Below are 55,880 nucleotides of genomic sequence, written 5' to 3'. Positions count from 1 at the left end.
CCGCGCGCCAGTAATCATTGACCACGAGTTTGGCGGCCGTGCCCTTGATGACCTCCAGCGCGTCCTTGACCGTCTGCAGCGCGTCGGCGTCGCCGAGATTCTTGGCGCGCAGCTGGATCGTGCCGGCGCCGAGCAGCGCCAGCCGCGCCACCCAGGCGACGCTGTCGACCACAGGATAGAATCGATCAGGATACGGCATGCCAGAACGGGGTCCCAACGACAGGGGTTGAAGGGGAGGCAAAATCGCGGGCTTCCATCAGCCCGGCCTGATAGGCGGCGCGGCCGGCCTCGACGCCGCCGCGAAACGCGGTCGCCATCGCGATCGGATCGGCCGCTTTGGCGATCGCGGTGTTGAGCAGCACGGCGTCATAGCCGAGTTCGAGCGCCTGCGCGGCATGGCTCGGCGCGCCCAATCCAGCATCGACCACCAGCGTGATATCCGGCAGGCGGTCACGCAACAATTTCAGCGCATCGGGGTTGATGATGCCCTTGGCGCTGCCGATCGGCGCCGCCCACGGCATCACCACCTTGCAGCCGGCGTCGACCAGCCGCAGCGCGACGGAAAGGTCTTCGGTGCAATAGGGAAACACGTCGAAGCCGTCCTTGATCAGAATATCCGCGGCCTCGACCAGGCCGACCACATCGGGCTGCAGCGTGTCGTTGTCGGCGATCACCTCCAGCTTGATCCAGGAGGTCGCGAACAGTTCGCGCGCGAGTTTCGCGGTGGTCACCGCCTCGCGCACGCTGCGGCAGCCGGCGGTGTTGGGCAGCACCGTGACGCCGAGTTCGCGGATCAAGGACCAGAACGCGTCGCCGGTCTTGCCGCCGGCGGATTCGCGCCGCAGCGACACCGTGACGATCTCGGCGCCGGAGGCGCGGATCGCGCCCTGCATGATCGCCGGCGACGGATACAGCGCGCTGCCGACCAAAAGGCGCGAGGTGAATTCGCGGTCGTAGAGTTTCAGCATGGTTTCAGCGTCCTTGCTTGCCGCACGCCGCGGCCGTCATCCTGAGGTGCGCGCCCTTGCGCGCCTCGAAGGATGACAGGGATGTGGGACGTGGCCATCCTTCGAGGCTCGCCGAAAACGGCTCGCGCCTCAGGATGACGGCGGAATTTCTTGCAGCATACATCATCCCATCACCCTCCCTGCCGCGGCGTGATGATCTCGATCTCGTCGCCGGTCTTCAGCGCGGTCTCGGCCCAACGGCTCTTCGGCAGCACGTCGTAATTCACCGCGATCGCAAAATGCGTGCCGTCATATTCGAGCTCGCCGAGCAGCGCGTCGACGCTGGTCGAGGCGACTTCCCTCGGCTCGCCGTTGACGATCACACGCATTGCATCACCTCGTTGTCGATCCGCCCCTGGTCGACATAGGCGAGCGTCAGCTCCGCCAGCGTCGGCGCGATCAGGAAACCGTGGCGATAGAGGCCGTTGACCGAAATGCGGTTGTTGGCGATACAGATGCGCGGCAGATTGTCGGGAAACGCCGGCCGCAAGCCCGAGCCGAATTCGACGATGCGGGCTTCGGCGAATGCCGGATGCACCGCATAGGCCGCGCCCAGCAGCTCCAGCGCCGAGCGCACGCTGACGCCGGTATCCTCGGCCTCGATCGAGGTGGCGCCCAGCATGAACAGATTGTCCTCGCGCGGAATTACATAGAGCGGCCAGCGCGGATGGATCAGCCGCACCGGCCGCGCCAGTTTCACCTCATCGGTCTCGATCAGGATCAGCTCGCCCTTGACGCCGCGCAATTCGCTTTGCGTGTCGCGCGCGGAAAGCCCGCGGCAGTCGATCACGATGCCCTCGATATCATCCGGCCCCGGCTCGCTGTTGAATTTGATGGTGCCGCCGGCGGCGACGATCCGCTCGTGCAGTTTCGGCAGCACCCGGCGCGGCTCGACATGGCCTTCGTCGGCAAAGAACAGCGCGTCGCGGAAACGTCCCTCCAGCGAGGGCTCGAGCTCGGCGAGCCCGCGCGCGTCGAGCCGGCGGTGGCCCGAGGTCCGTTTCGCAAAACGTTCGAAGTCGCCGCGGTCGCGCGCATGCGCCACCACCAGCGAGCCGTTGAACGGCGTGTCCGGCAATTCGCGGCGCCACAGATCGAGCGCGCGCAGGCCGAGCCGGCTGATGATCGGCTCGGCGACCTCGCTTTCGCAATAGGGCGCCAGCATGCCGCCGGCCCAGTGACTGGTGGAGAGCATCATCGCCTGGTCGCTGCGTTCGTGCAGCGTCACGGGATGGCCGGCCTGCGCGAACAACAGCGCCTGCCATGCGCCGGCAATGCCGGCGCCGATGACCGAAACGGGAGATTCCCCTCGGGGCGCGACGGGCAAATGCCCGCGCTGTGGTATCGAACTCTGGTACATCCCTGTCCCTTCGCCGGCATGACCCGGATCAGGTTCAAAGGGTCACCGCGGTCTCGCATCCCTTGCGAACAAGGACTTGAGCGTGCGGTCTCTCAGCTCCTCATCGGAGCTCCCCTCGGAACAGGACTAATGTAGGCCGATGGCGGGGAGTGTCAACGCGGGCGGCCCCGGTTTGCACCGGTCTAGCGGGTGGGAACCTGTTCCGCCTTGGCCTCGATGGGTGATCTGAGGCGCTGGTGCTTGGCGGCCTTGTAATAGCCGCTGGCGTAATAATGCACGGCCCGGGCGTGATCGCCATTTGCGGCGCGGTAGGCGCCGGCGAGATATTTCACCGCATAGGTGAGATTGGTGTCGGGATCGCGCAGGCCTTCGGCCGAACCGGTGTAGCCAAGGCTGCGCGCGGTGGCGAGCTTGATCTGCATCAGGCCGATGGTGCCGCCGCGCCCGACGAGGTGAGGCTGATAGCGGCTTTCGCGCACGATCACCCGATGCACCAGGGCCTCCGGCAGCCCGTTGGCCTGGGCGTGCCTGGCGACCAGCTCGTTATAGTCGGCGCGCTGGGCGCGGGCGGTTTGCGGAGCGGCCAGCGCCGCCATGGCGGCGAGACAGGCGAGGGTTAACAGACGCTTCATGGCAGAGGGCCTCGGGGGGGCGCGCATGGGCTGGCGCACGGTTGAACGCCTGAAGGCGCCGATTGTTGCGCTCGTGTGGTGCGCCGATGTGGCGAAAATCCGGCTTTCTCGGGCTTTTGCCCCATCCGGCGGTGGCCGATTTACCGGGAATTATGCACTGGCGTGCTTCGATCGGCCCGAAAATCCCGGAAATCCCAGGCCGCGCCGATGACCCTGTTCGTTACCCGCACCGCCGAGGAGGCAAGCCCGCTGCGCGGGCTGATGCCGCTATGGGTTGGCGTCTTTGTCTATGCGCTGTTCCTGCTGGGCGGAAACCGGCTGCTGATCGACCCCGATACGCTGTGGCAGGTCACGCTGGGCCAGTGGATTTTGGACCATCGCGCGGTGCCGGAAACCGACGTGTTTTCCTTCACCATGCGCGGCCAGCCCTGGATTTCGACGCAGTGGCTGGCGCAGGTGCTGTACGCCAAGGCCTTTGCCGTTGCGGGCTGGAGCGGGCCGGTGGTGCTGGCCGCCGCGGCGCTGGCGGCGACCTTCGCGTTGCTGACGAAATTCCTTGGCCGGCAGTTGAGCGAAAGCCATGCGCTGGTATTCGTCGCCGCGGCGCTGGCACTGATCGTACCGCATGCATTGGCGCGGCCGCATGTGCTGGCCTTGCCGCTGATGGTGCTGTGGGTCGGCTCACTGGTCGCCGCCGCGGATCGGCACGGGGTGCCTTCGTTCTGGTCGGTGGTATGGATGGCGCTGTGGGCCAATCTGCACGGCGGTTTTGTCTTCGGTTTGGTGCTGATCGTGCCGATCGCGCTCGATGCGGTCGTGAACGCGGATGCGGCGTCGCGCAAGTCGCTGGCGCTGCGATGGGCGGCATTCGCGGCCCTGGCGTTGATCGCAGGTTGCTGCACGCCCTATGGCTGGAACTCGCTGCTGGCCGCGCAGAAAATCCTGGCGCTCGGCAGCGCGCTGCCGCTGATCCGGGAATGGCAGCCGGCGGATTTCGGAACCATCCGTCCGTTCGAGATCTGCCTGCTCGCTGCAATCGGACTTGCGCTGTTTCGCGGCGTCAAATTGCCGCCGCTGCGCATTGCGATGCTGCTCGGTCTGCTGCACATGGCGCTCGCCCAGGGACGCGCGGCCGAGATCCTGGCGCTGCTGGCGCCGATGATTCTCGCCGCCCCGCTGGCGCGGCAGATCGGCGGCGCCGACGTTGCCAATGCAGGCGCGGCGATGCCGGCGCGCGGCGTGTTGTTCGCCGCCGTCGCGGTCGCGCTGGTGACGGGAACACTGGCCTTTGCGTCGGTGCATCGCTTTGTGCCGTACACCGGCAATTCGCCGGTCGCGGCGGTGGCCGCGCTGAAGAAACTGAATCTGTCGCGGGTGCTCAACGATTATGATTTCGGCGGCTATCTGATCGCCAGCGGGGTTGCGCCGTTCATCGACGGGCGCACCGAACTCTATGGCGAGAAGTTCTTTGTCGACCACGACGCGGCCAGCGGCCTGAGCAAGCCCGAAAATCTGTTCCGGCTGCTGGAGGAATACAAGATCGAGGCGACACTGATGCGGACGCAGAGTGCCGCGAACAAGCTGCTGGATCACATCGACGGCTGGCAGAAGCTGTACGCCGACGACATCGCCACCATTCATGTCCGCAAACCGGACGCGATGCATACCATCGAGCCGGCGGTGGATCCGAAGGCGAAGTAGCTCAGCCGCCATTGTGGAACGCGCTAGTTGCGGCGCCGCTCGCAGCGATTGCTTCGCCACTCAAACGACTCATTGCTCTTTCAAAATGCTCGCGCGTCGGGGCGTGGGTATCCGGCAGCCATCCTGTCCAATTCATCAGACATAAAAAATTCGTCAGACATAAAAAGGGGAGATGCGCCATGGCCACAACAGACTTCGGCTCCCTGCCGCGGGAAAATCCCTGTGCCCAATGCGGCAAGCCGATCGCCGTCCCGGAATGGGTTGAGGCCGGACCTCGCCGCACCTCCTATCTCTGGCGCTGCCGGGCCTGCGACTACCGCTTCGAGGCGGTGGCCTTTTTCGATCAGTCGGAACCGAACCGGGAAGCGCTGGCGGCGTAGCCATAGCGTTTTCAAGCGAAGTGGGCACCGGTTAGCGTGAAGAAATCGCGTCAAACATAAAGTCTTGCTAACTCACGCGGCCGACTGCCGGTTTGGCTGGCGAACCGGCAATTGAATGCAAACGATCAATCCATGCGGCGCACGGTCGTTGAGGGAAAGCTTGCCGCCATGCGCCAGCACAATGGCGCGCGCGATTGAAAGGCCGAGACCGAAGCCCGCGGTTTCATCCATGTTCCGGGCATCGTCGCCGCGCACGAATGGCTCCAGCATCACCTCCTTGCGGGCATCGGAAATGCCGGGACCATCGTCTTCGACCTCGATCGTCACGGTGTCGGGCGACGCTCTGAGACGAATCGTGGCCATCGCGCCGAACCTGACCGAGTTCTCCACCAGGTTGGTGACGCTGCGGCTGAGATCGTCCGGCCGCACGATCGCCATGGCGTGTTCCGGACCATCGTAGGCGACCCTGTGCCCCATATCCGCGAACTGGTCGGTGACCAGCTGCAGCGTGGTGGCGATGTCGGTCAGCGTCATCGCTTCGAGCTTGCGGTCGTTGCGCAAGAATGACAGCACCGCTTCCAGCATCGATCGCATCTGGTCGAGGTCGCCCATCATGCGGCCACGATGCACCTCGTCCTCGATGAATTCGGAGCGCAGCCGCATTCGGGTGATCGGGGTCCTCAGATCGTGGCTGATCGCGGCCAGCATCCTGGTGCGGTCGTCGATCAGGGTTGTGATGCGCTCGCGCATCCGGTTGAGCGCTTTGGCCACCGAGCGGATTTCCTCGGGGCCGCGCTCGGGCAGCGGTGCCGCGGCGCCGTTCAGGCTGAAGCTTTCGGCGGCCTTCGCGAACGAAGACAGCGGCGCCGTCAGGGCCCGCGCCGCCCATAGCCCCAGCAGACTGACGCTGACAATGGCAAACAGCAATGTCACCACCCACGGCCCGGCCCAGAACGAAGGCCGGCGCAGGTCGGGGAGCACCTTTGCGGAAATCATGGCGCCGTCCGGCAACGCGATGCCGACCTTGTGGCGGTCTTGGTCGAGCGCGAGCGGGAAGATCCGGTAGCGGGAGTCGAGCCGTCGGTGCAGACTCCGCAGGTCGAGGCCCTCCGGATCGCCCGCCGGCGGAACCGGACCCGGCGGAAGGCTTTCGATCTCGAGCTTCGGAAATGCGCGGCCGATGTCGGCGAAGAGCCGCGGCCGTTCGGCGGCGGGCGCCGCGCCGAGCAGCAGGACCGCCGCGGCAAACTGCGCGTGACCGCGATCAATCGTCGGATCAGGCTGGTCCGGCCGGCTGACGAGAAAGATCGCCGTGAGGATCAGGTGAATGGCGATGATCGAGGCGATCACCAGGGCCGCGATCTGGCCGCTGATATTCTTCAGATGCAGAAAATCGAGCAGCTTCATGACAGGCCGTTGATTGGGACCGTTATCGCCTCGACCGCTGGAGTGAACATATAGCCGCCGGAGCGTACCGTCTTGATCAAGGTGGCGTCCTGCGGATCGGGCTCGATCTTGCGCCGGATGCGGCTGACCAGCACGTCGATGCTGCGTTCGAACGAGCCGGCATTGCGCCCCTGGGTGAGATCGAGCAGGCTGTCGCGCGACAGCACGCGGCCCGGCCGTTCGCAGAACGCGCGCAGCAGGTCGAATTCGGCGCTTGTCATCGCGACCCGCGCGCCCGCCGGATTGCGCAGCTCCCGCAGCCTGAAATCGATCCGCCAGCCCTGGAAGGTGAGGGCGGTCGCGCCGCTGATCGCGCTGAAGGTCTGCGCGGCGGCCTGGCGGCGCAGCACCGCGTTGATGCGGGCGAGCAACTCGCGTGGATTGAACGGTTTGGCGAGGTAGTCGTCCGCGCCCATCTCAAGGCCGAGAATGCGGTCGACGTCCTCGCCGCGCGCGGTGAGCATGATGATCGGCACCTGTGATTCCGCGCGGACCTTGCGGCACAGGCTGAGGCCGTCTTCGCCCGGCAGCATCACGTCGAGGATCAGCAGATCGACGCGGTGATCAGCCATCGCCCGGGTCATTTCGCTGCCGTCATTGGCCGTCGTCACGTTGCAGGCATTGTTGCGCAGGTATTTCGCGATCAGCGACCGCGTCTCACGGTCGTCTTCAACGACGAGAATGTTGGGCGACGCCGTGGTCATGCGGAATCCTGTGCCTGAGATTCGGGACAACAAACGATCATTTTTGTTTCTGAGTATTTCTGAGGGGCCCCGGGCAACACCCGGCAACACCTCCGCCGGGCAATCAAAAGATATCGTTAAGCACATTAACCCAAACGTTGTGGCGTCCGGCAAGAACCTTTGGAGCCATCATGACCTCGATCGCCGCCGCGTCCAGTAACAATTACCTAACCCCGCTGCAGCAGCTGCAGGCCGAACTGCAGTCGGAAGTAAACTCCGGCGCCATCAGTTCGTCGGATCAGACCGCGCTTTCCTCGGCACTGACGGATGTCAATTCCTCGCTGCAGAGTGGCAGCGCGGGCGCCCCGGCCAACGGCACAAATTTGCCTCCCGGCGAATTGAAGTCGAAGATCGACAACCTGATTGCGGGCGAGGTGTCCAGCGGCAAGCTCACCAGCGCCCAGGCCACCGAACTGCAGGGGGTCTTCAAGGCCGCGTTCGCCAACGGCGCCGGCGGCGCGGCCGACGCCGGCGGCGCAAATGCCGCGACGGCTGTCGGTGGCCCGGGTCAGACCCCGGACCTCCAGGGCGCCGGCGCCGCGCACCATGGCCATCACGGCCACCACGGCGGTTCGTCCGCTTCCGACACTTCGTCATCGTCGAGCAGCGGTACCAGCGGCGCATCGAGCACCAGCTCCGCCAACGACATTCTGCAGCAGTTTCTCCAATCGCTGCAGAATTCGCTGTCGTCCTCGTCACCCTCATCCTACAGCGCGAGCGGCACGCCCGATACCGGCAACGCCAGCGCGACGTCAGCCTCGGCTCTTCTGATCGACTACCAGACCTGAGCTTCAGCGACGAACGACAATAGCGGTGAGGAAACCGCAAGGCGCATGTTCGATACCGTCATTCTCCTCGCAGGTGCCGCCGAGCGGGCCGTGTTGCCGTCGGTTCTGCTCTGGCACAATCCGCGTCTCACGGTGATGCCGGTCGAGACCTCCGCCGAGCTCGCCGCGCTGAGCCCGGATCTGCTGCGGCGGGGGCGGCTGGTCGGGTATGTGACGCCCGTGATCGTGCCGCAGCGAATTCTCGCCCAGCTCGGCTACGGCGCGTTCAATTTTCATCCGGGTCCGCCCAGCTATCCCGGATGGGCGCCCGCGCATTTTGCGCTCTACCATCAGGCAACGGAATTCGGCGCAACCGCCCACGTCATGGTCGAACGGGTCGATGCCGGCCCGATCATCGAGGTCGCGATGTTTGCCATTCCAGCCGATATCTCGGTCCTTGGTCTCGAAGGAATGGCTTATGCTCGCCTCGCGCAATTGTTCTGGCGCATGGCGAAATGGCTTGCCTTGAACCCGGAGCCGCCGCCGGCGCTGCCGCTTCAATGGGGCGAAAGGAAATATTTTCGCAGCACCTATCGCGCGATGTGCGAGATTTCCCTCGACCTCCCCAGGGACGAATTCGACCGGCGCCTCAGGATATTCGGCGCCAACCACTTCGGAATATCCCTGACGATCACCCTGCACGGCGTCGAATTCCACGCCGTGGCCGCCCCGCCCATTCAGCCGACCGATGGCTCTCACTGGCCCCGGTTGGATCCGGCGATGATCGCCGCGCTGGAACCCGAGCGCGGCTGAAGCGTTATCCACCTCATCAACCCGGAGGGAGGGTGATGATGGCCGACGTGAAGGAAAAACCACACCAGTTGATCGCCAGCGACCGGGTCGAGGGCACCGCGGTGCGAAGGCCGAACGGCGAGCGGATCGGTCACATCGAACGGCTGATGATCGACAAGGTCTCGGGCAAGGTGTCCTACGCGATCCTCAGTTTTGGCGGCTTTCTTGGCATGGGAGCCAGTCTGCTGCCGCTGCCCTGGGCGCGTCTGACCTACAACACCAAAATCGAAGCCTACCAGCTCGACATCGATGATGATGAGCTCAGGCGCGCGCCGTCGTTCCGCGCCGACAAGGATTTCGACTGGGGCGATCGCTCAAAGGAGATCGAGCTGCATCAATATTACGGAATCCCGCCATACTGGGGCGGGTTCTGAGTGGTGGCGCTTCGGAGCGAAGTGGGTACCGTTCGCGTCAAGAAAACGCGCCAAGACAATAAGCGTTTTCCAGCGAAGCATGCCCGGACCTGGTCGGTGGGTGGATACGGGCTCGCGATCAAGCTTGATCGCGGACGATGACTCGCGCGTGCGCGAACGCGTCAGGTTTCATAAAACTGGTTTGCATCGCAGCCATCTAAATATTTGCTAAACGGGAACGGCCTTCGCCGTGACGGGTTCTCTCCCCACAATTTAAATGATCAGGGAGAAACCAAATGTTGGCAAAATATATCACGGCCGTCTTGGCCGGGACCGCATTGCTGGCGACGGTAGCGTCAGCGCAAACCCCGACGGCAACCACCGACCGCGCCAACCCAGCGGCGGCGTCGGATTCCACGTTCCACGGCGATTGGCGGGCATCCAAACTCGTTGGCCTCAGCGTCTATAACGACAACAACGAAAGCATCGGCTCGATCAACGATCTGTTGACCGACAAGAGCGGGAATATCAAGGCGGTGGTGATCGGCGTTGGCGGCTTCCTAGGCATGGGCTCGCATCTCGTCGCCATCTCCTTCGACAAGATCAAATTCGTCAATGAGCCGGTGGCCTATAGCGGCGCCGCCAACGGGCCCAACGCGCCGCCCGCCCGTCCGCCTTCGAGCACGACGACGGGTGCGGCCAATACCGCGGCGCCGTCGGCGATGGCGAACACCACGAAGCCGAATCCGTGGTATCCGGATCACGCCGTGTTCAACGCGACCAAGGACAGTCTGACCGCAATGCCCGAATTCACGTATTCAACGGAGTAGCGCACCATATAAGCGCCAAGCAATAAGACTTGCTGGATGGCCGGACGGCATCGCTGCCGCCCGGCCATTCCTGATTCCGCAGCACTTTGCCGAGCGGCTTGGTTCGAAAAGACGCTACGCATCCTATCGGCCTCGACATCCCGATGTTAGTCTTGCCGGCGGCAGGAGCATCTGCCTCCTGCCGCATACCGAACGGGAGGACGACATGACCGAGAGCGTCTACAAAGTCATTGAGCTGATCGGTACCAGCAAGGATTCATGGGAGAAGGCGGCCGCGGCCGCGGTCGAGAGAGCGGGGAAGACCCTCCGTGATCTTCGCGTCGCCGAAATTGTCAAACTCGATTTGCAGCTGGATGCCAAAGGCAAGATCGAAGCCTACCGCGCCAAGCTCAACGTCTCGTTCAAATTCGAGGACTGACGAAGGCGCCGGAGCTGGATGGCCGGACGCGCTTTTGTTTTCTGAGAGCCGCGGTCATCTTGCCTCTCCCCGCTCGCGGGGAGAGGCCGGATTTTACGCGCAGCGAAAAATCCGGGTGAGGGGGACTCCCCGCGAGTCCTGCTGTGCCGAGAGTCCCGCTCACCCCAACCCTCTCCCCGCAAGCGGGGAGAGGGAGATGATGTTGTCAATTCGTCTTGACCAGCGGGCAACCGCCCTTGTCGAGCGGACGGAAGGCTTCGTCGCCGGGGACGGTGGCGAGCAGCTTGTAGAGGTCCCACTCGCCCTTTGACTCTTCCGGCTTCTTGACCTCGAACAGATACATGTCGTGGACCATGCGGCCGTCGATCCGGATCTTGCCGCCCTTGGCGAAGAAGTCGTTGATCGGGGTCGCCCGCATCTGCGCCATCACTTTCGGCGCTTCATCGGTGCCGATCGCCTCGATTGCCTTCAAATAATGCATGGTCGCCGAATACAGGCCGGCCTGGATCATGGTCGGCATATGCCCGACCTTCTCGTAGAAGCGCTTGGAGAAGGCGCGGGTCTCGTCGTTCATGTCCCAGTAGAAGGCGTCGGTGACGATCAGCCCCTGGGTGGCCTTGGCGCCGAGCGCGTGGGTGTCGGTGATTTCCTGCAACAGCGCGATTATCTTCTGGCCGCCCTGCGTGATGCCGAATTCGGACGCCTGCTTCAGCGCGTTGGTGGTATCGCCGCCGGCATTGGCCAGTCCGATCACCTTGGCCTTGGAGGCTTGCGCCTGCAGCAGGAAGGAAGAGAAATCGGACGAGTTCAGGGGATGACGGACGTTGCCCAGCACCTTGCCGCCGCTCTCCTTGACGACATTGGCGGCATCGCGCTCCAGCGCCATGCCGAAGGCGTAGTCGGCGGTGACGAAGAACCAGGTATCCTCGCCGCGCTTGACCATCGCTCGGCCTGCGACATTGGACAGCGCATAGGTGTCGTAGGTCCAGTGCACGGTGTTGGGCGAGCAGGCGACGCCGGTAATGTCGGAGCTGCCGCCGCCGGAATTGATGTTGATCCTGTTCTTCTCGCGGGTCAGCGCGGAGATCGGCAACGCGACCGAGGAGGTCGGCACGTCGAAGATCGCGTCGACCTTCTCATTGTCGTACCAGTTGCGGGCGATGTTGATGCCGACGTCGGGCTTGTTCTGGTGATCGGCGGCGATCACCTCCACCGGCTTGCCCTTCACCTTGCTGCCGTAGTCGGCAACCGCCATCTGCACCGCGGCCAGCGAGCCCTTGCCGGTCGCGTCGGCATAGAGGCTGGACATGTCGGTGAGCACGCCGATCTTGACGACGTCGTCGGAAATCTGCGCGCTCGCCGCTCCGCCGGACACGGCGTAGGCGAGGCCGGCCATCACGATGGCTGCAACCGGTTTCATGGTCTCTTCTCCCTGGTTTTTGTTGAGGCTTGTAGCCCTTCTACCCGGCTTCCGGCGGCCCGCAAAGCCGAAGGGCGGCGGGAAATGCTGATTAAAACGCGGGCGGCGTTATGGTTGCCTCGCTCCGCGCCGCGATCGTTTCCCGGCCGCGGTGCAGCGCTCTTCACGATGCACCGCAGAGCCGGGATCCATGGCACATCGAACACTGGGCCCCCGGATGCAGCGCAGCGCCATAGCGCGTCGCAGACGCGCATAAACGCCATGAAGGCGCTGCGTCGCATCCGGGGAACGCCGGCATCCACTTCCGCCCAAGGCGCTACAACCCCGGCACCGCCGTTATATTGACCGTGATCGTACCTGCGGCCTCGGCGATCACCCGCAGCGTCTTGGAATCGAAGGCGATGTCGGCGAGGTTCAGGCTGGTGATTTCCGCCGCCACCCGGACGCCGTCCTCGTTCTTCTGGAAATCCGCGATCGCGGTGGCGATCCTTTTCTGCGCGTTGGCGAGGAACGGCTTGAGATCGACGGTGGCCTTTTCGGCAAGGACTTTTTGCAGATGCGGCATGGCCGCGCGCGCCGCGGCGCCGAGCAGCCCGAAGGCGGCCTCGGATTCGACGGCCAGTTCCATGTTGGTCAGCCGCAGGGTCTGCTGCGCCTGATCGAGTACCGGCCTGCCCCAGATATGCACGGTGGCCTCGCCGCCGAAGCCGAGGAAGCTGGTTTTCTCCTTGGCGTTCACCAGCAGCGAGATCAACAGCCGGTCGCCTGACGCTGCGACCGACGCCCGCTTCACCGTGACATTGACCGAGCCCGAACCGTCCTCGGGAAAGGTCCGGCCGGCGAACTGGGCTTCCACGATCTTGTTGATGTCGGCAAAGGGGACGTCGATCGGGATGCCGATGCTGACGCCGGCTGGGGTCGGCGGGACGATGGAGATCTTCTCGGGAAACGGGCAGCTGGGCGTGGTCTGCGCCGGGGTGATCCGGGTCTCCGCCTCGATGCCGAGGATCAGCGTGACCGCGGCGGCGTCGATGCGGGGCTGCACCGCGACCGCGCGGGTCGGCCGCAGCTCCAGCCAAAGCGCCGGCGTCGACGCGGCGGCGCCGTTGCCTTGCAGCGGTATGGAGCGGCACGCCTTGGCCCATTGAATCCTGGCATTGCGCTCGAAGGAAGGATCGTTGCGAATCCGCGCGCCGGCGGCGGCGATCTGATCGGCGACGGTCTTGTCGATCACCGGCTTGACCTGCGCCGGAACGTTGACGCGCGCGCCCGCCACCGTGACGCTGGTGTCGCCCAGCGTGACCTGGGCGCCCAAATTCGGCTCGAGATGCCAGGCCGCGGCAAGCTTGGGGCGCGAGGTGATGACGACATTGCCCTTGATCTCGGCGCTGGCATTGAGGGCCTTGATGTTGACGCTGCCGATCTGCTTGGCGACATTGCCGCCGAGCAGGCCGCCAAGCGCGTCGCCGACCGCGCCGGTCGCCTTCGACGACAACGAGCCCGTCACATTCAGTTTTCCGGTCAGCGCCGTGGTCAGCGACAACACGTCCTGGCCCCCGGTCGCCGCGATCGGTCCCCGTGAGGCGGTCCAGCCGATATCGGCGTTTTGCAGGATTTGCGACACCGGATTGTCGGCCTTGCCAGCGAAGTTGCGTGCCGCGCTGCGATCGGCGGCGTCGCGAATGGCGGAGATCGGAATGGTGACCTGGGCCAGGATCACCGAACTGCGGGGCGCGGGCGGCAGCGGCGGCAATTGGGCAAGCGCCGGCCCGGGGACCGTGCCGCGCAGCGACAACCAGTCCAGGGCTTTCAGGCTGACGAAGAACGAGACCGCGACCACCGCGATCGCGAGCAAAATGGCCTTAAGACGCATCGTCCCCCCGGACTGATTCAGCTTGGGAGCCTACAGGGCGGGGTAGGGCTGCGCCAGAGCGGGCGCCCCCGGCGGCACCGCGGTCACGACGCCAAGATATGGCGCAGGCCGCGGGCGCAAATAGGGTCGAATTATTGCCAGTCAGACACAAAAAGCGGCGCGAAAGACCACGCCGTTCCGCGCGGTGTGGCGGCGCCAGGGCAGGGGCGCCATTGCGCTGTCCAAGACATCACCGGTCGCCGTCGCCCGACAGCGGGATGGCGATCTCACCTGTCATAGACATCCTGGAAAGCCAGCATGCGCGACAGATGCCGCTCGTTGTGGCGGGGAAAGCCGCATTGCGGAGCAAAATCGTCGGCGTCGCGATAGGTGCCGAACAGCCGGTCCCAGATCGGAAGGTCGCCATAATTGAACGAATGGACGTCGATCTGGTGATGGATCGAATGCAGTTCGGGGGTCTGGATGACGTATTTCAGCCAGCGCGGCGATTTGAAGTTCGAGTGATAGAAGAATTCGCCGGTCGCGGCGAACGCGTTGAACCACATTGCGCCTTCCAACAAGCAGCCGAGCAACGGATACAACACCGCCGCCGCGAGCGCGCTATCCGCCAGGATTTCCACCGGATGCTTGTAGAATGAAGTGACGGCCTCGATCCGGGCCGGCGAGTGATGCACCTGATGAAATAGCACCCACCAGCCTTTTTGGTGGCGCAGGCGGTGCCACCAGTAAAAGAAAAACGTCCCGGTGAACCAGCCGATGAATCCTTCGACGATCGGCAGATGTAGCGCTCTGAGATCGAACAGCGATATGTGTGCGAACAGGTGGACCCAGAGCCGGTTGGTGACGAGCGTGATGCCGACCTGAAACAGCGTGACGACAAGCGCACGGGCGTACCAGCCCGGCGCGTTCGGCAGTTCGCGGCCGGGCCGCACTCGCTCGAGGATCAGGAACGCCGCAGCGGCAAGCACGATGGTCAGTGACGTGATGGCGAGTGTCGACATCGGATTTACGTTTGCGTCTGAGATGCCGGCTTGCTTATTTTTCGCGGTGCCGGCGTTGGGCGGGATTCGCGGGCGCGCAAACCGTCAGCCCCGCTTGCCGAGCATGTTGTCGGCGCGGCGGTCCATCGGCAGCACGATCACCTTGGCGCCGACGCTGACCCGCGAATAGAGATCGGACACGTCCTGGTTGGTGAGGCGGATGCAGCCGGATGAAACGTGGGTGCCGATGGTGCCCGGCGCGTTGGTGCCGTGGATGCGATACACCGTGCCGCCGAGATACATGGCGCGGGCGCCGAGCGGGTTGCCGGGGCCGCCCGCCATGTGGCGCGGCAGATAAGGCTGGCGCGCGATCATTTCCGGCGGCGGAGTCCAATCCGGCCACTCCGCCTTTTTGGTAATCGACTGCACGCCGGACCAGGTGAAGCCGTCGCGGCCGACGCCGATGCCGTAGCGGATCGCCTGGCCGCCGCCGAGCACATAATAGAGATAAGTGTTGGGCGTATCGATGATGATCGTCCCCGCCGCCTCACGGGTGGGATAGTTGACGATCTGGCGTTTCAGCCGCGCCGGCAGCTCCGCCGTGGCGTTTTCGTCTTCGGATGGCGCGGATTGCACCGCAGGCGGCGCCGCTTGTTCGGGCGTCATGATGAAAGGAAACAGCTGAAGCGGTGCTGCCGAGGCTGCGCCCGAAAAAACCGCGGCGCCGATCGCCAGCGCGCCGAAGGCCGCGGCACGGCGGGAATTCAGTTTGATGGCCCTGAGGCTGGACATCTGGCGTCCCCTGTTCGATCGCTTGCGCGCGAGCTTTTGCTGCGTCGTTAGGGGGATCCTTAACGGAGAAACATTTCCGGACATTTTCGCCAAACCGGCAAAATGGTTTCGTCGCATTCATGAATTGTTTCATTCTGGGGTCCTGGGGCCCGAAAAAACGGCCACAGGGTTGCGAAAAGGAGGGCGTTAAGCTCTATGACGTCACACGCTTGAAATATCCGTAGCAGAACGTCGGGAAACTGAGAATCAGCAACCCCCTTAGGGTCCCGTGATGCGGATTTTGATTGCGACCGACGCCTGGCGCCCGCAGGTAAACGGCGTGGTGCGCACCCTGACCTCGCTGGCGCGCAGCGCGTCGGCGCTGGGGGCCGATATTGAATTCCTGACCCCGGATGGGTTTCCCTCGGTCGGCGTTCCGACCTATCCGGGCCTGCGAATAGCGTTGCCGAACCGGCGCGAGATCGCCAGAAGGATCGAGGCGGCAGCGCCCGACGCGATCCACATCACGACCGAGGGGCCGATCGGCTGGGCGGTGCGGGCCTATTGCCGCCGCCACAAGCTCGCCTTCACGACGTCCTACACGACGCGCTTTCCGGAATATATCGCGGTGCGCTCCATCATCCCGGCCGCGCTGAGCTATGCGGTGCTGCGGCGCTTTCATGCGGCGGCTTCCATGACGATGGTGGCGACCGGTTCTCTTTATAATGAGCTCGGCGCACGCGGCTTCCGCCGGCTCGGCTTCTGGGGGCGTGGCGTCGATACCGAGCTCTTCAACCCGGATCATCCGGCCGAGCTCGATCTGCCGCGGCCGATCTTCATGACGATGGGCCGCGTCGCCGTCGAAAAGAATATCGAGGCCTTTCTTGCGCAGGACTTGCCGGGCTCAAAGGTCGTGGTCGGCGATGGACCGCAAAGGGCGGCGCTGCAGCAAAAATATCCTGGTGTGAAGTTCCTCGGCGAAAAGACCGGGGCGGATCTGACCGCGCATCTGGCGGCGGCGGATGTGTTCGTGTTTCCGAGCCGCACCGACACCTTCGGCGTCGTGCAACTGGAAGCGCTGGCCTGCGGCACGCCGGTTGCCGCCTTCCCGGTGACGGGGCCGCTCGACGTGATCGCGGACCATCCGGTTGGCGCGCTCGACGAGGATCTCCGCAGCGCCTGCCTGCGCGCGCTCGACATGTCCCGAGAGGCCTGCCGGCGGTTTGCGCTGGAGCGCTCCTGGGAAAACAGCGCGCGGCAGTTCATCGGCAATCTGAGTGCGCTGCAGCCGAGCCGTTCGCCGCGGCCCGCCCTCGTCGTGGCTGGAAGACATCCGGTGCGCGGCTGAGATCAACAACCAACTGATCTGACCCGGCGAGCCGGATCAGACCGCAGGGATCAACGAGGCAAAGGTCATCATGGCAGAAATCATCAAACTGGACGGCGCGACGCAGTTGGACTTCAACCGCGAAATGGTCGAGCAGGCCTACGATCGCTGGGCCCCGATCTATGACCTCGTGTTCGGTGGCGTGTTCAGCAAGGGCCGCGACGCCGCCATTCAGGCGACCAACAAGATCGGCGGCCGCGTCCTCGAAGTCGGCGTCGGCACCGGCATTTCGCTGCCACTCTACGCGCCGCATGTCCGCATCTTCGGAACCGATATTTCGGAAGCGATGCTGAACAAGGCGAAGCAGCGCGTCGCCGACCTGCGCCTGAAGAATATCGAAGGCTTGGCGGTAATGGACGCCGAGAAGCTCGAGTTTCCCGACGACTCCTTCGACGTGGTGATGGCGCAATATGTCGTCACCGCGGTGCCGAATCCGGAAGTGGCGTTGGACGAGTTCGCCCGCGTGTTGCGGCCGGGCGGCGAACTGATCATCCTTACGCGCGTCAGCGCCGATGCCGGCATGCGCCGCTTCATCGAGCAGCAACTGCAGCCGGTGGTGCGCCGGCTTGGTTTCCGGACCGCCGAGTTCGCCTGGTCGCGCTACACCCGATGGCTCGCGGGGGCGACGCGGGTCGAGCTGGTGGAGCGCCGCCTGATTCCGCCGCTCGGCCATTTCTCGCTGGTGCGTTTCCGCAAAATCGACGCCGCGGCCGCCGCCTAGTCCAGCGCAAGACATTTGCGTAACCTGCGTAACGCGTCGTCATGAAACGGCGTGTGACAGTTTGATGATGTCACATGCCCTACATCGAATCGCTGTAAAACAGCATCAGAGGCCACCTTCCTGGGGGAGAGAATGATCAAGGATTTCCTGGAGCAGTTGCGAACCCAGCGCTGGGACGACCATCGCTACTATCACCACAGCCGCATCAACCAGAGCCTGCACTTCGTCAGCGCGGCGAGCTTTCTGGTCGGCTACGTCATGATCTTCTTCGATCCGGTCGTGGCAGCCCTGATCGGCTGGCTGGTGTCGATGACCTCACGCCAGGCCGGCCATTTCTTCTTCGAGCCCAAGGGGTATGACCACCTCAACCAGGCCACCCATGAGCACAAGGAGGAGATCAAGGTCGGCTATAATCTGCAGCGCAAGGTCGTGCTGATGACGATCTGGGCGCTGTCGCCGGTGGTGCTGTACTTCGATCCGACCCTGTTCGGAATCTTCACGCCATGGGCGTCGCCGGCCGACTTCATGCGGCAGGTCGCCAAGATATGGCTCGCGATCGGCATCGGCGGGCTGTTGTTCCGCACCATCCATCTGTTCTTCATCCGCGACGTCGAGACCGGCCTGGTCTGGATGACGAAGATCCTGACCGACCCGTTCAGCGATCTCCGGCTCTATTACAAGGCGCCGCTGTTCCTGATGAAGGGCGAACTGATCGATCCGGGCCTGGATATCGTCGAGCACACTCTCGAAGAGCAGCACGCCTGAGGGCGGCCTGCAGCTCCCTCGCCCCGCTTGCGGGGTCGAGACGAGCGAAGCTCGCTCTTAGAGCGTCGGGGGTGAGGGGGACTCTCCACAGAGTCAGACGCGCGGATAGTCCCCCTCACCCGAAATTTTCGCTTCGCGCAAATTTCGACCTCTCCCCGCAAGCGGGGCGAGGTGACTCGACGGCTGGGCCAGGTTTCAAGGCCAGAATGCTTCTAGCGGGAAACAACGCGCCCAAGCATCTCTTTCAGGATCTGGCGGCGGATGCTCTTGTTGGTGAGGGACGCCTCGTGCCACCACCAGCCGTCGCGCTTCATTTTGTCGGCCGCGGCCACGAAGCGCTTTGCCACTTCGGCAAAATCGGCATCGGTGTAGTTCAAGCTGAAGATCAGGCGACCGGTCCCGACCCAGCTCAGCGCCAACCCTTCGGCCCGCAGGTAATATTGAAACATCCAGTTGTAGCGGGACGGCTCGGTATAATGCACCATCCAGATCGAGGACAGGTTGGAAACGCGCGCCGGAAGGTTCGCGGCGGCGAGGCTGTCGTTCAACGCCTTGGCACGGCCGTTCCAGGTCTCGTCGAGACCGTTATAGACCGCGCGGAAATTGGGGCTGGCGAGCCGGCTCAGGAATTCATCCATCGCGGTCATCACATAGGGATGCGAATTGAAGGTGCCGCGGGCAAAGCAGACGTCGGCGGGGCGATCGTCGCGGAAGCGGCGCATCAATTCCTTGCGCCCGCACACCACGCCGACGGGAAGGCCGCCCGCGAGGCTCTTGCCGTAGGTCACCATGTCGGCGCGGACACCGAAATATTCCTGCGCGCCGCCGGCGGCAAGACGGAAGCCGACGAACACCTCGTCGAAGATCAGGACGATGCCGCGTTCGGTGCAAACTTCGCGCAGCTGTTTCAGCCAGGCGCTGTAGGCGGCGCGATCGAAACGGGCGGAGCGGGAACTGTCGACCAGCGCGGAATCGCCGGGCGCATTGGCGTTGGGATGCAACGCCTGCAGCGGGTTGACCAGCACGCAGGCGATGTCGCGGCGTGTCCGCAGCACCTGGAGCGTCCGCTCCGACATCTCGGCCAGCGTATAGGTCTCGTGCGGCGAAACCGGGTTGCCGACGCCGGGCTGCACGTCGCCCCACCAGCCATGGTAGGCGCCGGCAAAACGAACCAGATGGCTGCGACGGGTGTGATAGCGGGCGAGCCGTACCGCCTGCATCACCGCTTCGGTGCCGGACATGTGGAACGAGACTTCGTCGAGCCCGGAAATCTCGGTGAGCCGGCGCACGTTATCGAGCATGACGGGGTGATAGGGCCCCAGCACCGGCCCCAATGCATGGGCGCGCGTTTCCGCCCCGGCGATGCACTCCTTGTAGAAGTCGTTGCCGAAGATGTTGACGCCGTAGGAGCCGGTGAGATCGTAGCAGACATTGCCGTCGACGTCGGTGACGGTGACGCCGGCCGACGACTGCACGAAGGCGCTGGTCGCAAGATGCTCGCGCACCAGCCGGCTGTACTGGAACGGCACCCGGTAGGTTTCGGTGAATTGCAGGTCGGAGATGCGGCTGGCGGCTTCGGCCGTCATCTGCCGTCCCCTGGCGTAGCGCTCCCCGTAAAGGCGGGCCAGCGCGAAGAAGGCGTCGTGGCGTTGTTTGGCGATCCCGGCCGGCGCGCCGTCGGAGCGGAAGAAGTCTTGAATCGAAAACTCATAGAACGGAATCAGCCGCGCCACCCGCCGCGACATCTTCGAATGTCCGGCGAGCGAGCGGTGCTTGGCCCGCGACAGCGCCAGCCGCGCCTTGAGTTTGGGAAATACGGCTGCGGCGCCTGCGGCCGCGGCTGCGAAAGAAAGAATCGGGAGGGGCGAATCCATGCCACCAGCGCTAGCCGGTCCATCTAACAGAATCATGACAATCCGGGGCCTGCTCTCCGCCCTGACCCAGCAGGAGGACCTCAACTTCCTGTTGACCAACCGCATTCCGCGGGCGGCGCTGACGCGGTTCATGGGCTGGTTCAGCAAAATCGAGAATCCGGTCGTCCGCGACGCCTCTATCGCCTGCTGGCGGATGTTTTCCGATCTCGATTTGACGGAAGCCAGGAAAACCGAATTCAGCAGCCTGCACGACTGTTTCACGCGCGAGCTCAAGCCGGGCCTGCGTCCGCCCGACCCCGACCCACAGGCCGTGGTCAGCCCGTCCGACGCCATCATCGGCGCGCATGGCGCCATCGAGGACACCGAGCTGTTTCAGATCAAGGGCGCTGGCTATTCACTGCTGGACTTGCTCGGCGATCCCAAACTGGTCGACGCCCACCGCAACGGACGCTTCGTCACGCTGCGGCTGACCTCGAGCATGTATCACCGCTTTCACGCGCCCGCCGACTGCCGGATCGAGCAGGTCACCTTCATCAGCGGCGACACCTGGAACGTCAATCCGATCGCGCTGAAACGAATCGAGCGGCTGTTTTGCAAGAACGAGCGCGCGGTGATTCAAAGCCGCCTTTCATCCGGCGAGGCCCTCACGCTGGTGCCGGTCGCCGCGATCCTGGTGGCGAGCATCAGGCTGCATTTCCTCAATATCGTGCTCAATGCGCAAACAACGGGACCGACGGTGTTTCCCTGCGACGTCTCCTTGCGCAAAGGCGACGAGCTCGGCTATTTCGAGCACGGCTCGACCATCATCGTGCTGGCGCCGGACCATTTCGAATTCTGTGACAATGTGCGCGAGGGCGCGCGGATATTGGCCGGTCAGCGGTTGCTGCGAAAGCCGGGCTGAAGTTTTGATCGGCGTCACTCGCCTCGATTTTGCCGCCGCCCACCGTTATATGTTCGCGCTCGAACGCGATTCGAAAAGCATCAGGGAATTGAGATGGCGCGAGCGCCGGTTCTGGCGGCGGGAGGCATTGTGCTGCGGCAGCAGGAAACCCCGCTGGTCGCGGTGGTGCGGCTGCGCAAGCGCAATGAATGGGTTCTTCCCAAAGGCAAGCTCGATGACGGCGAAACGCCGCGCGATGCCGCCGAGCGCGAGGTGCTGGAAGAAACCGGTCATGAAGTATCGGTGCATGAATTCCTGGGAACCCTGGTCTACGAGTCCGGCGGACGGTTCAAGGTTGTGCATTACTGGCGAATGGAGGCGGGCGGCGAGCCGTCGCGCGAGCTGATGGATGATGTGAGAGCCGTCGACTGGCTGCCGCTTGACGCCGCGGTCGAGCGGCTCACCCGGTCCTATGAGCGGGCGTTTCTTGAAAATGTGGGTCCGCTCGCGCTTGAAGCCGCCGCCCTTGCGAGAAAACCCAAGGTCAAGAAGCAGTCGGTTCTCGACAAGCGGCGGCGTCAGCCGGCCGAGGCGCCGCAACCTTCGCTGACGATGCCGGTATCGGTGGCGCCAGAGCCCGGTTTGACGTCCACGGCGATCGGGTCGGATGAGCCGGCGGTTGCCGGCAACGCCGTTGCCGGCGCCGTATCATCGAATCTTTCGACAGCGTCCGGGATGATGGAAAAAATCTCCGAAGAAATCCCCCCAGCCACGTTTGTGAAGCCTGCTTCCGACAACAGGGTTCCGGTTCGAAGCCGGCGCATCAACCTGATGCAAAAGGTGAGGGACTGGCTGCGGCGCGCTGCCTAGCCCGCGCGAAAAGCCTTCGTCTCACTACCCTCCTGCTCTTGCGCCGTTACCAAGGACGAGCCCGCTGCGCCACGCGACGCGCTAGCGTTTCTTCTCCTTGGGCGGCTTGCCCCTCGGCGCGGGCGGTCGCTTCGGCTGCAACGCGGGCCGGTTTGGCGCTCCGGGTTGACGCACACCGGGCGCATTGGGCTGCAGGCCGGGCGGGTGCGGCTGTTGCGGCTGTCCTTGCTGGAGCGGCCGGTTCGGCGAGCCCGGCTGCTGCGGCGGGCGTGGTTGCAGTGAATTTGGCCGTTGCTGCAGATTGTTCTGCCGCTGCGGTCCGGGCTGACCCGCCGGATTGTTGCGCGGATTGTTCCGGTTCGGATTGGCCTGCCGTAACGCGCGCTGCCGGGTCACGACCTGTCGGCCAACGACCTGTGCTGCGTGCACCTGGCGCACGATGCCCTGGTCGCGCGCGGCCTCTCGCGGCGAGATCATCAGCGGTGCGGCGGTGATGCGGCCACCGGCGCCGGGCCGGATGGTAAAGCCGCTGGCGCCTTGCGTGAGCGAGCCGAGCCGGACGCCGTTGTGATCGCTGACATCGATGTGACCGACCCTGCCGTCGGGATCCGGATAAAGCTTGATGTTGTGGGCGCCGGTGGCCGCCCCGTCCTGCGGCACTTCGACCAGTCCGGTGGTGCCGCGAATGCCGAGCGAAGCCGTCGGCGTCGATATTCTCATGTCGCCGGTCTTGGCGACGGCGGCGGCGACAAAGGCGACGGTGCCCCTGGTGATATCGAACAAGGCATTGTTCTGTTTGCCGCCGTCCTCATAAAGGTAATTGTCGACGGTGATCCGCGCATTGGCGGTGAGGTTGAAGGTGGTGGCGTCGTTGAAGGTGATGCCGAGGGTGGAATTCGTCGACGTCTGCAGGATGTCGTTGAGGAAAATGTCGTCCTGCAGTTTCAGTGGCGTCGATGCCTTGTTGCGGATGACGGTGGCTGTGCCCGTCAGCGTCGCGACGTTGCCGATCGGTTCGTCGGCGGGGGCTGATATGGGCGAGCTTGCAGCGGGTGAAGGCGCGGCCGGCCCCGCCGGTGCTGGCGACGGGGATGCCGCTGGCCGCGCGGGTGCCGGTGTGGGCAGAGGTGTAGGCAAAGGCGCCGGTTGGGTCTGGGCAAGTCTTGTCGGCGCGGAGATCGCGTCCGCGGCTGAGGGCGCGGAGGCGTCTTGTACGGGAGACGGCACTGCATAGGCATGCGCCGGGCTGGCCAGGATGAGGCAACCCAGAATCGAGAGCGCGATTGAAAGCCGCCGCGGCGTCTCGCTCGCGCCCGATTTGCCTAAGCGTGAGCCGGTCGATGAAAAGATCATGCCTGTCTTCAATCGTTTGGAGCGCGGTCGGACTTCAAATTCGGATTCCACTTTTGCCGATCACTTCGATCCGGGCAAGAATGGAGTTGGCGATGGCGGGTGCGATTGAGAGGGTTGGCGGCTGAATGCAAGATGAATGCGCGGAGCCCTGTCCATGCCAAAGGGCCCTCGCGGGAAATCCGCGAGGGCCCTTTTTCGAAAACACTCAGTGATAGGCCACCTAGCTGACGCGATTCCAGACTTGGCGGCGGAGTCGTCTAAAAATCAGCTTTGGCGAGATTTTTGGCTTCTTTCGATTTTCGACTTTTTCAACAGTATTTGTGGCGAGATCGGACACGTGGCAACGAGCCCTCACGGTCGTCCTCTGTGTTCTTTCGAACTCGCCTCCCAAATGCTATTTCGGACCTGCGGACGGATCAACAAATCTGCGTTCGCTCGGTCCCATGCCGCTCACCTGGAGGACGGTATCTTCCTTGATCTCTATGTAGTGCGGAACGTTTGCGGGTTCAGTGTAGAAGCTGCCGGTTGGCAGTACTTTTAGATTGGCGGTATCGAACTTTTCACCATAGCCGGTTGCGAATATCCCCGACAGAATCGTGACCTCGCGGGAATCCGGGTGCGTGTGCGGCGCAATCTTGAAACCCTTTGGAAATTTAAGGCGCAACGTGTAGGGCCCTGGCTTGGCGGGATCACCAAGGAGATTGAGCTGTTCCATTCCCGGAGCTGCCAAGCCGCCCTGCGACGCCCATTTCATCTCAGCCGGCGTTAGGGCCAAGACGCCCTGGGCAGTCTGCGCCGCTGCGAAGGCGTAGAGCCCCAGCCCGGCCAAGGTCAGTGTAATTCCCAGCCCGCGGTTCGCCTGCACCGAAATCCTACTCCATACCATCGCAAATTCTCCAAACAGTCATCCGAGGTGCATCACATTTTCCAGACAGCGAAACGAATCCAGATCGCTCTGCGCGGCTACTTGCTGTGCCCGCGCCTGCGATGACGAGAGCGCTTCCAGGCCGCTATCAGGAGGATCGCGGCGCAACCGAGCGCGTTACTCAGAAACAGGGAGGCCATTTTCCAATCTCCCTGGTTCTCAATTGCATAGGCCATTGCAGACGCGTGTGAAGCGAGGAACAAAGCCCAGGTCCCAAACGAGATAGCTTCCGCGCCACTCTGGTCCTTGATCGCCTTGGCGATCTGCGGAACGTAAGCAAGGAAGCGAAGGCTGTTGAAAACCGTGAACACTCCAAGCGTAGCGTCTGCGATCGTCATGGGAACGCGGCCGCGTAGAGTGCTGCCAAGACGCTTCGAATGGTAGCACGCGGTGGCATGTTCTATCTCCCAAGGCTGCAGCGCGGCACGCTGAGAAATTATCGTCGCGGCGAACGCGCCAAGCCGACATCGAGGTAATCCCCGATGCAGGGGCTGCTTGATTGTTCGGCTACGACTTTCGTATGCCACCCCGAAACGAGCGCGCGCAAATCCATATTGCTGGCCCTGAGGCTTACAAAATCGGAGCCTGAAACAGGAATGGACCGGCGAGGATCTGATACGTTCAGCCGCCGTCGGCCGCTTCCTCAAGCGCCCAATTGCGGAATGCGACGATCTTGTCGCAATCGGCGGTCGCCTCAGGGGATACAATGAAGAACCCATGTGGTCCCTGGACGGATAAGTCGCCGAACGGTCTGATCAGTCGGCCCGTCTCGAGGTCATCGTCGAGATAGGCTGAACTTGCCAAGGCGACACCCTGGCCTGCCGCGGCCGCCTGAAGCGTCATATGTGAAAAGGAAAAACACAGCCCGCGTTGCGCATCGATGCCGCGTAACCCGATTTCGGCGAGCCAGAACGCCCAATCGAGCTGATCGGAAGCCTGGTCCCGCTCGTGACGCGTCAGCTGCTGATGCAACAGAACGTGTTGCGACAGATCGGCAGGCTCCTGAAGGCGAGGTCCGCGAGCCAGCAGTGCGGGGCTACAGACGGGATAAAAATCTTCTCGCATCAGTAGATCGCCGCGCAGCCCCTCATAAGTTCCGCTCCCGTGCCGAATAGCGACGTCGACTTCTTCGCGCTCGAAATCGGCCAGCGAGGCAGATGCGAGCACGCGTACCTTGAGATCGCGGTGTCGCTCGACGAGGCGTCCAAGACGCGGAATGAGCCAGCGCGCGACGAGCGATGGCCCGGCGCTAACAGTCAAGACCTCTGACGTTTCGAGACGCTGGAGATGGGCCGTGGCCTCGGCGAGTTGGTCGAGCAGATTTTCGACGCGGCTGAGATAACCGCGGCCCGCCTCCGTCACCGCGACCCCGCGCGGCAGTCGCCTGAAAAGCTTGACCCCCAGCCAATCTTCGAGAACCTTGACCAGCCGACCCACCGCATTGGCAGAAACGTTGAGCTCGGCGCCAGCGGCCTGGAACCCGCCCCTGCGGGCCGCCGCTTCAAATGCTCGAATAGCGTTGAGCGGTGGCAATCGACGACTATCGCCCAGCAAACGTTTAGTAGAATCGCTGAAGCCATTTCGAAGTATCTTGTGCAAACTCTCACCGATATTGTAAAATCGCCTCACTTTTGAGAGGCTATTGTCGGCCCACCGCCACCGAATTTTCAATAGGACGCCGACCGTTTGCGCAGGCTAAAATTGAGTCGATAACGGTTCGACGCGGATTACTTTTCTCTTCATCGACACTTCCCGTTTGTGCGCTGGGTGTGGCTCACTCTTCGCATGGCCCAAACGAAGATGTTTCAATTGTGATCGAAACATACCATCGCGCATCGAAGGGTTAGCGCGCCAAGCCAATAGGGGAGCCAGGGACCGACGCAAACCCCCTAAATAGAGGGTGCCGCCATCGAGCTTCGCGGCGCAGGTGAATGGCCCTGCATCAGGTTGCACAGTCGGTGTCCGAGCGGTAGCTACGGCGGCAAATCTTGAAGTGGGGTTTTTGGGGAGATAAGCCGTGTACCGCCAAACGGATTTTGACATTGCCACTGCGGTCTCCGCCATTTCGGCTGCGCCCGATCCGAAGGCCGGTTCGAGAATATTCCGAAAGGCGATTGCCGCATTCAATATCGATACATTTGCATGCGGTGAGGTTGATCTCACGGCATTGGAGCGAACAGTGTTCTACGCCGTCGGCTGGCCGGATGCTTTCCGCAAGGTCTATGTAGAGGCGGGACTATTGCAGCGTGATCCTCTGCTCGAATCCTTGAAGGAGCATCCGGCACCGCTTACCTGGTCGGAGCTGCGTAAAGACCAAAAACTATTGGCCTTCGGCAGCAAGGTATGGCGGGTATTCGGAGAGAACGGATGGACCGAGGGGTTCGCCGTGCCGATTCCGCGCGGCAATGAACGCTTTGGGCTGGTTAGTATGGCAAGCCGGCGTCGCGTCTTTCGCGACGACGAGAAGTCGCTGCTGGCGATGCTCTCATACTGCTTTCACGAGCGGCTGCGCAATCTCGCGCCCGAGCATGGGTTCGCAATTCCGCCCGTCGGTTTGACCAAACGCGAAATCGACGCGCTGCGACTAATTGCGCGCGGCGCCACGGACCGTGACATCGCCCACAAGTTGGGAATCTCCCCGTCGACCGCGCATGAGTATTTCGAGAAGGCGAAGCGGAAACTGAAGGTCTCGACGCGCGCCGAGGCCGTCGCCATCGCGGTCTCACTCGCGATCGTAGCTCCCTAAAGACAGGGCGTGGTTTCGACGCGCCGCGCTATTGCGGTTCACCCTCCTGCGTCTCCGTCTCCATTCCGGGAATCTACGAAACGCGCCGCCGGAGTGAAGTCGAAGGCCGCGGACCGCTGGTCCGGCAACATCTACAGCCGGGCCAGCGGGGCGACCATCCCGACCTCGAAGCCCTACAGGAACGGCATGCTGGCTCGCGGCTGGCGCTTCAGCCATGCGGTGCGCGAACGATGCGTCAGCTGACGCGATTCCAGGTCTGGCCGCCGCAGAACATGCCGCCGAAGGCGCAGCCTTGAACCCGCAAGCTATTCGCTCCCTTCAGCGCGATCGTGGAGTCGTAATTCCTGCCGCTGTCGGGATCGTGGATCTGGCCGGTCCATTTGGAGCTCTGTGGCTTCATGTTGATCAGGATCCTCTCGCCGGTCTTGACGGCATAGCCGCACAGATTCTGCCCGCACGGCTCGATCCGGACGTTTCCCTTGTTCTCTTCCGTGGCCCATATGCCAAGCGGCGTCGTCGGCGCCGGGACGGAGGCGTCGGTGGACGGAGCCGGCTTCGGCGCAACGGTTGAAGCCGCAGATGGCGCCGCTGGCGCGACATCGTCGCTGATCGCAGGCCGAGGGGAGGTGGCCGCAACCGTCGTCGACGCCGGCGCGGTGCCGGTGACCGGAGCGGCGGGGGCTTGCGGCGCCGCCGCCTGAACCGCCGGAGCAGGCGAGGATTTTGGCGCGGGGGAATCGGGATTTGCGGCGGCACCGTCATCGTCCTCGACATGGCTGGATTTGAAGCCCTTGAGGTCGAAACCGGATATCTTGATGCACGACAGCTGGTCGCAATTCCTCGGCGCCTCGATGCGGACCTTGTGTCCGTCGATCTCGAAGGAAATCGAGTTGCCGGCGTGCGCGGAAGTGGTGGCCATCACTAGCGCGGCGAGAATGGTGAACTTCTTCATGAGAGCCTCCGGGGCGTTGAGCGCAAGGGTTGAGCGGCGTTGTGAACCGGACCGGACCCTAGGCGCCGTACGCGGGAGGTTCTGTGATCCGCGTCACAGGACCCTGCCGGCCCGCGGGTGCTTTTTCACGCGGACCGGTTTCCACGCCACATCACGTGCGGGAACAGGCTTTCCCGCGAAACCGCTGCAGCTTTCCAATTTGTAATCGATCCCATCTGAACCGCCGCGTCCATCCGAGGCGACCGATAGCTGTAACGCTGTCGACGATGGAGAACTCAAATGAAACGCCTCGGCCTGGTCGCAATGCTGCTGCTCGCAAGCGCGCTGAGCGCGCATGCCGATAGTGACGTCTATAACAACATCACCAGACATCCGCGCGGCGACCAGGCGCTGCAGCTCGATACCAGCACCTGCTCGCAGATGCTCGGCGCGCCGCAGAACGGCATCCCGACCTCGAAGGCCTACAAGAATTGCATGCTGGCTCGCGGCTGGCGCTTCAGCCATGCGGTGCGCGAACGTTCGACGCAGGCGCACATGTATCCCGATCCGGACAACCCGGGCCTGATGTGCAGGGATTTCACGATCGGCGGTATTACCGGATCGAGCTGCTCGAATTTTTGAAGGCACATGGAAGCATCACGGCAAACGCCGCGTGGCTTGCGGCACAAAAAAGCCCGGCGTCTGGATCGATCCAGGCCGCCAGGCGGGTAAAAATCCGGTTTTGACTGGGATTACTAGAACACGCCGAGCACGATGGCGCCGACAAGGGCGAAGGCGAGATACGCGGTAACAACGCTCAATCTGCTCACCAAAGGGCCAAAGGCCATTTCAAACCTCCCAGGTTAGCGTCGCTGTCGGCAATAACGCAGGAAGTTAACAACGGGTTCCCGGCCAAAAAAGTCAGCTTTGCTGTCTATCCGCCCTATCTCGGCACCGCACAAAGCCCGGCGACGTGGTTAAAGACCCGTGAAATCAAGGCATTGATGAGTCCTTAAATAAATTCGTTGAAGTTGCGCGGATGACGCGCGGAGGTCGTTGGTATCTCGTCGGCTCCTTTGTCCTTGTCTCGTTGGCGGGTTGCGGTCGCGGATTTTTTTCCGAAGAGCGTGAGCCGTGGCGGGCCGAGGCTGAAATCGCATGCCTGAAGTCCGGTGCCGTCAAGGAGAACGCCGAACTGGTGCGGATCGACCCGATTTCGGGCCCCGGCGCTTGCGGCGCGGAATTCCCCCTCAAGGTCGCAGCCCTCGGCGAAAGCAGCGCCACGTTCGGTTTTGCCGACGATGACCTGCGGCCACCCGCCAATGTCGGCAATCAGCCGCGCTGGCCGATCGCCCAGCCGGCTCCGGCCCCGCCGCCCCAGACTCCTTATTATCCGGACCGCGGACAACGCGCGCCGGGCTCCTACGGCGCTCCCGCCGGCGGTCCGATTTCGCTGAGCGCGCCGGGCACAGCCAGGGTCGAAGGCGAAATCAATCTGCCGAGCGAGGGCACGCCGGGGTTGCGGGATCCGGCCGCGCCACGTCCCTATCCGGCGACGCCAACCTATCCCTCCCGCGACCGTTACGCCTCGCCCTATCCGGAGCGTCCCGATGTTTCGGCGCAGCCGCCGTCGGAGAGCCTGCCGCGGCTCGGCCCTGCGCAGGGTAATTCCGTCGGGGCGTTCGGCCCGGTGGCGATGAGGCCGGCGGCGACGCTGGCGTGCCCGATCGTCTCGGTGCTCGACCGCTGGCTCACCGAGGCCGTGCAGCCGGCAGCGCAGCGCTGGTTCGGCGCCCGCGTCGTCGAGATCAAGCAGATTTCGGCCTATTCCTGCCGCGGCATGAACGGCGACTCGCGCGCGCATATTTCCGAACACGCTTTTGGCAACGCGCTGGATATCGCAGGCTTCACGCTCGCCGACGGGCGGCATATCACGGTGAAGGACGGCTGGCACGGTCTGCCGGAAGAGCAGGGCTTTCTGCGCGACATCGAAGCGGCGGCCTGCCAGCAGTTCACCACCGTGCTGGCGCCGGGCTCCGTCTATCACTACGACCACATCCACGTCGATCTGATGCGCCGCGCCTCAAGGCGCCTGATCTGCCAGCCGGCCGCGGTGTCCGGCGAGGAAGCCGCAGCACGAGCCGCGCAGCGCAATCCCTACGCCTCGCGCGAACCGTTCGTGACCGGCGCGCTCGGCGGCAGGAAAGCTCCACCGCATCCGCGCAGGGCGGCCGACAAGGTCAACGAGGAAGACGAGTTCGAGGACGAGTAGGCGCGAGGTCAAGCGTGCTCCCGTTTCTGATCCGGATGATCAACATTTCCGATCAATGATCTGGAGCGGATGTGACAGCGTTGCTGCACCGCATCCCATCCCGGACGCAAGGTAAGTCGCGTCGTTCGCGCTGGAAAGCCCGTTGGGCCGATTCCGGATTAACCCGGCGCTAAGAGAATTAGGGCTAGTCTCAATTTTTGACAAATGCCCGACCGGACGCGATTTTTTGCTGTTGGGCCGTGACATGCCGACCAGGGCATCGGGCATATTATGCAACAACCACTTTCCATTATCGCCGAACTCGAGGAGGCCGTCACCAGCGGCTCGTCGGCAAAGCGGGTCAGCACCCTGCGACAAGTCACGGATCTTTTCCTGCGTGACGGCGAGCGCCTCAGCGAAGAGCAGGTTCGGGTGTTCGATGATGTCCTGTGTCATCTCGTCGCGCGCGTTGAAACCCGCGTTAAAGCCGAACTCGGCGGACGGCTGGCGCCGCTCGAATACGCGCCCACGGGAGTGATTGAGCATCTCGCATGGGACGATGAAATCGCCGTGGCCGGCACCGTGCTGGCGGGCTCAAACCGTCTGTCGACCACCACCCTGGTCGAGATCGCCAAGGCCAAGGGCCAGGACCATCTGCTCGCCATTTCGGGCCGGGCAAGCCTGCCGGAGGCGGTCACCGACGTGATCGTCGACCGGGGTGAACGCAAGGTCATTCGCAGGCTCGCCGACAACGCCGGCGCACGCTTTTCCGAAACCGGCTATAGCGGCATGGTCGCGCATGCGGAAGCCGATGACGAACTCACCGAGCTACTCGGGCTTCGGATCGACTTGCCGCTGAAATTCCTCCGCGATCTGTTGCAGCGTGCCACCGAGGCGGTGCGCGCCCGGCTGGCCCAGATCGCGCCCGCCGAGCTGCAGGAAGAGATCAAGCGCGTCTTGAAGACGCTCGCCGACAAGGCGCGGGGAGAATCGTCACCGACCCGGGATTTCAGCCGGGCCGAAGGGGTGGTGCGGCGAATGAAAGGCCTCAACGAATTGAACGACGCGGCTATCGTCACATTCGCCGAAGCCAAAAGGTTCGACGAGGTGGCCGCGTCGCTTGCCATTCTCAACAACAGCGCGCCGACCGAGATGATGGCGCGGCTGCTGGAAGGGCTGCGCACCGACCTGATCCTGATTCCCTGCAAATCAGCCGGCCTGGACTGGGCGACGGTCGAGGCGATCCTTTGCCGCCGGCCGGTCAAGCACCGCATCGACGAAACAACGCTGAAGACCGCCATGAAGGACTACGGAAAGTTGTCGGCGCAAACCGCCGAGCGCACACTGCGCTTCTGGCAGCTCCACAATAAGATCGAAAAGTAAGTCCGATGGCGCACCCTCGTCTATATAAACGCGTTCGGCCCGGTGGCCTGATGTCCAGCAAGGCCAAGATCGTCGTGTCGCCGAAATCGCCTGCCGTCGACTGCACCCTTGTTGACTATTCCGCCGGCGGCGCGTGCCTTGAGGTGTTCCCGATGGTGACGTTGCCGGACCGCGTTGAACTTGTGTACGGCTCGGTCAGAAAGAAATGCCGGATTGTCTGGCGGCGCGGAATCAGGATCGGCGTCGCTTTCTGATTGGCTCGCAGATCGTGAGGTCTTTCGGGTACCGTCGGAAGCAAGCGTGGCTCGATGCGCGCAGCAATATCCGGGACGCCTGCTTCTTTTGATCCCGCATCTCGTGGAGCCTGTCACCTGGCGGCGCATTCGATCCGATCCGCGGGCCCGGCCGGGCCGTTCGCTCCTCGCTGCCAAGTCCTTTGAATGCTATCCTGCGGTGCGGCGATTTGCTAAGCTCCGCCGATCACTTCCCGGGAGCGAATAGTGTCCTTCATCGAGGCCGCATTGCGCGGCGGAGCAGTGGTCCTGCTGGTCTTGGTCGCGGCACTGCTGGTTCGCGATGCGCGCCGCGTTCCGGCCGGCGTTTTCTCGGTCCTGTTTGCGTTGGGCGCCGCCAGCTACACGATCGTTTCCGCCTCGGTCTTTTCACCGGCGCCTCCGTCCTGGCTCTTGCCGCTGCGCGTCGTCGGCATGGGCAATCCGGTCGTCTTCATTTTGTTTGCCGCAGCTTTGTTCGACGACGACTTCAGGCCGTCATGGTGGCACGCGGTCGCCTGGCTGGCGTTGGTGGCGTTCGGCCTTTCAAGCCTGTGGAGCGGCCTGCCGCAAACGCGTTGGGTGTGCAGCGGATTGGGGCTGGTCTGCAACGGCATCGGCGTCTGGTATGTGCTGGCAGGGCGCGCGTTCGATCTCGTCGAGGAGCGCCGGCGGCTGCGCGCGGCACTGGTGATTTTGGCCGCTCTCTATTCGGCGGCGATCATCGCATCCGAGATCGCGTGGCCTTCCGGCAGCGGCGGACCGACGCTTTATCTGGCCAACAGCATCGGGCTGCTGGCGATCACCTTGATATTCGCCGTCGCGCTGCTTTCGGTCAATCGTGACGGCGCGCTGATCTCGCTTCCCGTGTCCGGGCCGTCCGTGCAGGCTGCCTCACCGCGTCGTTCGGCGGCCGCGCCCGGCCGCGGCGATACGGCTGAGCGGGACGAAGACGCCGGGCTGTTGACCGCGTTGCGCCGGCTCATGGAGCACGACAAGGTCTACCGCGAGGAGGGGCTTTCGATCGGAAGCCTTGCCGGCAAGCTCGCTATCCCCGAGCACGGCCTGCGCCGGCTCATCAACCGGCGCCTCGGATACCGCAACTTCAACGCCTTCCTGAACTTCTATCGCCTTGACGATGTCATGGCGTCGCTGGCCGATCCGGCACAGCAGGCGGTGCCGATCCTGACCATCGCGCTGGATGCCGGTTTTCAGTCGCTCGGCCCGTTCAACCGCGCGTTCAAGACCCAAACCGGGATGACGCCCAGCGAGTTCAGGCGTCTGCAACTCAGCCGGACCGATCGGGTCGCCGCCGAATAGGGGCGAGCTCCAAGGAAACGGCTAGCCGATTTTGAAATCGGCCCTCGTAGCCGAAGGGTTCGGCGAGCGCATCAACCCGATCCGCCGCAAAGGTGAAAGGCAGGACAGGCGTCGTCTGTCCCCCCACACCTTGGCGGAGCCCCCCGATGCAAGTTATCTCCGATGCGCTGGCCAGCTTCTGGCAAATCTGGTCCCCCAATCTCGCTCTGGATGTCGGCCGTTACGTCATCGCGGCCGGCGTCATGGCGCTGATCCTGAAACTGTTCTGGAATGCCGGGCTTGGCCGGCGCAAGATCCAGGCCCGGTCGGCGTCGCGCGCCGACGTCAGGCGCGAAATCCTGACCTCGCTGCGGACCGGGATCATCTTCTCGCTGACCGGCGTTGCAATCGTGCTCGGCGCCATGCACGGCGTCTTCACGGTCTATACGGATTTCGAGACCGCCGGGACTGGCTGTCTCGCGGTCAGTCTCGTGGCGATCATCGTCGCGCATGACGCGTATTTCTACTGGACGCATCGGCTGATGCACCATCCGCGGCTGTTTCGCATTTTCCACCGCACCCATCATCGCTCCGTGACTCCGACGCCGTTCGCGGCCTACGCCTTCGATGTCCCGGAGGCGTTGCTGATGGCGCTGTTTACGCCGCTCTGGCTAACGGTCGTCCCGATGCATGCGCTCGGGCTGTTTTTGTTCATGGCCTTCATGATCGTGCGCAATGTCATGGGGCACGCCGGCGTCGAACTGATGCCCCGTTCGCTCGCCGACAGCCGCTGGTTCGGCTGGATCAACGCGACAACCCATCACGACCTTCATCACTCGAGCTTCCACCATAATTACGGGCTCTACTTCACCTGGTGGGACCGGCTGATGGGAACCGAACATCCCGGCTATCGCGAGCAATTACGGGGCGAGGCCAGCGCGGCGTCCGGAGCAAGTGGAAGCGAGGAAGCAATCCAGCCGTCATTCCGGGGCGATGCGAAGCATCGAACAACGATGTGCTATTGCACATCGGAGAATCTCGAGATTCCGGGTCTGGTCCTTACGGACCATCCCGGAATGACGGTGGATGGATAGCTCCGCCCTCAGGCCTTGTTCGCCTGATACCCCGCCAAAAACATCCGCGTCGCGCTGCCGACCACCTCGGCGATGCGCTCGGCCGAAGGGGCGGGCGCGGCCTGAAAGATAAACGGCATGAACAGCGACGCCTGGCACATCTGCATGAACTGCGTCGCCGCCAGTTGGCAGTCGGGAACTGCAAGCTCGCCCGATCGCGCGTGCACCTCGAGATAGGCGGCGAGCCGGGCGATCGTATGGGCTATCACATTGTTATAAAAGCGCCGGCCCACCTCGGGCATGCGCTCGGCGATCGCCATCACCGTGCGGGTGGCGGATCCGCCGCCGGGCCGGCACAGCATCTGGATATAGGCCTGTCCGAATTCCATCAGCGTCGTGGTGACATCCCGTCCGGGGTCGAAATTGAATGCCACCTTGCCCTGGGCGAGCGTTTCTTCCTCGACAATGGCTTCGAACAACCGGTTCTTGTCGGCGAAATAGACGTACAGCGTGCCCTTGGAGACGCCGGCGGCGCGGGCGATTTCGCCCATGCTGGCGCCGTCAAAGCCCAGGTCCAGAAAGACCTTGCGTGCGCCGTCCAGGATCTGCCGGCGTTTCGTTGAGTCCTCGTCACCGACCAGGTGGAGATTGTTGGATGGGGCTGCAACCATTGGTTTAGCTTCTCTGGAAAAATCGCGGCTTCGGAAACGCCTGGATAGGACCTTTCGCTCTATAGTCCCGGCATAGAATATATCTTGACCGAACCGTTCGGTCAATGTTAATTTCAATTTTATAGCTGGCAGGCGCCATGTTCCGGCCCTTGTCCGCACCACGACATTGTAATGGGGAGGCCTTTATGGCCGCTGCGAGAGACCAGGCCGCGCGTGTCCTGCGCACCGAGCCGAATGCGGCTGAGAGTGATGCCGCGCGCGATGCGTCGGTCGCGCTCGCCGACTCGATTCGCGCGCAACTCTCGGACGAATCCGTCGCTCGCCGCCCCGCGGATGTGCCGGAGCGGCCGGCCATCGCCAGGCCGGCGGCGCCCGAAGCTGCCGCCGTGTCGGCCGCGCCGAAGCCGGGCAAGCGCAAATTCGCTCTGATCGGCGCAGGCCTGCTGCTCGCGCTCGCCACCGCCGCCTATGGCGTCCACTATGTTCTGGTCGGACGTTTTCATGTCGCAACCGACGACGCCTATGTGCGCGCCAACAGCACCACGCTCGGCGCGCGCGTGTCCGGACATATCGCCGCTATCTTCCCCGGCGATAACGCGCTGGTCCGCACCGGTGAGGTGATCTTCAAGATCGACGACGGCGACTATCGTATCGCGGTGGACGCCGCGCGCACCCGGATCGACACCCAGCAGGCCACCATCGACCGGATCGGCCGGCAGATCAGCGCGCAGGAAAGCGCGGTCGAGCAGTCCAAGGCCCAACTGGCATCCGCGGAAGCCGGCCTGAAGCGGGCGAACCTCGACTACGACCGGCAGCAGACGCTGAGCACCAAGGGTTTTGCCACGCACGCGACCTTCGAACAGTCCGAGGCCGGACGCGACCAGGGCCTGGCCGGCGTGAAGGCCGCGCAGGCGGCCTATGACGCGGCGCGCGACAATGTCGAGGTGACCAGGGCGCAGCAGGCCGAGGCCCGCGCCCAGTTTGCGGAATTGCAGACGACCCTCGCCAAGGCTGAACGCGACCTCGACTTCACCTCGGTGCGCGCGCCGGTCGACGGCACCTTCTCCAACCGCCTGGTCAACACCGGCGATTTCATCGTCGTCGGACAACGGCTCGGCAATGTGGTGCCGCTCAACGACGTCTTTATTGACGCCAATTTCAAGGAAACCCAGCTCAACCGCATCCGTCCGGGCCAGCCGGTGACGATCTCGGTCGATGCCTACGGCCATCGCAAGTTCTCAGGCGTCGTCGAGAGTATCTCGCCCGCCGCCGGCTCGGTGTTCACGCTGCTGCCGCCCGACAACGCCACCGGCAACTTCACCAAGATCGTTCAGCGGCTTCCAGTCCGGATTCGCGTGCCAAAGGATGTCGCGAAGCAAAACCTGCTGCGGGCCGGGATGTCGGTCTATGCCTCCGTCGATACCAGCGAGGGCGCCACCGGCGCCGAAAGCGATGCCGATCTCGACGCGCCGACGCTGATTCATCCGCAATAAGCCCCATGCATCGGGCGGCGCGCCTGGTTCGAAACTACCCTGAGCCGAGCACATCATGGCCGATGCCACCACCGCTTCCCCCGGAATGATGAGCGCCACGGCTGCGCCGTCCGACCGCATCGCGCCGCGGCGGCTGATTGCGTTTCTCATCATGGTGTTCGGGATGTTCATGTCGATCCTGGACATCCAGGTCGTCTCGGCTTCGCTCACCGATATTCAGGCCGGCCTGTCGGCCAGTTCCAGCGAGGTGTCGTGGGTCCAGACGTCGTATCTGATCGCCGAAGTGATCGCGATTCCGCTGTCCGGATTTCTGTCGCGCGCGCTTGGCACGAGGATCCTGTTTGCGATTTCCGCGGCCGGCTTCACGGTGGCGAGTTTCCTGTGCGGTTTCGCCTCCTCGATCGAGCAGATGATCCTGTGGCGCGCGATCCAGGGGTTTCTGGGCGCGGGCATGATCCCGACCGTGTTCGCCTCCGCCTATACGGTGTTTCCACGCTCGAAATTCTATATCGTCGGCCCGATCATCGGCCTGGTCGCGACGCTGGCGCCGACCATCGGTCCGACGGTGGGCGGAATCATCACCGACCTGATGTCATGGCACTGGCTGTTCTTCATCAATGTCGTCCCCGGCATCGGCATCACCGTGGGCGTGCTGGCGCTGGTCGATTTCGACCAGCCGAATTTGGGATTGCTCGATCGCTTCGACTGGTTCGGCTTGATCGCGATGGCGGGGTTTCTCGGCGCGCTGGAATACGTGCTTGAGGAAGGGCCGCAATATGAGTGGCTGCAGGACACCTCGGTCGCGATCTGTGCCTGGATTTGCGGAATCTCCGCGATCGCCTTCTTCTGGCGCGTGCTGACGGCGGAAGAGCCGATCGTCGATGTCCGGGCCTTCACCGACCGCAATTTCGGCATTGGCTGCCTGATCTCGTTCTGCGTCGGCATCGGCCTGTACGGGCTGACCTACATGTATCCGCGCTATCTCGCCGAAGTGCGCGGCTACAGCGCGTTGATGATCGGCGAGACCATGTTCGTTTCCGGCGCCACCATGTTCCTGATGGCGCCGGTGGTGGGGCGCCTGATGCTCAAGGTCGATATGCGGCTGATCATCGCCGCCGGCCTCGTGATCTTCGCGCTCGGCTCCTACCAGATGACGTGGATCACCCGGGAATACGATTTCTACGAACTGCTGCTGCCGCAGGTGCTGCGCGGCATCGGCATGATGCTCGCGATGGTGCCGACCAATACCATCGCGCTCGGCACCTTGCAGCCGGACCGGGTCAAGAACGCCTCGGGCCTGTTCAACCTGACGCGCAATCTCGGCGGCGCGGTCGGGCTGGCGCTGATCAACCAGGTGCTGAACGACCGTACCGACCTGCATATCTCGCGCCTGCAGGACCGGGTGACCTGGGGCAACTCCAGCGCGGTCGAAACGCTCAACCAGTTCACCCAGCGCCTGCAGGGCATGGGCGACGCCGCGCTGATGGCGATGAAGCAATTGTCCCAGATCGTTCACCGCCAGGCGGTGGTGATGGGATATGGCGACGCCTTCTTCATGCTGACGCTGTTCTATCTCGGTCTCAGCCTCATGGTCATCCTGCTGAAAAAGCCGGTTTCGGCCTCGACCGAACCGGCGCATTGAGCGGCCTTGCCGAGCCTCACGCCGCAACGTCCTCGCTGATATTGTCTGTCGCGGCCGTTCATGCTTGAACGGCGGCATGATGCGCGGCCTGTCCCTCTCCGAAAAAGGATCGTTCCGGCGTGTGCAGGCGGCGTCCGCGCGATGGGTCGCCGGCTTGCTGGCGCTGACGGCTGTGGCGTGGCTTGCGGCATTGGCCGGATTGCTGGCCATCGCCGATCGCGTGCATGACGACGTGCCGGTTCTTCTGGCGGTCAAGCTGCCGCTGCTTTCCTCGCGCCCCGAATTGATTTTCGCCGGCGAGAGCCGCACGCTTTATCAGGTCGATCCTTCCCTGGCCGCGCAGCTGATCGGCAAGCCGCAGGGCGCCGTGGTCAACATCGCCTACGATGCCGGCGAGCCGCTGGCGCTGCTGGCCGCGATGCGCCGCGAGCCGGATCGCTTCGTCAAGGCCCACGTCGTCGTCAGCGTCGCGCCGTTTCTGTTCAATGAAGGGGTGCGGTCGGCCGCGGTCTATCCGCAGGACGTCGCCGCACGGCTCGGCGTCATCGAACAGATGGCTTCGTTCCTGCCGTTACGGGTCGGCACCCTGATCCGCATCATTCGCGAAGCCTTCGCGGCGCGGCTGGCGGTCGATCAGCACCTCGCCGATGTCGGGCCGCGGCCGGCGGCGTTCGGGCTCAAGATCATCGACCGCACCCAGCCCGACGACCGCTGGCCGGCCGATATCGGATCGCACGCGCATTACGCCAACTGGGATCTGTCGGGGCCGAAGGCGCGCTTCGAGATCGGCGCGTTGTGCGGGATGGTGGCGCTGGCCCGGAAAGTGACCGTCGTGGTGCCGCCCTGGGCGCCACGCTACGACCGCGCGCGGGATAGCGAATGGCGCGACAAGGACGATCAATATGCGGCGCTCGTCACCGACGCCGGCCGCCGCTGCGGTTTCGACGTCCTCAACATGGCGTCGGTGCCCGGGCTGGAACAGGGCAATTACGCCGACGAAATGCATGTCAATGCCTCCGGCGTGCCGATCTATACGCGCTATCTCGTGCCGCGGCTGAAGCGTTAGCCGCGTCCGATGCTGTTTTCCTCCTACACGTTTCTGTTTCAGTTCCTCCCCGCGGTCGCCTTGGCCTTCGCTGCGGCGCGGCGGCATTCCCCGCGCGCCGGCATCCTGGTGCTGGCCGCAGCCTCGTTGTTTTTCTACGGTGCCTGGCGGCCGGTCTATCTGTTGCTGCTGATCGCTTCGGTCGCGGTGAATTTTTCGCTCGGCCTGCGGATGGAGGATCCGCTTCGGCGCCGCGCCGTCGGCATGCTCGGCGTCGCGCTCAATCTCGCGCTGCTCTGCTGTTTCAAATATACCAACTTCATCTTCGACAGCATCAATACCCTGACCGGCGCGCCGCTGCCGTTCTTCAATATCGTTTTGCCGCTTGGCATCTCGTTCTTCACCTTCCAGCAGATCGCCTATCTGGTCGATGTGATGCGCGGCGCCAGGGTCGAGCGCGACATCGTCAGCTATACATTGTTCGTGTCGTTCTTCCCGCATCTGATCGCGGGCCCGCTGGTGCACCACGCCGAGATGATTCCGCAGTTCAAGCGCGGCCGCACCTCCCGCTCGGCGGTGCTGGCGGCGCGGGGATTGGCGATCTTCGCCGCCGGCCTGTTCAAGAAGGTCGTCATCGCCGACAATCTGGCGCAGTTCGTGTCGCCGGTATTCGCGCATCTGGACGCCGGCGGCGGCGTCACCGCGCCGTGGGCGTGGCTTGCGACGCTGGCCTATACCTTGCAAATCTATTTCGATTTCTCCGGCTATTCCGACATGGCGGTCGGGCTCGCGCTGTTGTTCGGCATCCGGCTGCCGGTGAATTTCCGCTCGCCGTACCAGGCAACGTCAATCATCGAATTCTGGCGGCGCTGGCACATCACGCTGTCGCGCTTCCTGCGCGACTATCTCTACATTCCACTCGGCGGCAACCGGCTCGGCGAGCAGCGCCGCTATCTCAATCTCATGCTGACGATGCTGCTGGGCGGGCTGTGGCACGGCGCGGGCCTTAATTTCCTGATCTGGGGCGGCCTGCACGGCCTCTATCTCTGCGCCAATCATCTCTGGCAGGCGTGGCGCGGCGCCGGCGCGGCTGTCTCGGCCACGGGAGGAATCGCAAAGGCGTTCTCCTGGACGCTGACGTTTTTCGCCGTCGTCATCGCCTGGGTGTTTTTCCGCGCCAGGACCGCGGTAGGGGCATGGCAGATGCTGGGTGGCCTGTTCGGATTCGAGGCCGGCAGTTCGGCCTATACTTCCCCCGGCATCCTGCGGCTGATGGACTTGCCGCTTCTGGTCGGCGAGGAGCGGCTGCTCCTGATCGGCGGCGGCGCGGTGACGGTGGCGCTCGCGCTTGCGCTTGCGCTGCCCAATGTTCCGCAGCTCTTCGGATATCGCGAATACCGCCGCGCGCCGGAGCAAGCGAGCTGGCTGCGATGGCGGCCGAACGCAGCGTGGGCATTGGTGTCGGCGCTGGCGCTGGCGATCTCGCTGTTCGGCATGTGGCAGCGGCTGGAATTTCTGTACTTCCAGTTCTGACCGCGCTTCACGGGCGCGCACATATTGCCAAATGCCCGTGATGGATTTATAAGCGGCGCGTCGTCGCTCGAACCGGGGAGGGATTTGCATGATCATGACTAATTCGCAGATCGCGTCCTTGCGTCCGAAGCCCATGCTGGGCGCCTGTTTCGCCCCTTGAGGGCGTTTTCCGACAGCATCGATCGGGTCTGACGCCCGATTCCCAAGCTTCCCGGTAAGTCTTTGGTATTTTCAACGACGCCTGCGTTCGGCCCGGTGCCGTCGCGCGTCAAATCAAACGGAGCCGGAGCGCGCGGGCGCAGCCGGATGACACCATGACCGTTGATGTCAACAAGCGACCGGCCGCCATCCGTGTGGTAATCCCGTTCGTGTTCCGGCACTGGCTCGACCAGCCGGTCGGCGCGGCAATCGTCGCCTTCGGCTTGCTGGGGGCGACCGTCGCCGACCTGTTCATGCCGATCTTCTCCGGCCAGCTGGTCGACGCGCTGACGTCAGGCGCTGAGAACCCGGCCGCGCGCCATGCTGCGCTGATGGCATTCGGCGCGATCGTCGCGCTCGGCCTGTCGTCGATCGCGCTGCGCATGATCGGGTTGCAGGCGCTCGTACCGTTCACGCTCCGGATCATGTCGGACGTCGCGCGCGAGGCCTTCATGAGGCTGCAGCGCTTCTCGACCGACTGGCACGCCAACAGCTTCGCCGGCTCGACAGTGCGCAAGATCACCCGCGGCATGTGGGCTCTTGATCTCTACAACGACACCATCCTGATGGCGCTGATGCCGTCGCTGATGGTGCTGTTGGGTTCGATGATCCTGCTCGGGCTGCACTGGGCCTCGCTCGGCCTGCTGGTGGCACTGGTGTCGCTGGTCTATGTCTCGATGACGGTTGCGTTCTCGACGCGCTATATCGCGCCGGCGGCGCGTGTCTCGAATGCCTGGGACACCAAAGTCGGCGGCACGCTGGCGGACGCCCTGACCTGCAACGCGGTGGTGAAGTCGTTCGGCGCCGAGGCGCGCGAAGACGCAAGGCTGATGCGCGTCATCGACCGCTGGCGGTCGCGGGTGAACAGGACCTGGCATCGCTACAATTACACCAACGCCGCGCAGCTCTCGGTGCTGTTGTGCCTGCGCGCCTCCGTGATCGGCGGCGCGTTGTTGTTGTGGCTTGCCGGCCGCGCCTCGCCCGGCGACGTCACCTATGTGCTGACCAGCTACTACATCATCCACGCCTATCTGCGGGACGTCGGCATGCACTTCAACAATCTGCAGCGCTCGGTCAACGACATGGAGGAGCTCGTCCTGATCCACGACGAGCCGATCGGCATTGCCGACGCCGCCGCTGCCAGGCCAATCGATATCCAGGGCGGACGCATCGTGTTCGAGGACGTGACGTTTCACTATGGCGGTCACCGCAGGCCGCTCTATGACGGCCTGTCGGTTGATATCCGCGCCGGCGAGCGCATTGGCTTGGTCGGCCGCTCCGGCTCGGGCAAGACCACCTTCGTCAAACTGGTGCAGCGGCTTTACGATGTCTCCGGCGGACGAATCCTGATCGACGGACAGGACATTGCCAAGGCGGCTCAGCAATCGCTGCGCAGCCAGATCGCGATCGTGCAGCAGGATCCGATCCTGTTTCACCGCTCGCTCGCCGAGAACATCGCTTATGCGCGGCCGGGGGCCAGCATGGCGGCGATCGAGCAGGCGGCGCGGCTGGCAAATGCACACGACTTCATCCTCGGGCTGCCGAAAGGCTACGGCACGCTGGTCGGCGAGCGCGGCGTGAAGCTCTCGGGCGGCGAGCGGCAGCGCGTGGCGCTGGCGCGGGCGTTTCTTGCGGATGCGCCGGTGCTGATTCTCGATGAGGCGACGTCGAGCCTCGATTCCGAATCGGAAGCTCTGATTCAACAGGCGATGGAGCGGCTGATGAAGGGACGCACCTCGATCGTGATCGCGCATCGGCTGTCGACGGTGAGGAGCCTCGACCGGATTCTGGTGTTCGATCGCGGCGAGATCGTCGAGCAGGGCAGCCACGCCACGCTGGCGGCGCGCAGCGGCGGAATCTACCGCGGGCTGTTCGAGCGGCAGGTGACGGAATTCGCGCAGATCTCGGCGGCAGAATGATAAAGACAGGGTAGCCGACGCGTCGAGCGACGTGTCGGCTACCCCAGCGTGCTCCATACCAACATGACGCCGGACAGGAACAACAGGCCAAGCACCACATCGCGGAAATTGCCGTCGCTCAGCGCGTGATAGGTGCGTGCGCCGAGCCAGGCCCCTGCCACCGTGGCCGGCAGCACCAGCAGGCCCAGCCACATGGTTTCCCGCGTGATCAATCCGCCGCCCGCCTGCACGCACAGCGCCGCGCTCAGTATTGTCCAGTTGAAGGTTTGGAACACGCCGCGCCGCTCATCCTTGCCCCAGCCCCGCACGCTCGCCCACAGGATTGGAATAGGACCTGACAGACCGGCCAGGCCGCCAAGGATACCGCCGGCGAATCCGATTCCTGCGTCCGCCGTCCGGCCGCCGAAGCTCAGCGTCATCGGCCTGCGGTGGAAATAAAGCGCAGTCGGAAATACCAGCAGCAGCACGCCGACGCTCAAGTTGAAGATACGCGGATCGGCATAGGCGACCAGCATGGTCCCCAACGGCACGCCGGCAAGGCCGCCGACGAGAAACGGCCAAACCAGCCTGAAGTTGATCGACTGCCAGATCGCCGGCAGCGTCGAGGTTTGCGCAACGATGGAGCAGATCAGGACCAGGGGTACGGCGATCGACGGCGGCACAACATAAAGCCAGATCCCGAGCGCCATCAGCGCGGTGCCGAAGCCGGCGAGGCCGGATACGAAACCGCCGGCCAGCGCGCCCAGCAGCAAAACCGTCCACGCGAGCGTGCTCATCGTTGCCGGATCTTGGGCGAAGGCTCAGCGCAGCTTTTCACGCTTACTGGCCGTCGCGACGCCTGGGCCCAAACAACTCGGTGAACAGATCGGTCGTCGGCCCGTTGGCCGTGATGCCATAAGCCGTGGGAACGTCCGGCTCGGCTGGAGGCGGCGGGGCCGCTTGTTGCGCGACTTCGACCGGGGCCGGCGCGGGCTGAGCTTGTCGCGTCGACGCGATCGCGGGTTTGGCCTGGCGGGTCGACGCGGTTGCGGTCCCGGGCCGGGTTGACGAGGCAGGCGCAGCAGCGGGTTGAACGGGCTGGGTTGCGGCGACCGTTGGCGCCGGCTGAACCTGCTGGGTCGCGGCGGTCGGGGGTACGGTTTGGTCGTCGCGTCGCCTGGGCCCGAACAGTTCAGTGTAAAGGTCGGTCGACGGTCCGTCGCTTGAGATGCCATAGGCGGTCTTGTAGGGCTGCCCGGCCTCGCCTGCCGCCTGGCTCGACGTGGCGTTGTTCGCCGCCGCGCATCCGCCCAGGATGATCGCGACCGCGGCGAGCGCCATCGTGGCACGGATGCAAGACACTGAGCGGCTCAAGACGACCTCCTGACCGATAACCCGGTCCATTGTCTAGCATTAATGGCAGGATATGGCGCTCGCAAGGCAAACGGCCCGGCGGGACGACGCAACCGGAGACCGCCAAAATGGCGAGGGGTCCGGCGCGTTACGCCGAACCCCTCATTTTAGAGCATCAGCCGGCCTGTAAGCCGGGTTCTGTAGGGCATCGCCCGCTTGCACGGACGATACGTGACGGCCATTCCTCTGGGACAACGTTCGCACGTTGCCTCGAGCAACCTACCCGGACGGCGAGCCTGACATCGCCCTGCGGCGTTATCGCTTGCGCGAACTGCCCGCCTTGCCGCCCCTATTCGGTCTTGCTCCCGGTGTGGTTTGCCATGCCGGTTCCGTTGCCGGACCCGCGGTGCGCTCTTACCGCACCTTTTCACCCTTGCTGCCCCTCCCGTTAGGGGTGGGGGAAGCGGTTCGTTCTCTGTGGCACTGTCCCTGGGGTCGCCCCCGCCGGATGTTATCCGGCACCGTATGTCGATGGAGCCCGGACTTTCCTCCCCCGCAGCCTTTCGGCCGTAGCGGGAGCGGCCGTCCGGCCGACTGACGCCTAAGGCATGGGGACTTAGGGGGGCCGCGTCAAGCCGATAACCGCCGCGCGGTTCCTTAAAATAAATTATCCTGAAGATGTCGTTTTGCGGTTGGCCCGTTCGACTGGGTGTCGGCGATCAAGCCGATCAAGAAGGAGTAGCGCGATGCAGTATTTATTGATGATCTATCAGAACGAAGCCGATTACGGCAAAATCGACGCGGCAACCGGCAAGAAGATGCTGGAAGAATACGGCGCCTTCACCCAGTCCATCATCCAGAGCGGCAATTTCAAGGCTGGTGACAGGTTGCAGCCGACCACGACCGCGACCACCGTGCGGGTCCGCGAAGGCAAGACCCTGACGACCGATGGTCCGTTCGCGGAGACGCGCGAGCAACTTGGCGGCTACTATCTTGTCGAGGCCAAGGATCTCGACGCAGCGCTTGGGATTGCGGCGCGGATTCCCGGCGCCAGGTTCGGTTCGATCGAGGTCCGGCCGATCTGGGTTTATAATTGACAACGATTCCAGCCGTCATTCCGGGATGCGCCGCAAGGCGCAGGCCCGGAATCCATACTCACGATCGTGGTTATGGATTCCGGGCTCGACCTTCGGACGCCCCGGAATGACGGCGACCAACGGCGTAACCCCATGACCCCGATCGAAATCGACAGGATATTCCGTGACGAGGCGGGGCGGGCGCTGGCGACGCTGATCCGTCTGGTCGGCGATTTCGATCTCGCCCAGGATGCATTGCAGGATGCGTTTGCGGTGGCGCTGGAACGCTGGCCCTGCGGCGAACCGCCGTCCAATCCGCGGGCGTGGCTGGTCAATGTCGGACGCAACAAGGCGATCGATCGGGTCCGCCGGCAAGTCGCGTTTCGCGGCAAGCAGGGAGAACTGACGCACGAATTGCTGCTCAACGCGGAAGCCTCGCACCAGGACAGCGACGCCGCGCTCGACGACGACATGCTGCGGCTGATGTTTACCTGCTGCCATCCCGCTTTCGCCGCCGAAGTGCAGGTCGCGCTGACGCTGCGCACGGTGTGCGGACTGACCACGGCGCAGGTGGCGCGCGCCTTTCTGGTGAGCGAGGAAGCGATGGGCCAGCGCCTCGTCCGCGCCAAGCAGAAAATCCGGCTCGCCGGCATTCCCTACGAGGTCCCCGACCGCGATGCGCTGCAGCCGCGGCTGCGCGGGGTACTTGCGGTGATCTATCTCGTCTTCACCGAGGGCTATGTGGCGACCTCGGGCGAGGAACTGATGCGGCCCGATCTCGCGCGCGAAGCGATCCGGCTTGGCCGGCTGCTCGATGTGCTGATGCCGCAACGGGGCGAGGTCAAGGGCCTGCTGGCCCTGATGCTGCTGCACGATGCGCGCCGCGAGGGACGCCAGACCGCAGCCGGCGATATCGTGCTGCTGGAGGAGCAGGATCGCAGCCTTTGGGACCATGGGCAGATCGCCGAGGGGCTGAAGCTGGTGGAAGACGCGTTGCGGATGCCGGGCCGCCCCGAGGCTTACGCGGTGCAGGCGGCGATCGCCGCCCTGCATGCGCGCGCGCCCAACTATAAGGACACTGACTGGAAGCAGATTGCCGGCCTGTACGAAGTGCTGCTGCGGATCAGCCCGTCGGCGGTGATCGAGCTCAATCACGCCGCGGCGATTTCGATGGTGGACGGGCCGGCGCGCGCCCTCGATTTGACCGATGCACTGCAGGCGCGCGGCGGACTAGACGGCTACGAATTGCTGCCGGCGGTCCGCGCCGATCTGTTGCGTCGGCTCGGCCGATACGAGGCGGCCCGCGACGCCTATCTCGCGGCGACCGCGGCGACGCAGCTCGAGCCGCTGCGGCGGCTTTACGCGCGGCGATTGGCGGAGATTGAACGTCAATAGCGAACGAGGTCGTTGCTTATCTTGCCGCCACCGTCTTGGCCTCGGCCGGCAAGCTCGCCAGCAGCGACTGCAGCGTGGTCAACGTCGAATGGTCGGCGACGCCGTCGACCCGGGCGGGACGAAAGTGGCGCTGGAAAGCGGTAACCACTTCCATGGTTAGCCCGTCGTATTTTCCATTGATCGGGACGCCGTAGCCGTATCTGGCCAGCGCCTGCTGCAGATCGCCAACGCTGTCGCTGATGGTGCCCAGTTTGAGGGGTTCGCCGCGCACGACCGGCGCCGGTTGCACCCAATGGCCGACCCCCGAATTGGCCAGCGAATGCCAGGGAAACTTCTCGCCGGGGTCTTTCTTGCGCGAGGGGGCGACATCGGAATGCGCCAGCACGCGATGCGACGGCACGTTGCGGCGAAGCATGATGCCTCGGCATAGCGCGATCACGGCGGCGATCTGGCGCAGCGGAAATTCCGGATAGCCCCAGTCGTGTCCGCGGTTGACGATCTCGACGCCGATTGAGCAGGAATTGATGTCGTCCTCGCCCGCCCAGGACGCCACGCCGGCATGCCAGGCGCGCTTGGCTTCCGGGACGCATTGCACGATGCGGCCGTCTTCAAGAACGATGTAATGCGCGGAGACATCGGTGCCCGCGGTGCAGAGTTGCGCGATCGCGCCTTCCACGTCGGGCATCCCGGTGTAGTGCAGCAGAATCATGTCGGGCAAACGGCCCTTGTTCCGCTCGCCATAATTCGCCGAGGGGATGACGTCGGAAGCGATCGAGGAATCGGGGGAGAAGGTCTTCATGCTCGCATTGTGCCGGGGGAGGGGGACGGCGCGACGCTTCGAATCAGAACCGACAGATGCGAACGAACCAAGCGACATCGGATTGCTCAAACCGGGCAGGAGAACGGCAATAGTGCGTTTTCAAAATGAACCCCAGCACTATTCCTTCATGATGCCATCCGCGCAATCCGATAACCGGTTGCCGCGATGCATTTTGGTCGAGTGTGTGCGGAACGCATCACCTGACGGGCGGCGGCTGCCGACCGCGCGCTGCGCTTGGGTCCGGATCGGGACCGATCAAGAGCGCATCAATCCGGCCGTGGACCGTCAACGCTTTCTTAACGCTAACTGACGTTACTAAGTGGTGAAGAGCCGAACCCGGTTTGGGGGACGGCTGGTGCCGCCGATTTCAGGTTCCTGCACGGAGGTGCCCCGGATTCGGACCAGGAACTTCGGATCGCAGCGCGGCGCTAGAATCATAGGTTTCCAGTGTCCTTTCGAATCCCAGGTTCGCTACAGAGGGGGCCGCAAGGTGTGGCGAATTTCGGATTCAGGACACCGGCGGCCGGCTTTCACGCTCGAAATCCGATGGCAGGCCGCCAAGTCCCATCGGAAAGCCCGGCGAAACGCAGGCTTTTGAGGCGCCATGGGCCCGTTCGCGTCCGATTTCCGCATTTTGAACCGGACTTCGCCGGGAGCCGCGGCATGACTGCATCCGCCCCGCGTCATATTCCGGTTCTGGGCCGCGAGGCCGTGGCGCTGCTCAACCCGCACGAGGGCGGCATCTATGTCGACGCCACCTTTGGGGCCGGCGGCTACAGCCGGGCCATCCTCGATACCGCCGGAACCCAGATCGTCGGCATCGACCGCGACCGCGCGGCGATCGCGGGCGGTTTCGATCTGGTCGGGCGGTCGTCCGGCCGGCTGACGCTGGTCGAAGACCGGTTTTCCAATCTCGCCGATATTTGCGCCGCCCACGGGTTCCCGTCGGTCGACGGCGTGGTGATGGATGTTGGCGTGTCCTCAATGCAGCTGGACGAGGCCGCGCGCGGCTTCTCGTTTCGCAACGACGGCCCGCTCGACATGCGGATGGGGCATGACGGCCCGACCGCGGCGGACGTGATCGCGAAGGCGTCCGAGGCCGATCTCGCCAACATCATCTACATCTTCGGCGAGGAGCGTCACTCGCGCGGCGTTGCCCGGGCCATCGTCGCCGCGCGCAAGGAAGCGGCCATCACCACCACGCGGGCGCTCGCCGATATCGTCGCCAAGGTAGTGTGGTCGAAGCCGGGCGAAATTCACCCGGCAACGCGGACGTTCCAGGCTTTAAGGATTTTCGTCAACCAGGAACTCGACGAGCTGCATCTGGCGCTCGCGGCGGCGGAACGCGTGCTGAAGCCGGGTGGCCGGCTCGTGGTGGTGTCGTTTCATTCGCTGGAAGACCGCATCGTCAAGAATTTCCTCACCGAGCGCGCCAGGGCCGGCGGCGGATCGCGGCATCAGCCGGAGATCGCGCAACTCGCGCCAAGTTTTGTCATCCAGACCAAGCGTCCGGTGACGGCGGGTGAGGCGGAGATTTCGGCCAATCCGCGCGCGCGTTCCGCCAAATTGCGCGCGGCGATGCGCACCGATGCGCCCGCGCATGCCGCCGCGTCGTTGCCGGCGTGGCCTACCCTCGATGACGTGATGAGGGGAGGCTGACCATGCGGATCCTGCATCTCCTCGTCATCGGCGTGCTGGTGTTCGCCGCCGCCTATGTCTACCGGATCAAGATGGAATCGACCGATCGCACCGAGCGGGTGCTTCGGCTGCACGCGGAAATTCGCGAGCAGCGCGACGCTATCGCGGTGCTGCGCGCGGAATGGGCCAGGCTTGACGCGCCATTGCGGCTACAGGGGCTTGCCGAACGCCATCTGCCGCTGAAGCCGCTGGCCGCCACGCAATATGATTCCCTGAAGAACCTGCCCGAGCGGCCGGCGAACCTGGTCAGACCCGGCGATCCGGATCCGATCGGCGCGATGATCCAGACCATCGATGCCGCCGCCGGCGCCCCCGCCGTGACCGGCTCGGTGCCGGCGCCAGCGCCGGAGGATCAGCAATGACCGATCCCGCGCGCACCAGGGTCAAGCGCACCGAGCCATGGCGGCAGCGGCTGATCCGCAGCCTGCTGTACGGGCGCAACGTCGACCGCACCGCCAAGGCGCGGGCCCGCGTCGGCTTTGTAATTCTGGCGTTCGTTGCGATCTATGCCGTGATCGGCGGGCGGCTGGTCATGTTCGCGACGGGAAGCGACAGCCACGGCGCGCGCCGTAGCGCGGCACAGGACGCGATCGCGACCGCGCGGCCGGATATCGTCGATCGCAATGGCGAGATTCTCGCCACCGACGTCAAGGCGCCGAGCCTGTTCGCCGAGCCGCGCCGCATCATCGACAAGGACGAGGCGATCGAGCTTCTCACCGCGACATTGCCGGATCTCGACACCGGCGAAGTGCGCGAGCGGCTTTCGGGGCGAAAGGGTTTCGTCTGGCTGAAGCGGGAAATCACCCCGTCGCAGCAACAGGAAATTCACCGCCTCGGCATTCCCGGCATCGGCTTCCTGCGCGAGAACAAGCGCGTCTATCCCACCGGCAATGAAGTCGCGCATCTGATCGGCCTGGTCAATATCGACAACCAGGGCATCGCCGGGATGGAGAAATGGCTCGACACCAACGGCCTGGCCGATCTGCATCGCGCCGGCTTCGCCACCGACCGGCTGCAGCGGCCGGTGGAATTGTCGGTTGACCTGCGCGTCGAACACGCGCTGCGCGATGAATTGCTCAAGGCCAAGGAAAAATTCCACGCCAAGGCGGCCTCCGGCCTCGTCTCCAACGTCAGGACCGGCGAGATCGTGGCGATGGTGTCGGTGCCGGATTTCGATCCCAACAATCCGAGGGAAGCGCACGATCCCGATCGCATCAATCGGCTGACCACCGGCGTCTACGAAATGGGATCGACCTTCAAGGCCTTCACGCTGGCGATGGCGCTGGATTCCGGCAAGGTCGATCTCAATTCGATGTGGGACGCGCGCGGCCCCTTGCACTACGGCAAGTTCACCATTCACGACGATCACGCGCTTGGGCGCATGATCAACATGAAAGAGGTGTTTTATTACTCGTCCAACGTCGGCGCGGCGCGGATCGCGATGTCGCAGGGCGTCGAGGCGCACAAGGCGTTCCTGCGCAAACTGGGACAGCTCGATCGGCTGCGAACCGAATTGCCGGAGAGCGCTTCGCCGCTGGTGCCGAAACACTGGTCCGAGCTGAACACCGTGACCATCGCCTTCGGCCATGGCTTGTCGGTGGCGCCGCTGCAGGCGGTGATGGGCATCGACGCGCTGGTGAATGGCGGCTACCTGATTCCGCCGACCTTCCTCAAGCGCACCGAGCAGGAGGCCATGGCGATGGCAAAGCGGGTGATCAAGCCCGAGACCTCCGAGAAGATGCGGTTCCTGATGCGGCTGAACGCCGAGATCGGCACCGCCAAGAAGGCCGACGTCAAGGGCTACTACATCGGCGGCAAGACCGGAACCGCCGAGAAGGTCATCAACGGCCACTACGCCAAGAAGCGCGTGCTCAACGCCTTCACCGCGATCCTGCCCGCCGACAATCCCCGCTACCAGCTCCTGATCATGCTCGATGAACCCCAGCCGCTGAAGGAAACTTTCGGTTTCATCACCTCCGGCTGGAACGCGGTGCCGACCGGCGGCAATGTGATTGCGCGCATTGCGCCGCTTCTCGGCATTGAGCCGCGTTTCGACCTGCCGCCGTCCGAGCGCCTTATTCTTGCGGCATCAAGGGGAACCCAGTAAGGCGTACCGTCAAAGGCCGGTACCGCGTAACGGATTTTTCGATGACGGGGCACCGGTGCGCCGGCCGGACTGGAAGATCATGAGACTCCGCGACCTCTTCAGCGATGACGCCACGATCGACCCGCAGGCGGAAGCGGCCCTGGCCGCGGGCGCGACCGAGGTCACGGGTGCGACCGATGTCACGGGACTGGCGGTGGACAGCCGCGCGGTGAAGCCGGGCGATCTGTTCTTCGCGCTCGCCGGCCTCAAGACCGATGGCGCGCGCTTCATCGAGGCGGCGATCGCCTCCGGCGCCGTCGCGGTAGCGGGCGACCATCCGCCCCCCGGCGAGCGCCGCGTGCCGTTCGTCATGACCCCCAATCCGCGGCGCGCGCTGGCGCTGGCCGCGGCGAGATTTTTTCCGCGGCAGCCTGCGACGATCGCGGCCGTTACCGGCACCAGCGGCAAGACGTCCGTCGCGGCATTCACGCGCCAGATCTGGCGGCGGCTCGGTCATGCCGCCGCCAGTATCGGCACCATCGGGCTGGTCTCGCCGAAGCGCACTGTCTATGGCTCGCTGACGACGCCCGATCCGATTGCGCTGCACCGGCAGCTCGACGAAATCGCCCGCGACGGCGTCACCCATCTCGCGTTCGAGGCGTCGTCGCACGGGCTCGATCAGTATCGGCTGGATGGCGTGCGCATCAGTGCCGGCGGCTTCACCAACCTGTCGCGCGACCACATGGATTACCATCCCGATGTCGCGCATTATCTGGCCGCCAAGCTCCGGCTGTTCCGCGATCTCGTCGCCGCCGATGGCGCGGCGGTGATCTCGGCCGATCATGACTGCTCGCAGGAAGTGATCGATGCCGCGCGCGCGAAAAATTTGCTGCTGATCACGGTCGGCAGCCAGGGGGATGGCGCCGGCGAGGGCATCCGTGTCGTCGCGGCCGATATCGACGGCTTTGCGCAGCGGCTGGAGCTGCAACATCGTGGACGTCATTATTCCATCCGCCTGCCGCTGGTCGGCGAGTTCCAGGTCGAGAATGCGCTGGTCGCCGCAGGTCTTGCGATCGGCACCGGCAGTGAGCCGGACCAGGTATTTTCAGCGCTCGAACATCTCGAGGGCGCCAAGGGCCGGCTCGAGCGGGTCGGTGAGCGCAACGGTGCGCCGATCTTCGTCGACTACGCGCACAAGCCCGATGCGCTGGCCAAGGCGCTGCAGGCGTTGCGGCCTTACGCCAAACGAAAGCTCGTGGTGGTGTTCGGCGCCGGCGGCGACCGCGATGCCGGCAAGCGTCCCCTGATGGGCGCGATCGCCGCCGCGAATGCCGATCATGTCATCGTCACCGACGACAATCCGCGCAGCGAAAATCCCGACCTGATCCGCACGGCGATCCTGAGCGCGGCGAAGGGCGCCAGCGAAATCGGCGACCGCGCCGAGGCGATCCGGACCGCGATAGCCGGCCTGCAGGCGGGCGACGCGCTCTTGATCGCCGGCAAGGGCCATGAGACCGGGCAGATTGTCGGCGACCGCGTGCTGCCGTTCAGCGATCACGACGCGGTTGCCTCTGCGCTTGCGCCGAGGGTCGCATGAGCGCGATGCCGTTATGGACTTCGGCTGCGATGGCGGCGGCGATGCGCGCGCAGGCGAAAGGCGCGTTGCCGGAAGCGGTGACAGGCATTTCCATCGACAGCCGCACCATCGCGCCGGGCGACGCCTATTTCGCGATCAGGGGCGCGGTCCATGACGGCCATGATTTCGTCGCCGCCGCGTTGAAGGCGGGGGCCGGGCTCGCGGTGGTCGAAGCCGCCCAACGCGGCAGGTTCGCCGCCGACGCGCCGCTGCTGGTGGTGGATGACGTGCTCGCTGCTCTGGTCGATCTCGCCCGCGCAGCGCGCGCGCGTCTCGATGCCAAAGTGATCGCTGTCACCGGTTCGGTCGGCAAGACCTCGACCAAGGAAGCGCTGCGGCGCGTGCTCGGCGCGCAAGGCGAAACCCACGCCTCGGCGGCGTCGTTCAACAATCACTGGGGCGTGCCGCTGTCGCTGGCGCGCTGCCCGGCGACGGCGCGTTTTGCGATTTTCGAAATCGGCATGAACCACGCGAACGAAATCGAACCATTGGTGAAGATGGTGCGGCCGCTGGTCGCGATCGTCACCACGGTCGAGCCGGTGCATCTCGAATTCTTCAAGGGCATCGAGGCAATCGCCGACGCCAAGGCGGAAATCTTTGAAGGGCTGGAGCCCGGCGGCGCCGTGGTGCTCAACCGCGACAATTCGCAATTCGCCAGGCTGCAGCGCCGCGCGAAAAAACTCGGCATCTCGCGTATCGTCTCGTTCGGCGCCGACAAGAAATCGGATGCGCGGCTGCTCGAGGTGTCGCTGCATGCGGCCTGTTCGGCGGTGCACGCCGATATCCTCGGCCACGAAGTCACCTACAAGCTCGGCATGCCGGGTCGTCACATGGCGATCAACTCGCTTGCGGTGCTGACGGCCGCCTCGCTTGCGGGCGCCGATCTGGCGCTGGCCTCGCTGTCGCTGTCGCAGATCGAGCCGGCGGCGGGCCGCGGCGTCCGGCGCACCCTCGAGGTTGCCAGTGGCGAGGCCACCTTGATCGACGAGAGCTATAACGCCAACCCGGCGTCGATGGCGGCGGCGCTGAGCGTGCTCGGCGCCGCCGCGGTCGGCCCGCATGGCCGACGCATCGCGGTGCTCGGCGATATGCTCGAACTTGGCCCCACCAGCGCCGCGCTGCATCGCGGCCTGAACGAGGCCATCAAGGCCAATCATATCGATTTGGTGTATTGTTGCGGTCCGCTGATGCGCAACCTGTGGGACGCTCTTTCCACGGGCAAGCGGGGCGGCTATGCCGATAGCGCGGCGAATCTCGAAGCGCAGGCCGTCGCCGCCATTCGCGCCGGCGACGCGATCATGGTCAAGGGCTCGCTCGGCTCGAAGATGAAAACGATAGTCAACGCGCTCGAAAAGCGCTTTCCCGGCAACGCCGCGCTCGACGAAGCCGCGGTATAGGGCGGATTGAATGTTTTACTGGCTGATCGACCTTTCCAATACCGTTCCCGGTCTGGGCGGGTTGCATAGTTTTCTGAACGTGTTTCGCTACATCACGTTTCGCACCGGCGGGGCGATAGCGACCGGGGCGCTGTTCGTGTTCCTGTTCGGACCCTGGATCATCGATCATCTGCGGATCCGCCAGGGTAAGGGCCAGCCGATCCGCACCGACGGTCCGCAATCCCATCTCACCAAGAAGGGCACGCCCACGATGGGCGGGCTGATGATCCTGTCGGGGCTCGTGGTGGCGACGCTATTGTGGGCGAACCCGCTCAACCCCTACGTCTGGATCGTGCTGGCGGTGACGCTCGGTTTCGGCTTCGTCGGCTTCTATGACGACTATCTGAAGGTGACCAAGCAGACGTCTGGCGGCTTCGGCGGCCGCATCCGCCTGGTGCTGGAGGCGGCGATCGCGCTCGTCGCCTGCTACGCGCTGGTCCGGCTCGGCCGCGACGCGCAGTCGACCTCGCTTGCGGTCCCGTTCTTCAAGGACGTAATCATCAATTTCGGCTGGTTCTTCGTCATCTTCGGCGCTTTCGTCATTGTCGGCGCCGGCAACGCCGTGAATTTGACCGACGGTCTCGACGGGCTTGCGATCGTGCCGGTCATGATCGCGTCCGCAAGCTTTGGCCTCATCGCCTATCTCGCCGGCAACGTCGTGTTCTCCGACTACCTGCAGATCAACTATGTCGCGGGCACCGGCGAACTCCTGGTGCTGTGCGGCGCGCTGTTCGGCGCCGGACTGGGATTTCTGTGGTTCAACGCGCCACCGGCGTCGATCTTCATGGGCGATACCGGTTCGCTGGCGCTCGGCGGCATGCTTGGCTCGATCGCGGTCGCGGTCAAACACGAGATTGTGCTTGCCGTGATCGGCGGCTTGTTCGTGCTGGAAGCGGTCTCGGTGATCGTGCAGGTGGTGTCGTTCAAGCTCACCGGCAAGCGCATCTTCAGGATGGCGCCGATTCACCATCACTTCGAGCAATTGGGCTGGACCGAACCGCAAATCGTGATCCGGTTCTGGATCATCTCGGTGATGCTGGCGCTGGCCGGCCTCTCCACGCTGAAGCTGCGGTGAACAATTGATCCCTGTCACTTCCTTTGCGGGCAAAACGGTCGCGGTGTTCGGCCTGGGCGGATCGGGGCTGGCAAGCTGCCATGCCCTGAAGGCGGGCGGGGCCGAAGTGATCGCCGGCGATGATGGCGCCGAAAGATTGGCCGAGGCGGCAAAAGCGGGGTTTGTCACCGCGGATTTGCGAAAGGTGTCGTGGAAGAGTTTCGCGGCCCTGGTGCTGACGCCCGGCGCGCCGCTCACCCATCCCGCCCCGCACTGGACGGTGCTCAAGGCGCGCGAGGCCGGCGTCGAGGTGATCGGCGATATCGAGCTGTTTTGCCGCGAGCGCCGCCGCCATGCGCCGGATGCGCCGTTCGTCGCCATCACCGGCACCAACGGCAAATCGACCACCACCGCGCTGATCGCGCACCTGATGCGGGTGGCCGGTTACGACACCCAGATGGGCGGCAATATCGGCAACGCGATCCTGTCGCTGGAGCCGCCGCGGATGGGACGTGTCCACGTCATCGAGATGTCGTCCTATCAGATCGATCTGACCCCGAGCCTCGATCCGACCGTCGGCATC

53 protein-coding genes, 1 other RNA gene, 2 pseudogenes and 1 riboswitch (1 of these 57 running past the window's edge) are annotated in these 55,880 nt (G+C 64.2%); of the genes and pseudogenes, 34 read left to right on the top strand and 22 right to left on the bottom strand.

The window, feature by feature from the left end; translation table 11 throughout:
* The 5 genes and pseudogenes from E8A46_RS16925 to E8A46_RS16905 all read right to left on the bottom strand — a co-directional run.
* Window positions 1–199, bottom strand: partial view of a thiamine phosphate synthase gene (locus tag E8A46_RS16925; RefSeq protein WP_291563017.1) — the 5' portion only. The gene continues 410 nt to the left of window position 1, outside the view; 199 of the gene's 609 nt are visible here — the first part of the coding sequence; the start codon lies at window positions 197–199; the stop codon falls past the left edge of the window.
* Window positions 186–968, bottom strand: a complete 783-nt coding sequence (locus tag E8A46_RS16920; RefSeq protein ID WP_291563014.1) for a thiazole synthase — start codon at window positions 966–968, stop codon at window positions 186–188. The genes E8A46_RS16925 and E8A46_RS16920 overlap by 14 nt, the downstream gene beginning before the upstream one ends.
* 170 nt (window positions 969–1,138) lie before the next feature.
* Window positions 1,139–1,336: a sulfur carrier protein ThiS gene (gene thiS / locus E8A46_RS16915; RefSeq protein WP_291563011.1), complete on the bottom strand. Its 198-nt coding sequence runs from the start codon at window positions 1,334–1,336 to the stop codon at window positions 1,139–1,141.
* Window positions 1,327–2,367: an FAD-dependent oxidoreductase gene (locus tag E8A46_RS16910; RefSeq protein WP_291563008.1), complete on the bottom strand. Its 1,041-nt coding sequence runs from the start codon at window positions 2,365–2,367 to the stop codon at window positions 1,327–1,329. Before E8A46_RS16910 ends, thiS begins: the two co-directional genes overlap by 10 nt.
* Window positions 2,355–2,493: riboswitch (TPP riboswitch) on the bottom strand. (Overlaps the previous gene by 13 nt.)
* Before the next feature lie 104 nt (window positions 2,494–2,597).
* Window positions 2,598–2,999: pseudogene (locus E8A46_RS16905) on the bottom strand (lytic transglycosylase domain-containing protein); the annotation flags it as partial.
* A 207-nt stretch (window positions 3,000–3,206) separates the two neighbouring features.
* Between E8A46_RS16905 and E8A46_RS16900 the strand changes: the two are divergent.
* Together E8A46_RS16900 and E8A46_RS16895 are read left to right on the top strand one after the other, a co-directional pair.
* Window positions 3,207–4,700: a hypothetical protein gene (locus tag E8A46_RS16900; RefSeq protein ID WP_291563005.1), complete on the top strand. Its 1,494-nt coding sequence runs from the start codon at window positions 3,207–3,209 to the stop codon at window positions 4,698–4,700.
* A gap of 179 nt (window positions 4,701–4,879) precedes the next feature.
* Window positions 4,880–5,080, top strand: coding sequence for a hypothetical protein (locus E8A46_RS16895; RefSeq protein ID WP_291563002.1), 201 nt, complete (start codon window positions 4,880–4,882; stop codon window positions 5,078–5,080).
* 72 nt (window positions 5,081–5,152) lie between these two features.
* On the opposite strand, the gene E8A46_RS16890 is transcribed toward E8A46_RS16895, so the two are convergent.
* Entirely contained in the window at window positions 5,153–6,487 is a 1,335-nt protein-coding gene (locus E8A46_RS16890) for an ATP-binding protein (RefSeq protein ID WP_291562999.1), read from the bottom strand.
* Entirely contained in the window at window positions 6,484–7,230 is a 747-nt protein-coding gene (locus tag E8A46_RS16885) for a response regulator (RefSeq protein ID WP_291562996.1), read from the bottom strand. The genes E8A46_RS16890 and E8A46_RS16885 overlap by 4 nt, the downstream gene beginning before the upstream one ends.
* 170 nt (window positions 7,231–7,400) lie before the next feature.
* Between E8A46_RS16885 and E8A46_RS16880 the strand changes: the two genes are divergently transcribed.
* The 5 genes from E8A46_RS16880 (at window position 7,401) to E8A46_RS16860 (ending at window position 10,489) form a co-directional block, all read left to right on the top strand.
* Complete coding sequence (locus E8A46_RS16880; protein ID WP_291562993.1) at window positions 7,401–8,057, top strand: hypothetical protein; 657 nt, start codon at window positions 7,401–7,403, stop codon at window positions 8,055–8,057.
* Window positions 8,058–8,102: 45 nt separating this feature from the next.
* Window positions 8,103–8,849: a formyltransferase family protein gene (locus tag E8A46_RS16875; RefSeq protein WP_291562989.1), complete on the top strand. Its 747-nt coding sequence runs from the start codon at window positions 8,103–8,105 to the stop codon at window positions 8,847–8,849.
* A gap of 35 nt (window positions 8,850–8,884) precedes the next feature.
* A complete protein-coding gene (locus E8A46_RS16870; RefSeq protein ID WP_291562986.1) occupies window positions 8,885–9,262 on the top strand; it encodes a PRC-barrel domain-containing protein in 378 nt (125 codons plus the stop codon).
* 275 nt (window positions 9,263–9,537) lie between these two features.
* Window positions 9,538–10,071: a PRC-barrel domain-containing protein gene (locus E8A46_RS16865; protein WP_291562983.1), complete on the top strand. Its 534-nt coding sequence runs from the start codon at window positions 9,538–9,540 to the stop codon at window positions 10,069–10,071.
* A 205-nt stretch (window positions 10,072–10,276) separates the two neighbouring features.
* Complete coding sequence (locus E8A46_RS16860) at window positions 10,277–10,489, top strand: dodecin family protein (RefSeq protein WP_291562980.1); 213 nt, start codon at window positions 10,277–10,279, stop codon at window positions 10,487–10,489.
* Between the two features lie 205 nt (window positions 10,490–10,694).
* On the opposite strand, the gene E8A46_RS16855 is transcribed toward E8A46_RS16860, so the two are convergent.
* The 4 genes from E8A46_RS16855 to E8A46_RS16840 form a co-directional block, all read right to left on the bottom strand.
* Window positions 10,695–11,909 (bottom strand): ABC transporter substrate-binding protein, encoded by a 1,215-nt coding sequence (locus E8A46_RS16855; protein WP_291562977.1) that lies wholly within the window; start codon window positions 11,907–11,909, stop codon window positions 10,695–10,697.
* 316 nt (window positions 11,910–12,225) lie between these two features.
* Window positions 12,226–13,782 carry a DUF4403 family protein gene (locus E8A46_RS16850; RefSeq protein WP_291562975.1) on the bottom strand — a complete coding sequence of 519 codons (1,557 nt, stop codon included), beginning with the start codon at window positions 13,780–13,782 and terminating at the stop codon, window positions 12,226–12,228.
* A 266-nt stretch (window positions 13,783–14,048) separates the two neighbouring features.
* Window positions 14,049–14,783, bottom strand: a complete 735-nt coding sequence (locus E8A46_RS16845; RefSeq protein WP_291562971.1) for a sterol desaturase family protein — start codon at window positions 14,781–14,783, stop codon at window positions 14,049–14,051.
* A gap of 84 nt (window positions 14,784–14,867) precedes the next feature.
* A complete protein-coding gene (locus E8A46_RS16840; protein ID WP_291562968.1) occupies window positions 14,868–15,554 on the bottom strand; it encodes a L,D-transpeptidase in 687 nt (228 codons plus the stop codon).
* A 271-nt stretch (window positions 15,555–15,825) separates the two neighbouring features.
* On the opposite strand from E8A46_RS16840, the gene E8A46_RS16835 reads away from it, so the two are divergent.
* From E8A46_RS16835 to E8A46_RS16825, 3 genes are all read left to right on the top strand, one after another.
* A complete protein-coding gene (locus tag E8A46_RS16835) occupies window positions 15,826–16,881 on the top strand; it encodes a glycosyltransferase family 1 protein (protein WP_291562965.1) in 1,056 nt (351 codons plus the stop codon).
* A 70-nt stretch (window positions 16,882–16,951) separates the two neighbouring features.
* Entirely contained in the window at window positions 16,952–17,641 is a 690-nt protein-coding gene (locus E8A46_RS16830; protein ID WP_291562963.1) for a methyltransferase domain-containing protein, read from the top strand.
* Window positions 17,642–17,773: 132 nt separating this feature from the next.
* Complete coding sequence (locus E8A46_RS16825; RefSeq protein ID WP_291562960.1) at window positions 17,774–18,406, top strand: hypothetical protein; 633 nt, start codon at window positions 17,774–17,776, stop codon at window positions 18,404–18,406.
* A 212-nt stretch (window positions 18,407–18,618) separates the two neighbouring features.
* On the opposite strand, the gene E8A46_RS16820 is transcribed toward E8A46_RS16825, so the two are convergent.
* Complete coding sequence (locus E8A46_RS16820; RefSeq protein WP_291562957.1) at window positions 18,619–20,280, bottom strand: aminotransferase class III-fold pyridoxal phosphate-dependent enzyme; 1,662 nt, start codon at window positions 20,278–20,280, stop codon at window positions 18,619–18,621.
* 34 nt (window positions 20,281–20,314) lie between these two features.
* Here E8A46_RS16820 and asd point away from each other — a divergent pair, with 34 nt between their 5' ends.
* Both asd and E8A46_RS30470 read left to right on the top strand, forming a co-directional pair.
* Window positions 20,315–21,181, top strand: coding sequence for an archaetidylserine decarboxylase (asd, locus tag E8A46_RS16815; protein ID WP_291562955.1), 867 nt, complete (start codon window positions 20,315–20,317; stop codon window positions 21,179–21,181).
* A 93-nt stretch (window positions 21,182–21,274) separates the two neighbouring features.
* A pseudogene (locus E8A46_RS30470) lies at window positions 21,275–21,691 on the top strand (NUDIX hydrolase); the annotation flags it as partial.
* Between the two features lie 420 nt (window positions 21,692–22,111).
* Here the strand turns inward: E8A46_RS30470 and E8A46_RS16805 are convergent.
* The 4 genes from E8A46_RS16805 to gcvA all read right to left on the bottom strand — a co-directional run bounded on the left by E8A46_RS16805 (window position 22,112) and on the right by gcvA (window position 25,979).
* Window positions 22,112–23,383, bottom strand: coding sequence for a FecR domain-containing protein (locus E8A46_RS16805; protein ID WP_363251925.1), 1,272 nt, complete (start codon window positions 23,381–23,383; stop codon window positions 22,112–22,114).
* A 394-nt stretch (window positions 23,384–23,777) separates the two neighbouring features.
* A complete protein-coding gene (locus tag E8A46_RS16800) occupies window positions 23,778–24,269 on the bottom strand; it encodes a cupin domain-containing protein (RefSeq protein ID WP_291562951.1) in 492 nt (163 codons plus the stop codon).
* 77 nt (window positions 24,270–24,346) lie between these two features.
* Window positions 24,347–24,646 (bottom strand): hypothetical protein, encoded by a 300-nt coding sequence (locus tag E8A46_RS16795; protein WP_291562949.1) that lies wholly within the window; start codon window positions 24,644–24,646, stop codon window positions 24,347–24,349.
* A 283-nt stretch (window positions 24,647–24,929) separates the two neighbouring features.
* On the bottom strand, window positions 24,930–25,979 hold the full coding sequence (gene gcvA, locus E8A46_RS16790; RefSeq protein WP_291562946.1) for a transcriptional regulator GcvA: 1,050 nt from the start codon (window positions 25,977–25,979) through the stop codon (window positions 24,930–24,932).
* Window positions 25,980–26,325: 346 nt separating this feature from the next.
* On the opposite strand from gcvA, the gene E8A46_RS16785 reads away from it, so the two are divergent.
* A complete protein-coding gene (locus E8A46_RS16785; protein WP_291562944.1) occupies window positions 26,326–27,054 on the top strand; it encodes a LuxR family transcriptional regulator in 729 nt (242 codons plus the stop codon).
* 93 nt (window positions 27,055–27,147) lie between these two features.
* Window positions 27,148–27,297 carry a hypothetical protein gene (locus tag E8A46_RS16780; RefSeq protein ID WP_291562943.1) on the top strand — a complete coding sequence of 50 codons (150 nt, stop codon included), beginning with the start codon at window positions 27,148–27,150 and terminating at the stop codon, window positions 27,295–27,297.
* Here E8A46_RS16780 and E8A46_RS16775 read toward each other — a convergent pair.
* Entirely contained in the window at window positions 27,290–28,006 is a 717-nt protein-coding gene (locus E8A46_RS16775) for a DUF2147 domain-containing protein (RefSeq protein ID WP_291562940.1), read from the bottom strand. The genes E8A46_RS16780 and E8A46_RS16775 overlap by 8 nt on opposite strands.
* A 279-nt stretch (window positions 28,007–28,285) precedes the next feature.
* Here E8A46_RS16775 and E8A46_RS16770 point away from each other — a divergent pair, with 279 nt between their 5' ends.
* From E8A46_RS16770 to E8A46_RS16745, 6 genes are all read left to right on the top strand, one after another.
* Window positions 28,286–28,627, top strand: a complete 342-nt coding sequence (locus E8A46_RS16770; protein WP_291562938.1) for a hypothetical protein — start codon at window positions 28,286–28,288, stop codon at window positions 28,625–28,627.
* A gap of 397 nt (window positions 28,628–29,024) precedes the next feature.
* Window positions 29,025–30,257 carry an extensin family protein gene (locus E8A46_RS16765; RefSeq protein WP_291562935.1) on the top strand — a complete coding sequence of 411 codons (1,233 nt, stop codon included), beginning with the start codon at window positions 29,025–29,027 and terminating at the stop codon, window positions 30,255–30,257.
* A gap of 270 nt (window positions 30,258–30,527) precedes the next feature.
* Window positions 30,528–31,619, top strand: a complete 1,092-nt coding sequence (locus E8A46_RS16760; protein ID WP_291562932.1) for a DUF2336 domain-containing protein — start codon at window positions 30,528–30,530, stop codon at window positions 31,617–31,619.
* Window positions 31,620–31,624: 5 nt separating this feature from the next.
* A complete protein-coding gene (locus tag E8A46_RS16755) occupies window positions 31,625–31,873 on the top strand; it encodes a PilZ domain-containing protein (RefSeq protein WP_291562929.1) in 249 nt (82 codons plus the stop codon).
* Window positions 31,874–32,119: 246 nt separating this feature from the next.
* On the top strand, window positions 32,120–33,211 hold the full coding sequence (locus E8A46_RS16750) for a helix-turn-helix domain-containing protein (protein ID WP_291562925.1): 1,092 nt from the start codon (window positions 32,120–32,122) through the stop codon (window positions 33,209–33,211).
* A gap of 146 nt (window positions 33,212–33,357) precedes the next feature.
* Complete coding sequence (locus E8A46_RS16745; RefSeq protein WP_291562922.1) at window positions 33,358–34,284, top strand: sterol desaturase family protein; 927 nt, start codon at window positions 33,358–33,360, stop codon at window positions 34,282–34,284.
* Between the two features lie 8 nt (window positions 34,285–34,292).
* Here the strand turns inward: E8A46_RS16745 and E8A46_RS16740 are convergent, their stop codons facing one another.
* The gene (locus tag E8A46_RS16740) at window positions 34,293–34,934 is read right to left on the bottom strand and encodes a TetR/AcrR family transcriptional regulator (protein WP_291563111.1); all 642 of its coding nucleotides are present in this window, start codon (window positions 34,932–34,934) and stop codon (window positions 34,293–34,295) included.
* 185 nt (window positions 34,935–35,119) lie between these two features.
* Here E8A46_RS16740 and E8A46_RS16735 point away from each other — a divergent pair, with 185 nt between their 5' ends.
* The 5 genes from E8A46_RS16735 (at window position 35,120) to E8A46_RS16715 (ending at window position 42,764) form a co-directional block, all read left to right on the top strand.
* On the top strand, window positions 35,120–36,427 hold the full coding sequence (locus E8A46_RS16735; protein WP_291562918.1) for an HlyD family secretion protein: 1,308 nt from the start codon (window positions 35,120–35,122) through the stop codon (window positions 36,425–36,427).
* A gap of 55 nt (window positions 36,428–36,482) precedes the next feature.
* Window positions 36,483–38,069 (top strand): DHA2 family efflux MFS transporter permease subunit, encoded by a 1,587-nt coding sequence (locus tag E8A46_RS16730; protein WP_291562915.1) that lies wholly within the window; start codon window positions 36,483–36,485, stop codon window positions 38,067–38,069.
* Window positions 38,070–38,145: 76 nt separating this feature from the next.
* Window positions 38,146–39,135 (top strand): hypothetical protein, encoded by a 990-nt coding sequence (locus E8A46_RS16725; protein ID WP_291562913.1) that lies wholly within the window; start codon window positions 38,146–38,148, stop codon window positions 39,133–39,135.
* Window positions 39,136–39,144: 9 nt separating this feature from the next.
* Entirely contained in the window at window positions 39,145–40,647 is a 1,503-nt protein-coding gene (locus E8A46_RS16720; RefSeq protein WP_291562910.1) for an MBOAT family O-acyltransferase, read from the top strand.
* Between the two features lie 314 nt (window positions 40,648–40,961).
* Window positions 40,962–42,764, top strand: a complete 1,803-nt coding sequence (locus E8A46_RS16715; RefSeq protein ID WP_291562907.1) for an ABC transporter ATP-binding protein — start codon at window positions 40,962–40,964, stop codon at window positions 42,762–42,764.
* Window positions 42,765–42,802: 38 nt separating this feature from the next.
* Here the strand turns inward: E8A46_RS16715 and E8A46_RS16710 are convergent, their stop codons facing one another.
* From E8A46_RS16710 to rnpB, 3 genes are all read right to left on the bottom strand, one after another.
* Complete coding sequence (locus E8A46_RS16710) at window positions 42,803–43,540, bottom strand: sulfite exporter TauE/SafE family protein (protein WP_291562904.1); 738 nt, start codon at window positions 43,538–43,540, stop codon at window positions 42,803–42,805.
* A gap of 43 nt (window positions 43,541–43,583) precedes the next feature.
* Window positions 43,584–44,117, bottom strand: coding sequence for a hypothetical protein (locus E8A46_RS16705; RefSeq protein WP_291562902.1), 534 nt, complete (start codon window positions 44,115–44,117; stop codon window positions 43,584–43,586).
* Window positions 44,118–44,267: 150 nt separating this feature from the next.
* Window positions 44,268–44,694: RNase P RNA component class A (rnpB, locus tag E8A46_RS16700), an RNA gene on the bottom strand.
* Window positions 44,695–44,842: 148 nt separating this feature from the next.
* On the opposite strand from rnpB, the gene E8A46_RS16695 reads away from it, so the two are divergent.
* Window positions 44,843–45,193: a YciI family protein gene (locus E8A46_RS16695; RefSeq protein ID WP_291562899.1), complete on the top strand. Its 351-nt coding sequence runs from the start codon at window positions 44,843–44,845 to the stop codon at window positions 45,191–45,193.
* Between the two features lie 132 nt (window positions 45,194–45,325).
* Window positions 45,326–46,567, top strand: coding sequence for an RNA polymerase sigma factor (locus E8A46_RS16690; RefSeq protein WP_291562896.1), 1,242 nt, complete (start codon window positions 45,326–45,328; stop codon window positions 46,565–46,567).
* Window positions 46,568–46,583: 16 nt separating this feature from the next.
* Here E8A46_RS16690 and E8A46_RS16685 read toward each other — a convergent pair whose 3' ends face one another.
* Window positions 46,584–47,366 carry an N-acetylmuramoyl-L-alanine amidase gene (locus E8A46_RS16685; protein WP_291562892.1) on the bottom strand — a complete coding sequence of 261 codons (783 nt, stop codon included), beginning with the start codon at window positions 47,364–47,366 and terminating at the stop codon, window positions 46,584–46,586.
* A gap of 684 nt (window positions 47,367–48,050) precedes the next feature.
* Between E8A46_RS16685 and rsmH the strand changes: the two genes are divergently transcribed.
* The 7 genes from rsmH to E8A46_RS16650 all read left to right on the top strand — a co-directional run.
* On the top strand, window positions 48,051–49,046 hold the full coding sequence (rsmH, locus tag E8A46_RS16680) for a 16S rRNA (cytosine(1402)-N(4))-methyltransferase RsmH (RefSeq protein ID WP_291562890.1): 996 nt from the start codon (window positions 48,051–48,053) through the stop codon (window positions 49,044–49,046).
* 2 nt (window positions 49,047–49,048) lie between these two features.
* Complete coding sequence (locus E8A46_RS16675; RefSeq protein ID WP_291562887.1) at window positions 49,049–49,447, top strand: hypothetical protein; 399 nt, start codon at window positions 49,049–49,051, stop codon at window positions 49,445–49,447.
* Complete coding sequence (locus E8A46_RS16670; protein WP_291562884.1) at window positions 49,444–51,192, top strand: penicillin-binding protein 2; 1,749 nt, start codon at window positions 49,444–49,446, stop codon at window positions 51,190–51,192. The genes E8A46_RS16675 and E8A46_RS16670 overlap by 4 nt, the downstream gene beginning before the upstream one ends.
* Window positions 51,193–51,271: 79 nt before the next feature.
* Window positions 51,272–52,768, top strand: coding sequence for a UDP-N-acetylmuramoyl-L-alanyl-D-glutamate--2,6-diaminopimelate ligase (locus E8A46_RS16665; protein WP_291562881.1), 1,497 nt, complete (start codon window positions 51,272–51,274; stop codon window positions 52,766–52,768).
* Complete coding sequence (locus tag E8A46_RS16660; RefSeq protein ID WP_291562878.1) at window positions 52,765–54,204, top strand: UDP-N-acetylmuramoylalanyl-D-glutamyl-2,6-diaminopimelate--D-alanyl-D-alanine ligase; 1,440 nt, start codon at window positions 52,765–52,767, stop codon at window positions 54,202–54,204. Before E8A46_RS16665 ends, E8A46_RS16660 begins: the two co-directional genes overlap by 4 nt.
* A gap of 10 nt (window positions 54,205–54,214) precedes the next feature.
* Complete coding sequence (gene mraY / locus E8A46_RS16655) at window positions 54,215–55,318, top strand: phospho-N-acetylmuramoyl-pentapeptide-transferase (RefSeq protein ID WP_291562875.1); 1,104 nt, start codon at window positions 54,215–54,217, stop codon at window positions 55,316–55,318.
* A gap of 4 nt (window positions 55,319–55,322) precedes the next feature.
* On the top strand, window positions 55,323–55,880 hold a 558-nt coding region (locus E8A46_RS16650), incomplete at its 3' end, for a Mur ligase family protein (RefSeq protein WP_291562872.1).

The organism is Bradyrhizobium sp., from assembly GCF_004799445.1.
Taxonomy (GTDB): domain Bacteria; phylum Pseudomonadota; class Alphaproteobacteria; order Rhizobiales; family Xanthobacteraceae; genus Bradyrhizobium.
This window is presented reverse-complemented; position numbering and strand designations above follow the sequence as displayed.

What these genes read in the sequence shown, in the direction of transcription:
- E8A46_RS16770 (WP_291562938.1), top strand. Translation starts at nt 28,286, where the DNA reads ATGAAACGCCTCGGCCTGGTCGCAATGCTGCTGCTCGCAAGCGCGCTG.
- E8A46_RS16675 (WP_291562887.1), top strand. Translation starts at nt 49,049, where the DNA reads ATGCGGATCCTGCATCTCCTCGTCATCGGCGTGCTGGTGTTCGCCGCC.
- E8A46_RS16735 (WP_291562918.1), top strand. Translation starts at nt 35,120, where the DNA reads ATGGCCGCTGCGAGAGACCAGGCCGCGCGTGTCCTGCGCACCGAGCCG.
- E8A46_RS16825 (WP_291562960.1), top strand. Translation starts at nt 17,774, where the DNA reads ATGATCAAGGATTTCCTGGAGCAGTTGCGAACCCAGCGCTGGGACGAC.
- E8A46_RS16880 (WP_291562993.1), top strand. Translation starts at nt 7,401, where the DNA reads ATGACCTCGATCGCCGCCGCGTCCAGTAACAATTACCTAACCCCGCTG.
- E8A46_RS16740 (WP_291563111.1), bottom strand. Translation starts at nt 34,934, where the DNA reads ATGGTTGCAGCCCCATCCAACAATCTCCACCTGGTCGGTGACGAGGAC.
- E8A46_RS16745 (WP_291562922.1), top strand. Translation starts at nt 33,358, where the DNA reads ATGCAAGTTATCTCCGATGCGCTGGCCAGCTTCTGGCAAATCTGGTCC.
- E8A46_RS16850 (WP_291562975.1), bottom strand. Translation starts at nt 13,782, where the DNA reads ATGCGTCTTAAGGCCATTTTGCTCGCGATCGCGGTGGTCGCGGTCTCG.
- E8A46_RS16895 (WP_291563002.1), top strand. Translation starts at nt 4,880, where the DNA reads ATGGCCACAACAGACTTCGGCTCCCTGCCGCGGGAAAATCCCTGTGCC.
- E8A46_RS16890 (WP_291562999.1), bottom strand. Translation starts at nt 6,487, where the DNA reads ATGAAGCTGCTCGATTTTCTGCATCTGAAGAATATCAGCGGCCAGATC.
- E8A46_RS16715 (WP_291562907.1), top strand. Translation starts at nt 40,962, where the DNA reads ATGACCGTTGATGTCAACAAGCGACCGGCCGCCATCCGTGTGGTAATC.
- E8A46_RS16755 (WP_291562929.1), top strand. Translation starts at nt 31,625, where the DNA reads ATGGCGCACCCTCGTCTATATAAACGCGTTCGGCCCGGTGGCCTGATG.
- E8A46_RS16795 (WP_291562949.1), bottom strand. Translation starts at nt 24,646, where the DNA reads ATGACGATCGCAGACGCTACGCTTGGAGTGTTCACGGTTTTCAACAGC.
- E8A46_RS16725 (WP_291562913.1), top strand. Translation starts at nt 38,146, where the DNA reads ATGATGCGCGGCCTGTCCCTCTCCGAAAAAGGATCGTTCCGGCGTGTG.
- E8A46_RS16760 (WP_291562932.1), top strand. Translation starts at nt 30,528, where the DNA reads ATGCAACAACCACTTTCCATTATCGCCGAACTCGAGGAGGCCGTCACC.
- E8A46_RS16870 (WP_291562986.1), top strand. Translation starts at nt 8,885, where the DNA reads ATGATGGCCGACGTGAAGGAAAAACCACACCAGTTGATCGCCAGCGAC.
- E8A46_RS16720 (WP_291562910.1), top strand. Translation starts at nt 39,145, where the DNA reads ATGCTGTTTTCCTCCTACACGTTTCTGTTTCAGTTCCTCCCCGCGGTC.
- E8A46_RS16730 (WP_291562915.1), top strand. Translation starts at nt 36,483, where the DNA reads ATGGCCGATGCCACCACCGCTTCCCCCGGAATGATGAGCGCCACGGCT.
- E8A46_RS16775 (WP_291562940.1), bottom strand. Translation starts at nt 28,006, where the DNA reads ATGAAGAAGTTCACCATTCTCGCCGCGCTAGTGATGGCCACCACTTCC.
- E8A46_RS16835 (WP_291562965.1), top strand. Translation starts at nt 15,826, where the DNA reads ATGCGGATTTTGATTGCGACCGACGCCTGGCGCCCGCAGGTAAACGGC.
- E8A46_RS16910 (WP_291563008.1), bottom strand. Translation starts at nt 2,367, where the DNA reads ATGTACCAGAGTTCGATACCACAGCGCGGGCATTTGCCCGTCGCGCCC.
- E8A46_RS16875 (WP_291562989.1), top strand. Translation starts at nt 8,103, where the DNA reads ATGTTCGATACCGTCATTCTCCTCGCAGGTGCCGCCGAGCGGGCCGTG.
- E8A46_RS16765 (WP_291562935.1), top strand. Translation starts at nt 29,025, where the DNA reads ATGACGCGCGGAGGTCGTTGGTATCTCGTCGGCTCCTTTGTCCTTGTC.
- E8A46_RS16685 (WP_291562892.1), bottom strand. Translation starts at nt 47,366, where the DNA reads ATGAAGACCTTCTCCCCCGATTCCTCGATCGCTTCCGACGTCATCCCC.
- E8A46_RS16920 (WP_291563014.1), bottom strand. Translation starts at nt 968, where the DNA reads ATGCTGAAACTCTACGACCGCGAATTCACCTCGCGCCTTTTGGTCGGC.
- E8A46_RS16710 (WP_291562904.1), bottom strand. Translation starts at nt 43,540, where the DNA reads ATGAGCACGCTCGCGTGGACGGTTTTGCTGCTGGGCGCGCTGGCCGGC.
- thiS (WP_291563011.1), bottom strand. Translation starts at nt 1,336, where the DNA reads ATGCGTGTGATCGTCAACGGCGAGCCGAGGGAAGTCGCCTCGACCAGC.
- rsmH (WP_291562890.1), top strand. Translation starts at nt 48,051, where the DNA reads ATGACTGCATCCGCCCCGCGTCATATTCCGGTTCTGGGCCGCGAGGCC.
- E8A46_RS16840 (WP_291562968.1), bottom strand. Translation starts at nt 15,554, where the DNA reads ATGTCCAGCCTCAGGGCCATCAAACTGAATTCCCGCCGTGCCGCGGCC.
- E8A46_RS16900 (WP_291563005.1), top strand. Translation starts at nt 3,207, where the DNA reads ATGACCCTGTTCGTTACCCGCACCGCCGAGGAGGCAAGCCCGCTGCGC.
- E8A46_RS16855 (WP_291562977.1), bottom strand. Translation starts at nt 11,909, where the DNA reads ATGAAACCGGTTGCAGCCATCGTGATGGCCGGCCTCGCCTACGCCGTG.
- E8A46_RS16690 (WP_291562896.1), top strand. Translation starts at nt 45,326, where the DNA reads ATGACCCCGATCGAAATCGACAGGATATTCCGTGACGAGGCGGGGCGG.
- E8A46_RS16805 (WP_363251925.1), bottom strand. Translation starts at nt 23,383, where the DNA reads ATGATCTTTTCATCGACCGGCTCACGCTTAGGCAAATCGGGCGCGAGC.
- E8A46_RS16830 (WP_291562963.1), top strand. Translation starts at nt 16,952, where the DNA reads ATGGCAGAAATCATCAAACTGGACGGCGCGACGCAGTTGGACTTCAAC.
- E8A46_RS16800 (WP_291562951.1), bottom strand. Translation starts at nt 24,269, where the DNA reads ATGGTATGGAGTAGGATTTCGGTGCAGGCGAACCGCGGGCTGGGAATT.
- E8A46_RS16845 (WP_291562971.1), bottom strand. Translation starts at nt 14,783, where the DNA reads ATGTCGACACTCGCCATCACGTCACTGACCATCGTGCTTGCCGCTGCG.
- E8A46_RS16820 (WP_291562957.1), bottom strand. Translation starts at nt 20,280, where the DNA reads ATGGATTCGCCCCTCCCGATTCTTTCTTTCGCAGCCGCGGCCGCAGGC.
- E8A46_RS16695 (WP_291562899.1), top strand. Translation starts at nt 44,843, where the DNA reads ATGCAGTATTTATTGATGATCTATCAGAACGAAGCCGATTACGGCAAA.
- E8A46_RS16885 (WP_291562996.1), bottom strand. Translation starts at nt 7,230, where the DNA reads ATGACCACGGCGTCGCCCAACATTCTCGTCGTTGAAGACGACCGTGAG.
- E8A46_RS16665 (WP_291562881.1), top strand. Translation starts at nt 51,272, where the DNA reads ATGAGACTCCGCGACCTCTTCAGCGATGACGCCACGATCGACCCGCAG.
- E8A46_RS16865 (WP_291562983.1), top strand. Translation starts at nt 9,538, where the DNA reads ATGTTGGCAAAATATATCACGGCCGTCTTGGCCGGGACCGCATTGCTG.
- E8A46_RS16660 (WP_291562878.1), top strand. Translation starts at nt 52,765, where the DNA reads ATGAGCGCGATGCCGTTATGGACTTCGGCTGCGATGGCGGCGGCGATG.
- mraY (WP_291562875.1), top strand. Translation starts at nt 54,215, where the DNA reads ATGTTTTACTGGCTGATCGACCTTTCCAATACCGTTCCCGGTCTGGGC.
- E8A46_RS16670 (WP_291562884.1), top strand. Translation starts at nt 49,444, where the DNA reads ATGACCGATCCCGCGCGCACCAGGGTCAAGCGCACCGAGCCATGGCGG.
- E8A46_RS16860 (WP_291562980.1), top strand. Translation starts at nt 10,277, where the DNA reads ATGACCGAGAGCGTCTACAAAGTCATTGAGCTGATCGGTACCAGCAAG.
- asd (WP_291562955.1), top strand. Translation starts at nt 20,315, where the DNA reads ATGACAATCCGGGGCCTGCTCTCCGCCCTGACCCAGCAGGAGGACCTC.